General features: G+C 44.1%; 59 protein-coding genes and 2 other annotated features (2 of these 61 only partly in view). Of the genes, 9 read left to right on the top strand and 50 right to left on the bottom strand.

The annotated features are described in order from the left end of the window. The 5 genes from ruvB to iolG all read right to left on the bottom strand — a co-directional run. Window positions 1-920, bottom strand: the 5' portion of a protein-coding gene (ruvB, locus tag MHH79_RS14115; protein ID WP_100506498.1) for a Holliday junction branch migration DNA helicase RuvB. 85 nt of this gene lie to the left of the window's left edge; the window shows 920 of its 1,005 coding nt (coding positions 1-920); its start codon is at window positions 918-920; the stop codon falls past the left edge of the window. A 10-nt stretch (window positions 921-930) separates the two neighbouring features. Further along, the gene (gene ruvA / locus MHH79_RS14120; protein WP_003229717.1) at window positions 931-1,536 is read right to left on the bottom strand and encodes a Holliday junction branch migration protein RuvA; all 606 of its coding nucleotides are present in this window, start codon (window positions 1,534-1,536) and stop codon (window positions 931-933) included. A gap of 138 nt (window positions 1,537-1,674) precedes the next feature. After that, complete coding sequence (gene bofC / locus MHH79_RS14125) at window positions 1,675-2,187, bottom strand: sporulation cell-cell signaling protein BofC (protein ID WP_003229715.1); 513 nt, start codon at window positions 2,185-2,187, stop codon at window positions 1,675-1,677. Between the two features lie 47 nt (window positions 2,188-2,234). Then, on the bottom strand, window positions 2,235-3,542 hold the full coding sequence (locus tag MHH79_RS14130) for an MFS transporter (protein ID WP_003246197.1): 1,308 nt from the start codon (window positions 3,540-3,542) through the stop codon (window positions 2,235-2,237). A 70-nt stretch (window positions 3,543-3,612) separates the two neighbouring features. Next, the gene (gene iolG / locus MHH79_RS14135; RefSeq protein WP_340034663.1) at window positions 3,613-4,638 is read right to left on the bottom strand and encodes an inositol 2-dehydrogenase; all 1,026 of its coding nucleotides are present in this window, start codon (window positions 4,636-4,638) and stop codon (window positions 3,613-3,615) included. 237 nt (window positions 4,639-4,875) lie between these two features. On the opposite strand from iolG, the gene MHH79_RS14140 reads away from it, so the two are divergent. Continuing rightward, window positions 4,876-5,523: a phosphotransferase gene (locus tag MHH79_RS14140; RefSeq protein ID WP_015483514.1), complete on the top strand. Its 648-nt coding sequence runs from the start codon at window positions 4,876-4,878 to the stop codon at window positions 5,521-5,523. Between the two features lie 45 nt (window positions 5,524-5,568). Here MHH79_RS14140 and MHH79_RS14145 read toward each other — a convergent pair whose 3' ends face one another. Next, window positions 5,569-5,691 carry a hypothetical protein gene (locus MHH79_RS14145; protein WP_003229707.1) on the bottom strand — a complete coding sequence of 41 codons (123 nt, stop codon included), beginning with the start codon at window positions 5,689-5,691 and terminating at the stop codon, window positions 5,569-5,571. Window positions 5,692-5,895: 204 nt separating this feature from the next. Between MHH79_RS14145 and MHH79_RS14150 the strand changes: the two genes are divergently transcribed. The 3 genes from MHH79_RS14150 (at window position 5,896) to MHH79_RS14160 (ending at window position 7,987) form a co-directional block, all read left to right on the top strand. Beyond that, complete coding sequence (locus tag MHH79_RS14150; protein ID WP_175950709.1) at window positions 5,896-6,222, top strand: DUF5412 family protein; 327 nt, start codon at window positions 5,896-5,898, stop codon at window positions 6,220-6,222. A gap of 6 nt (window positions 6,223-6,228) precedes the next feature. Then, window positions 6,229-6,369, top strand: a complete 141-nt coding sequence (locus MHH79_RS14155) for a hypothetical protein (protein WP_015483515.1) — start codon at window positions 6,229-6,231, stop codon at window positions 6,367-6,369. Between the two features lie 163 nt (window positions 6,370-6,532). Next, a complete protein-coding gene (locus MHH79_RS14160; RefSeq protein ID WP_063335532.1) occupies window positions 6,533-7,987 on the top strand; it encodes an alanine/glycine:cation symporter family protein in 1,455 nt (484 codons plus the stop codon). A 40-nt stretch (window positions 7,988-8,027) separates the two neighbouring features. Here the strand turns inward: MHH79_RS14160 and MHH79_RS14165 are convergent, their stop codons facing one another. The 6 genes from MHH79_RS14165 to nadB all read right to left on the bottom strand — a co-directional run bounded on the left by MHH79_RS14165 (window position 8,028) and on the right by nadB (window position 14,382). Continuing rightward, window positions 8,028-8,750 (bottom strand): YebC/PmpR family DNA-binding transcriptional regulator, encoded by a 723-nt coding sequence (locus tag MHH79_RS14165; RefSeq protein ID WP_340035164.1) that lies wholly within the window; start codon window positions 8,748-8,750, stop codon window positions 8,028-8,030. 102 nt (window positions 8,751-8,852) lie between these two features. Beyond that, window positions 8,853-9,449: a spore germination protein SgpA gene (gene sgpA / locus MHH79_RS14170; RefSeq protein ID WP_003245996.1), complete on the bottom strand. Its 597-nt coding sequence runs from the start codon at window positions 9,447-9,449 to the stop codon at window positions 8,853-8,855. Window positions 9,450-9,596: 147 nt separating this feature from the next. Then, window positions 9,597-10,754 (bottom strand): spore coat assembly protein SafA, encoded by a 1,158-nt coding sequence (gene safA / locus MHH79_RS14175; protein WP_063335533.1) that lies wholly within the window; start codon window positions 10,752-10,754, stop codon window positions 9,597-9,599. A 116-nt stretch (window positions 10,755-10,870) separates the two neighbouring features. After that, window positions 10,871-11,977, bottom strand: a complete 1,107-nt coding sequence (gene nadA, locus MHH79_RS14180; protein WP_340034664.1) for a quinolinate synthase NadA — start codon at window positions 11,975-11,977, stop codon at window positions 10,871-10,873. Further along, entirely contained in the window at window positions 11,964-12,833 is an 870-nt protein-coding gene (nadC, locus tag MHH79_RS14185) for a carboxylating nicotinate-nucleotide diphosphorylase (RefSeq protein ID WP_340034665.1), read from the bottom strand. The genes nadA and nadC overlap by 14 nt, the downstream gene beginning before the upstream one ends. Next, window positions 12,787-14,382 carry an L-aspartate oxidase gene (gene nadB / locus MHH79_RS14190; protein WP_340034666.1) on the bottom strand — a complete coding sequence of 532 codons (1,596 nt, stop codon included), beginning with the start codon at window positions 14,380-14,382 and terminating at the stop codon, window positions 12,787-12,789. The genes nadC and nadB overlap by 47 nt, the downstream gene beginning before the upstream one ends. A 98-nt stretch (window positions 14,383-14,480) precedes the next feature. Between nadB and nifS the strand changes: the two genes are divergently transcribed. Beyond that, window positions 14,481-15,668, top strand: a complete 1,188-nt coding sequence (nifS, locus tag MHH79_RS14195) for a cysteine desulfurase NifS (protein WP_340034667.1) — start codon at window positions 14,481-14,483, stop codon at window positions 15,666-15,668. After that, window positions 15,628-16,170 carry a transcription repressor NadR gene (locus MHH79_RS14200; RefSeq protein ID WP_340034668.1) on the top strand — a complete coding sequence of 181 codons (543 nt, stop codon included), beginning with the start codon at window positions 15,628-15,630 and terminating at the stop codon, window positions 16,168-16,170. Before nifS ends, MHH79_RS14200 begins: the two co-directional genes overlap by 41 nt. Window positions 16,171-16,194: 24 nt before the next feature. Here the strand turns inward: MHH79_RS14200 and pheA are convergent, their stop codons facing one another. Genes pheA through spo0B form a run of 4 tightly spaced genes read right to left on the bottom strand, consistent with a single transcriptional unit; the run spans window position 16,195 to window position 19,474 of the window. Next, on the bottom strand, window positions 16,195-17,052 hold the full coding sequence (pheA, locus tag MHH79_RS14205) for a prephenate dehydratase (RefSeq protein WP_340034669.1): 858 nt from the start codon (window positions 17,050-17,052) through the stop codon (window positions 16,195-16,197). Window positions 17,053-17,068: 16 nt separating this feature from the next. After that, entirely contained in the window at window positions 17,069-17,512 is a 444-nt protein-coding gene (thrR, locus tag MHH79_RS14210; protein WP_003222630.1) for a transcriptional regulator ThrR, read from the bottom strand. Window positions 17,513-17,572: 60 nt separating this feature from the next. Continuing rightward, window positions 17,573-18,859 carry a GTPase ObgE gene (gene obgE / locus MHH79_RS14215; protein WP_003229675.1) on the bottom strand — a complete coding sequence of 429 codons (1,287 nt, stop codon included), beginning with the start codon at window positions 18,857-18,859 and terminating at the stop codon, window positions 17,573-17,575. A 33-nt stretch (window positions 18,860-18,892) separates the two neighbouring features. After that, complete coding sequence (gene spo0B / locus MHH79_RS14220) at window positions 18,893-19,474, bottom strand: sporulation initiation phosphotransferase Sop0B (RefSeq protein WP_015483521.1); 582 nt, start codon at window positions 19,472-19,474, stop codon at window positions 18,893-18,895. A 77-nt stretch (window positions 19,475-19,551) separates the two neighbouring features. Here spo0B and MHH79_RS14225 point away from each other — a divergent pair, with 77 nt between their 5' ends. After that, a complete protein-coding gene (locus MHH79_RS14225; RefSeq protein ID WP_003229671.1) occupies window positions 19,552-19,674 on the top strand; it encodes a hypothetical protein in 123 nt (40 codons plus the stop codon). Between the two features lie 120 nt (window positions 19,675-19,794). Here MHH79_RS14225 and rpmA read toward each other — a convergent pair whose 3' ends face one another. The 16 genes from rpmA to valS form a co-directional block, all read right to left on the bottom strand. Further along, window positions 19,795-20,079, bottom strand: a complete 285-nt coding sequence (gene rpmA / locus MHH79_RS14230; protein WP_003222623.1) for a 50S ribosomal protein L27 — start codon at window positions 20,077-20,079, stop codon at window positions 19,795-19,797. Between the two features lie 12 nt (window positions 20,080-20,091). Continuing rightward, window positions 20,092-20,430, bottom strand: coding sequence for a ribosomal-processing cysteine protease Prp (locus tag MHH79_RS14235; protein ID WP_003229669.1), 339 nt, complete (start codon window positions 20,428-20,430; stop codon window positions 20,092-20,094). 2 nt (window positions 20,431-20,432) lie between these two features. After that, the gene (gene rplU, locus MHH79_RS14240; RefSeq protein WP_003229668.1) at window positions 20,433-20,741 is read right to left on the bottom strand and encodes a 50S ribosomal protein L21; all 309 of its coding nucleotides are present in this window, start codon (window positions 20,739-20,741) and stop codon (window positions 20,433-20,435) included. A gap of 13 nt (window positions 20,742-20,754) precedes the next feature. Then, window positions 20,755-20,830: a sequence feature (ribosomal protein L21 leader region), on the bottom strand. 57 nt (window positions 20,831-20,887) lie between these two features. Continuing rightward, window positions 20,888-21,754 (bottom strand): stage IV sporulation intramembrane metalloprotease SpoIVFB, encoded by an 867-nt coding sequence (gene spoIVFB / locus MHH79_RS14245; protein WP_103803775.1) that lies wholly within the window; start codon window positions 21,752-21,754, stop codon window positions 20,888-20,890. After that, window positions 21,747-22,541 (bottom strand): stage IV sporulation protein SpoIVFA, encoded by a 795-nt coding sequence (gene spoIVFA, locus MHH79_RS14250; RefSeq protein ID WP_340034671.1) that lies wholly within the window; start codon window positions 22,539-22,541, stop codon window positions 21,747-21,749. Before spoIVFA ends, spoIVFB begins: the two co-directional genes overlap by 8 nt. 148 nt (window positions 22,542-22,689) lie before the next feature. Beyond that, entirely contained in the window at window positions 22,690-23,496 is an 807-nt protein-coding gene (minD, locus tag MHH79_RS14255; RefSeq protein ID WP_004398624.1) for a septum site-determining protein MinD, read from the bottom strand. A 1-nt stretch (window position 23,497) separates the two neighbouring features. After that, complete coding sequence (gene minC / locus MHH79_RS14260; protein ID WP_004398901.1) at window positions 23,498-24,178, bottom strand: septum site-determining protein MinC; 681 nt, start codon at window positions 24,176-24,178, stop codon at window positions 23,498-23,500. A gap of 52 nt (window positions 24,179-24,230) precedes the next feature. Further along, window positions 24,231-24,749 carry a rod shape-determining protein MreD gene (gene mreD / locus MHH79_RS14265; protein ID WP_004398811.1) on the bottom strand — a complete coding sequence of 173 codons (519 nt, stop codon included), beginning with the start codon at window positions 24,747-24,749 and terminating at the stop codon, window positions 24,231-24,233. Beyond that, window positions 24,746-25,618: a rod shape-determining protein MreC gene (mreC, locus tag MHH79_RS14270; RefSeq protein WP_003222609.1), complete on the bottom strand. Its 873-nt coding sequence runs from the start codon at window positions 25,616-25,618 to the stop codon at window positions 24,746-24,748. The genes mreD and mreC overlap by 4 nt, the downstream gene beginning before the upstream one ends. Window positions 25,619-25,648: 30 nt before the next feature. Then, entirely contained in the window at window positions 25,649-26,662 is a 1,014-nt protein-coding gene (mreB, locus tag MHH79_RS14275) for a cell shape-determining protein MreB (RefSeq protein ID WP_003229650.1), read from the bottom strand. A 91-nt stretch (window positions 26,663-26,753) separates the two neighbouring features. Next, window positions 26,754-27,449 carry a DNA repair protein RadC gene (gene radC / locus MHH79_RS14280; RefSeq protein WP_014480455.1) on the bottom strand — a complete coding sequence of 232 codons (696 nt, stop codon included), beginning with the start codon at window positions 27,447-27,449 and terminating at the stop codon, window positions 26,754-26,756. Window positions 27,450-27,485: 36 nt separating this feature from the next. Beyond that, window positions 27,486-28,055 carry a Maf family nucleotide pyrophosphatase gene (locus MHH79_RS14285; protein ID WP_004398496.1) on the bottom strand — a complete coding sequence of 190 codons (570 nt, stop codon included), beginning with the start codon at window positions 28,053-28,055 and terminating at the stop codon, window positions 27,486-27,488. Between the two features lie 152 nt (window positions 28,056-28,207). Continuing rightward, on the bottom strand, window positions 28,208-29,206 hold the full coding sequence (spoIIB, locus tag MHH79_RS14290; protein ID WP_063335537.1) for a stage II sporulation protein SpoIIB: 999 nt from the start codon (window positions 29,204-29,206) through the stop codon (window positions 28,208-28,210). 133 nt (window positions 29,207-29,339) lie between these two features. Further along, complete coding sequence (locus MHH79_RS14295; protein ID WP_340034672.1) at window positions 29,340-30,086, bottom strand: A24 family peptidase; 747 nt, start codon at window positions 30,084-30,086, stop codon at window positions 29,340-29,342. 139 nt (window positions 30,087-30,225) lie between these two features. Continuing rightward, window positions 30,226-31,518: a folylpolyglutamate synthase/dihydrofolate synthase family protein gene (locus MHH79_RS14300; protein WP_063335539.1), complete on the bottom strand. Its 1,293-nt coding sequence runs from the start codon at window positions 31,516-31,518 to the stop codon at window positions 30,226-30,228. Between the two features lie 59 nt (window positions 31,519-31,577). Then, the gene (valS, locus tag MHH79_RS14305) at window positions 31,578-34,220 is read right to left on the bottom strand and encodes a valine--tRNA ligase (protein ID WP_017697542.1); all 2,643 of its coding nucleotides are present in this window, start codon (window positions 34,218-34,220) and stop codon (window positions 31,578-31,580) included. A 59-nt stretch (window positions 34,221-34,279) separates the two neighbouring features. Then, window positions 34,280-34,502 (bottom strand) — a binding site (T-box leader). A gap of 165 nt (window positions 34,503-34,667) precedes the next feature. Between valS and MHH79_RS14310 the strand changes: the two genes are divergently transcribed. Continuing rightward, window positions 34,668-34,859, top strand: a complete 192-nt coding sequence (locus tag MHH79_RS14310) for a hypothetical protein (RefSeq protein WP_003222590.1) — start codon at window positions 34,668-34,670, stop codon at window positions 34,857-34,859. A gap of 18 nt (window positions 34,860-34,877) precedes the next feature. Here MHH79_RS14310 and cotN read toward each other — a convergent pair whose 3' ends face one another. The 8 genes from cotN to hemA all read right to left on the bottom strand — a co-directional run bounded on the left by cotN (window position 34,878) and on the right by hemA (window position 44,047). After that, complete coding sequence (gene cotN, locus MHH79_RS14315) at window positions 34,878-35,903, bottom strand: spore coat protein CotN (RefSeq protein WP_063335541.1); 1,026 nt, start codon at window positions 35,901-35,903, stop codon at window positions 34,878-34,880. Window positions 35,904-35,935: 32 nt separating this feature from the next. After that, complete coding sequence (spoVID, locus tag MHH79_RS14320; protein WP_340034673.1) at window positions 35,936-37,663, bottom strand: spore coat morphogenetic protein SpoVID; 1,728 nt, start codon at window positions 37,661-37,663, stop codon at window positions 35,936-35,938. Between the two features lie 130 nt (window positions 37,664-37,793). Beyond that, window positions 37,794-39,086: a glutamate-1-semialdehyde 2,1-aminomutase gene (gene hemL, locus MHH79_RS14325; RefSeq protein ID WP_340034674.1), complete on the bottom strand. Its 1,293-nt coding sequence runs from the start codon at window positions 39,084-39,086 to the stop codon at window positions 37,794-37,796. A gap of 29 nt (window positions 39,087-39,115) precedes the next feature. Next, window positions 39,116-40,090 carry a porphobilinogen synthase gene (gene hemB, locus MHH79_RS14330; RefSeq protein ID WP_340034675.1) on the bottom strand — a complete coding sequence of 325 codons (975 nt, stop codon included), beginning with the start codon at window positions 40,088-40,090 and terminating at the stop codon, window positions 39,116-39,118. Beyond that, entirely contained in the window at window positions 40,087-40,875 is a 789-nt protein-coding gene (hemD, locus tag MHH79_RS14335; protein WP_063335544.1) for a uroporphyrinogen-III synthase, read from the bottom strand. Before hemD ends, hemB begins: the two co-directional genes overlap by 4 nt. Continuing rightward, on the bottom strand, window positions 40,865-41,809 hold the full coding sequence (gene hemC, locus MHH79_RS14340; RefSeq protein ID WP_080467340.1) for a hydroxymethylbilane synthase: 945 nt from the start codon (window positions 41,807-41,809) through the stop codon (window positions 40,865-40,867). Before hemC ends, hemD begins: the two co-directional genes overlap by 11 nt. Window positions 41,810-41,841: 32 nt before the next feature. After that, window positions 41,842-42,672, bottom strand: a complete 831-nt coding sequence (locus tag MHH79_RS14345) for a cytochrome c biogenesis protein (protein ID WP_003222575.1) — start codon at window positions 42,670-42,672, stop codon at window positions 41,842-41,844. Window positions 42,673-42,679: 7 nt separating this feature from the next. Then, window positions 42,680-44,047 (bottom strand): glutamyl-tRNA reductase, encoded by a 1,368-nt coding sequence (gene hemA, locus MHH79_RS14350; RefSeq protein ID WP_004399038.1) that lies wholly within the window; start codon window positions 44,045-44,047, stop codon window positions 42,680-42,682. A gap of 229 nt (window positions 44,048-44,276) precedes the next feature. Here hemA and MHH79_RS14355 point away from each other — a divergent pair, with 229 nt between their 5' ends. Then, a complete protein-coding gene (locus MHH79_RS14355) occupies window positions 44,277-44,774 on the top strand; it encodes a hypothetical protein (RefSeq protein ID WP_014477563.1) in 498 nt (165 codons plus the stop codon). A 21-nt stretch (window positions 44,775-44,795) separates the two neighbouring features. Here the strand turns inward: MHH79_RS14355 and yihA are convergent, their stop codons facing one another. From yihA to MHH79_RS14405, 10 genes are all read right to left on the bottom strand, one after another. Then, window positions 44,796-45,383: a ribosome biogenesis GTP-binding protein YihA/YsxC gene (yihA, locus tag MHH79_RS14360; protein WP_003229621.1), complete on the bottom strand. Its 588-nt coding sequence runs from the start codon at window positions 45,381-45,383 to the stop codon at window positions 44,796-44,798. Beyond that, window positions 45,380-47,704: an endopeptidase La gene (gene lon / locus MHH79_RS14365; protein ID WP_340034676.1), complete on the bottom strand. Its 2,325-nt coding sequence runs from the start codon at window positions 47,702-47,704 to the stop codon at window positions 45,380-45,382. Before lon ends, yihA begins: the two co-directional genes overlap by 4 nt. Before the next feature lie 180 nt (window positions 47,705-47,884). Next, a complete protein-coding gene (gene lonB / locus MHH79_RS14370) occupies window positions 47,885-49,543 on the bottom strand; it encodes an ATP-dependent protease LonB (RefSeq protein ID WP_015483529.1) in 1,659 nt (552 codons plus the stop codon). A 151-nt stretch (window positions 49,544-49,694) separates the two neighbouring features. Next, complete coding sequence (gene clpX / locus MHH79_RS14375; RefSeq protein WP_003229613.1) at window positions 49,695-50,957, bottom strand: ATP-dependent protease ATP-binding subunit ClpX; 1,263 nt, start codon at window positions 50,955-50,957, stop codon at window positions 49,695-49,697. A 271-nt stretch (window positions 50,958-51,228) separates the two neighbouring features. Beyond that, window positions 51,229-52,503: a trigger factor gene (gene tig, locus MHH79_RS14380; protein ID WP_015384284.1), complete on the bottom strand. Its 1,275-nt coding sequence runs from the start codon at window positions 52,501-52,503 to the stop codon at window positions 51,229-51,231. Between the two features lie 227 nt (window positions 52,504-52,730). Next, entirely contained in the window at window positions 52,731-53,735 is a 1,005-nt protein-coding gene (gene ddcA / locus MHH79_RS14385) for a DNA damage checkpoint antagonist DdcA (protein ID WP_047182978.1), read from the bottom strand. A 118-nt stretch (window positions 53,736-53,853) separates the two neighbouring features. Continuing rightward, the gene (gene leuD / locus MHH79_RS14390) at window positions 53,854-54,453 is read right to left on the bottom strand and encodes a 3-isopropylmalate dehydratase small subunit (protein ID WP_063335546.1); all 600 of its coding nucleotides are present in this window, start codon (window positions 54,451-54,453) and stop codon (window positions 53,854-53,856) included. A gap of 12 nt (window positions 54,454-54,465) precedes the next feature. Then, complete coding sequence (leuC, locus tag MHH79_RS14395; protein WP_003229604.1) at window positions 54,466-55,884, bottom strand: 3-isopropylmalate dehydratase large subunit; 1,419 nt, start codon at window positions 55,882-55,884, stop codon at window positions 54,466-54,468. 49 nt (window positions 55,885-55,933) lie between these two features. Beyond that, entirely contained in the window at window positions 55,934-57,031 is a 1,098-nt protein-coding gene (leuB, locus tag MHH79_RS14400) for a 3-isopropylmalate dehydrogenase (protein WP_100506483.1), read from the bottom strand. Between the two features lie 20 nt (window positions 57,032-57,051). Further along, a protein-coding gene (locus MHH79_RS14405) for a 2-isopropylmalate synthase (RefSeq protein ID WP_100506482.1) crosses the window boundary here: on the bottom strand, window positions 57,052-57,671 show its final stretch. The gene runs 937 nt beyond the window's last position; the window shows 620 of its 1,557 coding nt (coding positions 938-1,557); its start codon lies beyond the right edge, outside the window; it ends in the stop codon at window positions 57,052-57,054.

A 57,671-nucleotide genomic window follows, 5' to 3' on the forward strand; every position in this document is an offset into this window, starting at 1 on the left:
CCAATTTGCAGCAGATATGGTTCATATACGTCTTCAATCGTATGCGATTCCTCGCCGATGGTAGCTGAAATCGTATCAAGGCCTACTGGGCCGCCGTTGAATTTTTCGATCATGCCCATCAGCAGCTTATGATCAATATGATCCAAACCGAGGCGGTCAACCTGAAGCCGCTCCAGCGCATTCTGAGAAATGTCTTCCGTAATCCTGCTGTCACCCAGCACTTGGGCGAAATCGCGCACCCTTCTCAGCAGGCGGTTCGCCACGCGGGGCGTCCCTCTCGATCTTCTTGCAATTTCAAGAGCCGACGGTTTATCAATCTCAACCTCGAATACATCAGCGGTTCTTGTGACAATATCCGCCAGTTCTTCTTGTGTATAGTACTCAAGGCGAGCCATGACGCCGAATCTGTCTCTTAAAGGAGCCGTCAAAAGCCCCACCCTCGTCGTGGCTCCCACCAGCGTAAAAGGCGGAAGGTCGAGCCGAACCGAGCGGGCAGATGGGCCTTTGCCAATCACAATGTCCAGGCAAAAGTCTTCCATTGCAGGATAAAGCACCTCTTCGATCGATCTGTGCAGCCTATGTATTTCATCAATAAATAATACATCTCCCGGTTCCAGCGCCGTTAATATAGCAGCCAAATCACCAGGCCTTTCAATCGCAGGCCCTGATGTCGTCCGCAATTCCACTCCCATTTCATTGGCTACAATGGAAGCAAGCGTTGTTTTTCCGAGTCCGGGCGGCCCGTACAGAAGAACATGATCCAGCGTCTCCTGTCTCATTTTCGCCGCATCTATAAACACGCGCAAATTTTCTTTTACCTTATGCTGCCCGATATACTGTGCCAGATATTGCGGCCTCAGGCTTTGCTCTATCACTGATTCATGGTTGTCTGCTTCACTTGAGACGAGCCGTTCATCCATGAACATCACCTTACTTTAATAGTTTTTGTAATGCTTTTTTCACATATTGGTCTGTTGTCAGCCCAATTTCTTCTTTAAGGTGAGGAAGCACCTTTTTGATTTCTTTTTCAGCATATCCGAGAACCCTGAGGGCTTCAAGTGCTTCTTCAAGAGCCGTTTCCGCTGTTTGCTTTTCAAGCCTTTCTTCATGATTAAACAGATTTTCAATCATTTCAGGCACAACATCTGCTAGCTTTCCTTTTAAATCTAGAATAATCTGGCGTGCGGTTTTCTTTCCTACTCCAGGAAACTTGACCAAAAAAGCTTCATCCTCATTTTCAATTGCTTGGATGACCGCTCCGGGATCACCCGAGCCCAAGATGGCAAGTGCTCCTTTCGGGCCAATTCCTGTCACGTTTAACAGCTTTGTAAAGAGCGCCTTCTCCTCTCTTGTTGAAAAACCGTAAAGCGAAAAAGCATCCTCTCTGATATGATGGTATGTAAAAATCGTTTCTTGGCTTCTCTCCTTATATATAAACGGATTCGGCGTGAAAATCTGATAGCCGATGCCGCCGTTCTCTATGACAATATATTGGGGAGATACATAATCAATCGTCCCTTTAACAAATTCAATCACGCAAATTCACCTCTTTGACTGTTCTTCATTGTACCATAAAAACAGCCAAAGTCTTATAGAAAAGTTAACATATGTTCGCTTCTCTCTCATTCTTTCACGAAAAAAAAGACATGAATACATGTCTTCAATCAGCGGACGCTACCCGCTGTATGTCTTCATATGTTCGATGACATCCTCAAACTCCGCTTTTGTCCGAAATGGAATGCCTTTCAGCAGATTTTTTTGCATATGGCTTTCCAGCCTTTCTAAATCAATTTGAAAAAAAGACTGAATTGGTTCGGAAGCTGGCTCAGGCCGCCCATGAAAAGTGGAAATCACTCCATTATCCGATACACCGATATACCCGTTGACCTTGCTGAGCGGAGAAATATCGTCCATTTGCTTCCGGAAGAGCACATATCCCTTTTTTTGTTCCACAAGCGTCCATCCGGCATAAGCTGCCCAAAAATCATCCATAGAAAACACTTTTTCATGCTTATGCTCAATGCTGACATCGCCGTCCAAATACACCTTTTCAAGCTGCACATGCACCTGCAGCGGCTCATAGTGCTCCACTTCCGCGCCAAGTGCGCGGGAAGGAGCTCCTATTAAAAATACTGCCGCTGAGCAAAGAATGCCCAGCAAAAGATACGCCGTGCTGAATCGTTTCACCCTCTACACCTCTTTGCACACGTTTATGATTAGTTTGACCAAAGAGGCTACTGCTTAACCGTTTTATCAAAATTTGTCTGCACATTTTCCCTGACAAACCGTTCCTCCGTATACACATCTGTGCTTTGCTCAGAAATTGTCAAGAATCGCGTCAGAAAAGCACTGAAAAAATACAATGCCGCAAAGATCCAAATCACGCCGCCTGCACCGAGCGGCCCAATGAAAAGACTCACGATGCCCGGCGCGATAAACGCACATAAACCAGATCCCAAATTCAACACTGACATGGCAGCACCTTTATTATCAGGTGCAAGCGTCGGCAAAAGCGCGCTTAATGGAACGTACCCTGCTAAAGCCGCGCCGTAGCAGCAGGCGATAATCATGAGCACCCAATACTGATGCCCGATCAGCTGAGGCGTGTAATACAGCGCCAGCGTAAAAATACCGCATCCGACACCGCCAAACCACATGACCGTATTGCGCCAGCCAAGTTTATCTCCGACTGCACCGAAAATGATATTAAACACAATATTCACAAAAAACAGCGTCCCCCATATTTGCAGCCATTCCGAAACCGAATACCCGTATCGTGCTAAATAAGTAGGAAGAAAGATGGCAAATCCAAATTGTCCTATCGCATTAATCGTCTTGACCACTCCGCCGATGCCTACCTTAGGGTTTTCAAACATAATTGTAAATGCCTTCGACAATTCTTTCCATTTCGGCTGATCTTGTTTTTGTATCGGAGTAAATTTATCTTTGTTAAAAAATAAGGCAAGAATTCCGCCTGCCGCCACAAACAGTAAAGCGCTCCAAAGCGTATTGATTTCTCCAAAGGCCGGAACTGCATAGCTGGAATAGAACGGGCCGAGCACGTTAAGGCCGCACGTAAACATAAACCAAAACCAGCCGACGGCTTTTCCGAGAATATTTTGAGAGGTGCTGTATGACACCCATACGAGAAAAGAGTATGCAAACAGCGGATATCCCAAGCCTCTAAGAGCATAGCTGCCCAAGAGAGCCGGATAATACATATGAGGAATCGCCCAGCCGATAAAAGCGGCCGAACCGAGGATAAATGCAAGCAATCCGACAGTCATCGTTTTTCTCGGCCCCCAAGTTTGGACAAACGTTCCTGAAAGCCAAGCTGAGATGGTGACAGCAATGCCGTACATGGTAAATAACGATGCGGATTGCTGCATACTGAGACCATGATCAACGAGAAAAGGAGACAGCCAGCCTTGTTCGAGGCCATCTCCAACCATAAAGATGACAACGCCAATATAACCCCAAACCATGTGAGAAGGAATTCCGATTTTGTTCAAAACATTTCCTTTAGCATGTACTGTATTCATTTTCTCCACCGCCTACTTAAAGTATCAATGGAGTATATACCCAAGCTTGCTGAATTGTAATCCTGTTAGATTAAAAAGCGATTTTTTCAGTGTGCTCAATGCTGACAGGCATGCCAAAAGCAAGCGATTGCTGTGCTGCTCTGGCGATCCTTCCGGCCTGTAAACCGTCATTACCGGTGCAGGGAGTCTCCTGGTTTGTGCCGATCGCTTCTGCAAAACGGAGAATCTCCTCCTCATATGAATCCTTATAGCGTTCAAGGAAAAAGAAATGCGGTTTATCCTTCATCACAAAATCAGCTGTTGACACCTCAACCGTTGTCGGCCTGCTATTATCAGCCGCTGCAGAGCCTTTCGTCCCGAAAACCTCAACCCGCTGGTCATATCCGTACACAGCTTGGCGGCTGTTATCAATCACCGCCATGGCACCGTTTTCAAAAGTCAGTGTAATAACAGCTGTATCAATATCACCCAGCTCCGCAAAAGAAGGATTCACCAAAGCCGCCCCTTTGGCATACACTTCCGTCACTTCGCTTCCCATAATATATCTGGCCATATCAAAATCATGGATCGACATATCCATAAACAATCCGCCTGACGTACGGACATAATCTATATTCGGGGGTTCTGGGTCCCGGGACGTGATTTTTAATAAATGAGGTGTGCCGATTTCACCATTTTCAACAATCGTTTTGATTTTCTTAAAATGAGGATCAAAGCGGCGGTTAAATCCGACTTGAAGTGTTATCCCGTGTTTCCGGACAGCCGCAAGCGCTTCACTCGTTTCGTCCAGAGAGAAACTAACGGGCTTCTCACAAAATATATGCTTTTTCGCCTCGGCTGCTTCTTTGATCATCTGTGCATGTACGGCTGTAGGAGAGCAAATAAAAATAGCATCAATATCAGGATCATGTAATAAATCACGATAATCAGAGGTTATGTATTCAATCTGATGACTGTCGGCCCAGCTTTTTATACGGCTTGCCTGAATGTCAGAGACTGCTTTTATTTTCATGTGAGGAATCCGGCTTATATTTTGAACATGAAGTTTGCCGATGCGGCCTGCACCGATAATCCCTGTCACAATCTGTTTTGTCATGGCTTTTTCCCCCTTGATCATTCACGAAAGCGCTTTATTTAAAATTAATACTATCCCATTTGTAAGCGCTTTTCAAGAATGGAAATTAAACGTTCTATGTCTCTTTTATCACAATTCATGCTTATAAGTAGCCTTCTTCTTCAAGACCAGATACACTAGAATTAGGCTCTTTTTCCTGAACAGTTTATGATTTTCCTATAAACAGCTGCATAAAATAGAGCAAAGAAGGTGAATGAAATGCTGACAAAAGCAGAGGCACTGGCCCATTCCGTCATATACCGCAAGAACAGCAGATTTGATAAAGTCAAAGAGAAATCCGAGGAATTAACACTAATCGGCAAGGGAAGAAGCGCCTATGTGTTTGCCTTAACAGAAGGCGGTCGAAAAATGGCGCTGAAAGTATTTTTTCCGGAATATCAAGCGACAGCAGTCAAAGAAGCAGCGATCTATGAAAAATTAGCCGGGTCCGCATTCTATCCTGACATTTACGAAACTGGCGATTCATTTATTCTCATGGAATATATTAAAGGTGAAACCTTTTATAACTGTCTGAAGAAAGGCATTGCAATCAGTGATGACATGATTCAGCAGGTTGAAGAAGCGCTTTCTGACGCCCGGGCAGCCGGACTGAACCCGTCAGATATTCATTTACGGAATCTGATATTGACAGAAACCGGGGCGGTGCGGGTGATTGATGTTGCGAGATTTGAGCAGACAAAAACATGCACGCAGTGGGACGACTTAAAATCCGCATATGATGCACTCTACAAAAAACCGATATTCCCCAAAAAGATTCCGGGTTTTTGGCTGGAGATCATCGCATTTTTATATAAGAAAGATTGGTTTCAAAAGCATTTCGCACAGCGGAAAAGAAAATATTCTTAAATCAAAAAGGCAGCCGCACAAGCGGCTGCCTTTATCATGTATTTTTTACTTTCTGACGGCAGAAATCAGTTTCATTTGTTCAGGCGACAGCTTAATTCGATAGCCTCTCACAGTTAAGTAGACCGCTTCTGGGTCCTTCTCGCCGGAATGACAATACGTTTTTTCCATTTCTGTCTCCCCCCACCCTTTATTGGCTTTATTTCATCATATCATCGCTTTATTGAGGTAATTTTAAAGAAATGTAAAGATCATATGAATCCGATATATGGTAAAATGAGAGAAAAAAAGGGAGAGAGTCACATTAAGAGACGCAGCAACATCCCGCTTATTATGTTTGCCCTGCTGGTCTTCTTCGGCGGCGCCATCTATTGGATGTTATTTTCACTAAAAAACGTTCCGAAAGGCAATCTCGTCCAATCGGTTGAATCGCCGGACGGCAGCTATACGTTAAACACTTATGTATCCGAAAACACCTTGAGCTTAGATGCAGCCAGAGGTGAACTTGTAAATGAAAAAACACTTGTCAAGAGAACAATATACTGGAATTACCCGGACAGCCGCCCAGCAGTGACGTGGATCAATCACAATACAGTGAAAATCGGCAATCAGACTTTACATCTCGATACTGATGAAACGTATGATTGGCGAAAAGATGATCATTGGATCCGAGAAGAACCGCCGCAGGCGTCAGTGAGGTGATGAAACATGAATAAGATGAACGGAACAAATGATGAAAAGCATTTTAATCATTTTGTGATTGCTTTATCCTTTATATACGGTTTGACTGAACTAGGCTATTTGTTGCTGAAGAATTTTATAACAATTGCCATAAGTTTGCCTCTGTAGAAAAACGCAGCGTAGTCGATACGCCGCGTTTTTTCTTTTTCCCTTCCTCTTCTTATTGATAATTACAGGTCATATAATGTGACAAATCGATTGTAGAAATAGTTCGATTAGACCAAAATCCTTTTTATACATGTATTCGAATTTGAAGTGAGGGGGAAGCTTGATGGCAGATTTTGTTGCTAGTTTGAATGCGGTCTTATGGAGTACGCCCGTCATTTATATTTTATTGGGAATTGGATTCGCCTTTTCAATTATGACCCGTTTTTTACAAGTCCGACATTTAAAAGAAATGATTGTTCAGATGTTCAAAGGCAAGAGCTCTGAAGCCGGCGTTTCATCTTTCCAAGCGTTATCGATTGCGCTGTCCGGCCGTGTGGGCACAGGAAACATCGCGGGAGTGGCGACAGCAATTGCATTCGGCGGACCCGGTGCAGTGTTCTGGATGTGGGCGATTGCCTTTATCGGGGCGGCGAGTGCCTTTGTAGAATCAACGCTTGCTCAAATTTACAAAGTGAAACAAGACGGTCAATATAGGGGCGGCCCTGCTTATTATATAGAAAAAGGCTTAGGCATTAAGTGGTTTGCCGTCTTATTTGCCGCTGCTGCCCTTATTGCAATGGCCTTTCTAATGCCGGGCGTACAGTCCAACTCCATTGCGGCTGGGATCCAAAATGCATTCGGCATCTCTCCTTTCGTCACAGGGTGTGGTCTGGTTTTATTATTAGGGTTCATTATTTTTGGCGGCGTCAAACGAATTGCCAATGTGGCGCAAATGATTGTTCCATTTATGGCCATTGGATATATCCTGCTGTCTTTGATTATTATTGTCATGAATGTGTCTGAATTGCCTGCTGTGATCTCATTAATATTCAAAAGTGCTTTTGCATTGGATTCCGCTTTTGGCGGCTTGATCGGCATGGCGATTTCCTGGGGCGTTAAACGTGGCATTTACTCAAACGAAGCCGGCCAGGGAACAGGCCCGCATCCGGCAGCTGCTGCAGAGGTTTCTCATCCGGTCAAGCAGGGACTGGTTCAGGCATTTTCTGTTTATATTGACACCTTGTTTGTATGTTCCGCTACAGCTTTCATGATCTTGTTTACCGGCATGTACAATACCCAGGCCGCAGATGGTTCCTTTATCGTTCACCAGCTTAAAGGCGTAGAAGCAGGACCTGGTTTCACACAAGCGGCAATTGACAGTGTTCTTCCCGGATTCGGTGCAGGCTTTGTTGCCATCGCTTTATTCTTCTTCGCTTTTACAACAATTATGGCGTATTACTACATCGCAGAAACAAATATCGCCTATTTAGCACGAGGCAGAGAAAGCAGATGGGCGATGCTTGGCTTAAAACTGATTATTTTAGCCGCCACGTTCTATGGTACTGTGAAAACAGCTTCACTTGCTTGGGCATTAGGGGATGCAGGGCTTGGCATTATGGTATGGCTGAACGTCATTGCCATTGTGCTGCTTGCCAAGCCGGCGCTTCTTGCTTTAAAGGATTATGAGCGCCAAAAGAAGCAGGGCTTAGACCCGGTCTTTGATCCAAAAGCGCTGGGTATCAAAAACGCTGATTTCTGGGAGAAAGAATACACTCATGAAAGTGAACGTGTCTCCTGAACATACTTAAACCGGCCCGATATGACCTCGTGCCGGTTTTTTATGAACGATAGTTTGTATACACTTCTTGAACATCATCGTCATCTTCAAGGACGTCTATTAATGTTTCCAGCTTCTCAACAGCCTGATCATCGGCTTCTGCATAGGTATTGGGAAGCATGGTCACCTCCGCCGAAGAAATTAGATATTTCGATTCGAGGGCTGTTTTCACCTCTTCAAAATGCTCAGGCTCTGTGAAAACCTCATATAGGTCTTCTTCAATTCGCAGCTCTTCTCCTCCTGCTTCAAGCACATCAAGCATGAGCTCATCTTCTTCTATTTGCCGTTCAGTACAGTCTATCGTAATGTACCCCTTTCGTTCAAATAAAAAGGCTACACATCCGCTTTCTCCCAGACTTCCGCCATTTTTATTAAAGGCTGTCCGCACATTTGACGCCGTTCGGTTTTTATTATCTGTTACGCATTCAACCATGACGGCAATCCCTGAAGGGCCGTAGCCTTCATAGGTGATTTCTTCATAGCTGCTTCCGTCTTGGCCTCCCGCAGCTTTTTTAATGGCCCGATCTATATTTTCATTCGGCATATTGGCGCCTTTTGCTTTTTCGATGACAAGACGCAATGCTGAATTTGCTTCTGGATCCGCTCCGCCTTCTTTCGCTGCCACATAGATTTCTTTTGCCAGCTTCATAAATATTTTCCCGCGCTTTGCATCCTGTGCATTTTTTCTTTTTTGAATGTTTTTCCACTTGGAATGGCCTGCCATGTTTTCACCTTCTTTTACATTTTCTATGTACACTTTAATGGGAATTGTTCGCTGATGCAAAGAAAAAGGCTGCCGAATATCACTTCCGGCAGCCCTTCCTTCCTAGCGGTTGTTCATTTTATGAAGTTTTCTGAACAGCCCTTTATCTGTTGATACTTGGACGTCACGGCCATTTGCATAGTTGCGCGCTGCTTTTACGACATTATCTCTGTCAGACTTTGTGAACTCTCTGTGGCTTTTGACTGCGATAACTACTCGGTCATCCGATACCATAACTTGTGTGTCATTGACGTTTTTCACTTGTTTCACACGGTTGGCGATTTTTGCAGCCAGTCTTCTGTTTTCTTGGTTGTCATACCCGTTGTTCGCTGCATTCCGATTCATGTTTCGGTTATTCGTGTTGTTATATGTTCCGTCAGTTGCCAAAGGAACACGATCGTCAGCGGTAACACGGTCACGGTTATTTACATTCGTGGTGTTTCGGTTACCATCGTTCTGATCCTCCATTAATTCAGAAACAGGACCATCGTGGTCGATTCCGTCTCCCTGTCTATCGGCGTCATTTTCATTTGTATAATATCCGATTGGACGGGTATTGCCGTTATTGCGCGTATCATTCATAGCATTATCGTTTGCTCCGCATGCTGTTAAGCCGGCTGTCATTAGAATCAGGCTAGCGATCGTCATTTTTTTACCCAATGGAAAAACCCCCCGTGGACGAATTGAGCATGTTTGCTCGCTTTTATCATGTGCGTATGGGGGGCATGTTAAGCGTGTCAGTTCTCTCCATTTGGCAGTGATCTGCTTGAAAACAAAAAAAGGAACGATTTACATCGTTCCGAACGATCACTCATTTTCTTCTTCTGGCCGGCCAAACATTTGGTTTACAGAAGGCTGGTTCGTCATTGGCATAGAAACTCCTGCCGAATATGGGTTTGGATTTGGGTTAGCTGTGCCATATGGCATATTAGGGCTTCCATAAGCTCCCATTCCCGAATGGCCAGGCGCAGAGAAATATGGCTGATGATCACCGTCACAGCCGCAGTCGTCATGATCTTTGTATGGCATGTAACCATGAGCCGCAGCAGGCTGGTATGCTCCCATTACTTGGGGAGTGCCGTAATAAGGGCCATACGGCATATGTCCAAACGGAGATCCATAAGCCGGAGATGCGTATTGCGGCGCACCGTATGAACCGTAATGTCCATGATGGCTGTTTTCATGATGCTGGTTTTCATAACCCGGGTCATACTGAGGCGATACGAAGCCTGGCTGGTATCCATGCATCGGATGCATTGGATAAGCTTGTGCCGGATAGTACGGATAGCATAACCCTGATCCTGGAAGAATTGGCGAAACAGGCACCGGACACGGTACGAAATGAGCCGGATAATGATAATAAGGCTGAACAGCCGGCATATTCGGAACTGTGTGATGAACGTTTTCTTCTTCTACACCGCCTACCTCTGGCGCCTTTGGCATATTAGGCATATTCGGATAATTTGCATTTTCCATATTACTCATAGCCTCCTGTTGTGGAAATTGGTCTTGCATATGATACATATGATCCATATTTCCGTCATGATGTTTTTTCGGCTCCTCCGGTTTAGGAGGCGACCAAGGCTGGAAAAGCTGTTTCATATCATAATAATCGTTCACATCAGCTTCAGGGTACACATTTTCCTGCAAATTAGGCATCGGCGGGACATACGGCATGGACTTCTTTTCTTTCGGCTTTGTGTCTTCTACATCGACAACGGATTTAGGCTTCTCTTTCGCATACGGATGTTCTTGCTTCACACTCCCGGCCGCAGGACTTTTGCCCGCTTTTGGCTCTTTTCTGACCGGGACTCCTTCTGATGGCACTTTTATTTTCATTCCAGGCATGATTAAGTCTGGATTGCTAAGCTGTGTATTGAGTTTTTTCACTTCCTCAACATCGACTCCGTACTTTTCAGCTATTTTCCAGAGCGAATCGCCTTTTTGAACGATATGGATTTTCAACGTTTTCCCCTCCTATGCAAAACGTGAACAGTTCAGCTGTGATTACAATATGTTTCTTCACAACATATGACTGAACAAAAGAAGTTATGAGTACAGGAAGGGAAAATATTTCTGATCTACGTGATCGAAAGCATTCGATTCAGGGCAAGGAGTGCATCTTCCTGAATGGCTTTTGGCACCTTGATGACGCCTGAAGGTTCTCCTTTTTCAATTTGTTCCAACGACCACAACAAATGCGGCAAATCAATTCGGTTCATTGTCAGGCAAGGGCACATGTCAGGGTTGAGTGATTCAATTTGTTTATCTGGATGCTCGTGAATGATCCGCTGAACAAGATTCATTTCTGTCCCGATTGCCCACTTGCTTCCCGCCGGAGCCTGGTTGATTGTGTCGATAATATATTTCGTTGATCCGTTATCATCGCTTAGTGTCACGACTTCGTGTGAGCATTCCGGGTGCACAATGATCTGAATGTCGGGGTCTCGCTCTCTCATATCATGGATATTTTTAGTGGTGAATTTCTCGTGAACAGAGCAATGCCCTTTCCACAAAATCACTTTCACATTCGTATGCCCGGATTCAGCTACTAATTCATCTTTCATCGGGTCCCACACAGCCATATCTTCAAGCGCAATGCCCAGATCATAAGCCGTATTTCTCCCTAAATGCTGATCAGGCAAAAATAAAATTCTTTTTTTCTGTGTAAACGCCCATTCAAGCACTTTTTTCGCATTCGAAGAAGTCACAGTTGCTCCGCCATGCTTTCCGACGAATGCCTTGATCTCCGCAGTGGAGTTCACATAAGTTAAAGGTATGATCGTATCTCCAAATATATGCTGAAGCTTCTTCCATGCCCTATTGGTCTGCTGCATGTCAGCCATGTCAGCCATAGAACATCCAGCTCTCATATCTGGCAGGACGACCGTTTGCTGCTCGCTTGTCAGCATATCGGCGGTTTCTGCCATAAAGTGAACGCCGCAAAATACGATATAATCCGCTTCTTTGTTTTTTTCCGCTACTTGGGCCAATTGCAGGGAGTCGCCTGTTTGGTCAGCAAATTGTATCACTTCATCCTTTTGATAATGATGGCCTGGTATAAAGAGCCTGTTGCCGAACTTTTTCTTAATGGCGGCAACGCGCGTTTCCATATCCTTTCTCGATAGTTCTTTATAACTTTCGGGCATCATATCATTCGATTGTTTGATCACATCAAGAATTGACATAACGGCATTCCTCCACAGATTCATTTGATAACGTAACATCCATGCTGATATCTAAACTTTTGACGGAATGAGTCAGAAATCCTAATGAAATATAATTCACACCCGTCCCTTTAAAAGCAGGCAAAGATTCTAACGTAATCCCGCCGGAGGCTTCAGTTTTTATATGATCCGGTGTGAGCTTTGCAAAATGACGGACCGTATCAGGCGGACAGTTGTCAAACATAATAACATCCGCGCCAGCTGCAATTGCTTCCCGCAGCTGTTCCTCCGTTTCAATTTCCACCTCGATATTTACCATGTGCCCTGCGGCCTGACGGGCTTTTTTGCACGCCTCTAAAATAGAACCGCATGCTGCGATATGATTATCTTTAATCATGATGCCGTCATACAAACCGAATCGATGATTATACCCGCCGCCGGCTCTGACAGCATATTTCTCCAGCATTCTGAGCCCCGGTGTTGTTTTTCTCGTGTCACAAATTTTAATCTGTTCATCATCCAGACAACGAACAGCCTCTCTTGTCATTGTCGCAATTCCTGACAGCCTCTGAATAAGATTTAATACGACCCGCTCTCCTGAAAGGAGCGCAGCTGCGGGACCTTGTAACTCGGCAATCACTTCACCTTTATGCAACATGTCCCCATCTGATTTGCGTAATATGGTTCGAACACTTTCGTCCAATAACGAAAAGCCTTCTTTTATGATCGCTGCTCCTGCAAAGATACCCTCTGACTTTGCAACAATCTCTGCTTCACAGCTCTGTTCTCCAAAAATAGACTGCGATGTAAGATCCCCTGTCCCAATATCCTCAAGAAAAAAGTGATTCAGTAATTTTTTCAGCTGTAAATGATTCATTGTTCCAAATCCCCCCGTTTTTTCTGATCTTCGTTCCTTTTTTTGTATGGACAATTTGTCTTCCTTGCCAGCTCACCTCAGCATGAGGAAAATCGGTGCGGAAGTGAGCCCCTCTGCTTTCCTCCCGCAAAAGCGCAGAAAACGTCATCAGCTTTGCAGTTTGCCATAGATGAGAAAGCTCCATCTGCCGAATTGTGATATCCTTCACATTTACTTCCTGAAAAGGCAGCATATGAAGCCAGATGCTAAGCTCAATCAAACTGCTTTGTTCCCGCAGAATAGACATGTGGCTTGTCATTTTGCTTTGCAGTTCATGCACCTCTATATCCGGCACCTCGTAGACAACACTGGTTTCTAGCCTTGATTGATATTGCCTGTTATAAACCGGTTTTTGGATAATATGCTCTGCTGCCCTTTTTCCAAATACCAGCGCTTCCAATAAAGAATTGCTTGCAAGCCTGTTTGCTCCATGTAAACCGGAGCATGCTGTCTCGCCAATCGCATAAAGTCCCGGCACTGTCGTTTCTCCCCAGCGATTAACTGAAACACCTCCCATTAAGAAATGCATTCCCGGAGCAACAGGAATTTTTCCGCTGTGAATATCAACCCCTGCTTTTTCACAAATGGCGGTGATGGTAGGGAAACGAGTTTCAAAATCAGAAATCGCACTGAAGTCTATATAAACGCGATTTCCTTTTGCCATTTCTTCGTGAATAACCCGTGAGACAATATCTCTTGGAGCCAGGTCACCTAAAGGATGCCGTTCAGCCATAATCCTGCGGCCGTTTTCGTCTACTAAACATCCGCCTTCCCCTCTGACAGCTTCTGAAACAAGCCCGTAGGAAACACCATTTTTCACAAGCAGTGTCGGGTGAAACTGAGTAAACTCCAAATCCGTTAATTCCGCCCCGGCCCGGTAAGCCAGAGAAAGACCGTCACCTGTGACAGCGAGATCATTCGTATGGTGAAGAAACAGGTTTCCACAGCCGCCTGCAGCCAGCACAACTTCGTCTGCGTGCCTTACCTTGAGCCGCCCTTTGCTGTCTTTTGTCATGACGCCGATACATCGTCCGTACTCTATAAGCAAATCTGCTGCCATTTCATTCTCGATTAACTTGATTTTGCTGTTGATCCGTTTGAGCAAATAATCGATAAGCAGCCTGCCTGTTGCGTCTCCGCCTGCATGAAATATGCGGTTGTATGAGTGGGCCCCTTCTCTTCCAAGACAAACACCGCCTCGTTCATTGCGGTCGAATGGAAATCCACGCTCCAATAGGCTTTGAACCATCATTTTTCCATCATGTAAAATGTCTGCTACAATAGCTAGATTATTATGGCCGCACCCTGCGTATAACGTATCCTCCAGATGGGCTTCAATCGAGTCATCTTTTGCATAGACCGCAGCAATCCCGCCTTGTGCATAGACAGAATTGCTGTTTTTGACGCTTTTTTTTGTGATAACAGTCACTTCGTATGATGGCGGGAAAGCTGCAGCTAAGGAAAGTGCCGCCGCCCCTGAACCGATGACTGCAATCGTCTTTTTAGACATATGCCATCCTCCTGTTGTTTACACCTGTCTTGACACCTATATTTACACAAGGATAAAATAAACTCAAGAGTTTTTTATGGAGAACGGAGGAAGACCGGATGATTTATTTAGATTATGCAGCGACAACGCCTATTTGTGAGGAAGCCCTTACCGTATATCAGAAGCTTAGTATGGATGTGTACGGAAATGCCAGCAGCCTGCATGATGCAGGAGGAAAAGCAAAGCACATACTGGAGTACTGCCGTAAAAAAATCGCCAACATCATTGGCGGAGAAGCAAGCGGCATCTATTTTACAAGCGGCGGCACTGAATCCAACTTTCTGGCCATTCAATCATTGCTAAACGGCCTGCCAAAAACGAAAAGACATTTTATTACGACTGCCATGGAGCATCAGTCCATTCATAATTGTGCTGCTTTTTTGGAACAGCAGGGATATGATGTAACAGTCATTGAACCGAATGAATACGGGCTTATTACCGAGGAAATATTACTAGCCCATATCCGGCCGGAAACAGGCCTTGTATCTATTCAGCATGCAAATTCTGAAACCGGGATCATTCAGCCCATTCAACGCCTGTCTTCATACCTTCACAATAAGGGGATTCTTCTTCATTGCGACGCTGTTCAAACATTTGGAAAGATCCCGATCAATACAAAAAATCTGGGAGTAGATGCACTCTCAATGTCCAGCCATAAAATCCACGGTCCTAAAGGAGTAGGGGCGGTCTATATCCGACCGGATGTCCCTTGGAAGCCCGTTTATCCTCTGACTACTCACGAATACGGATTCAGAGCCGGCACCGTAAATGTTCCCGGGATCGGTGCCTTCACTGCCGCTGCAGAATTGATCGTAAGCGAAATAGAAAAACAGATATCCCGCAATGAGGCATTAAGAACATACTTTCTAGACCAAATCCGTATTCGGTCTCTCCCTGTAACCCTTGCGGCAGACACTTCCCAAGCAGAATGTCTTCCGCATATTATAGGGTGTTTTTTTCACTCATTTGAAGGACAATATGTTATGTTAGAATGTAATCGGAGTAATATTTGCATTTCAACCGGCAGCGCTTGTTCTGCAGGTTACCACGGTCCGTCTGAAACAATGAAAGCATTAAGAAAAACCGAACAAGAAGCTCTGCAATTTATCCGCATCTCTTTTGGCAGGCATACAACAGCTGAACAGCTGGAACAGTTATTACATACGTTTACAGTGCTTTGGGAACAAAAGAAAGGAGAATTTGATATTGACCGAAGAATTAAAGCTAATGGGCGCCAACAGGCGTGACCAGCTTCTTCTGTGGCTGAAGGAATCTAAATCACCGCTGACAGGAGGAGAACTCGCAAAAAAAGCGAACGTTTCAAGACAGGTTATTGTACAGGATATATCCCTCTTGAAAGCGAAAAATGTACCGATTATCGCCACAAGCCAAGGATATGTATACATTGATGCAGCCGCTCAGCAGCACCAGCAGGCAGAAAGAATCATAGCATGTATGCACGGTCCTGAACGGACAGAAGAGGAACTGCAGCTCATCGTCGACGAAGGCGTTACAGTAAAAGACGTAAAAATCGAGCATCCCGTATACGGAGATTTAACTGCAGCCATCCAAGTAGGCACCCGGAAGGAAGTTAGCCATTTCATCAAAAAAATCAATTCTACGAATGCTGCCTACTTATCACAGCTGACCGACGGCGTGCACCTGCATACACTGACAGCACCTGATGAACATCGCATCGATCAAGCCTGCCAAGCACTTGAAGAAGCCGGCATTTTAATTAAAGACTAAAAAAAGCCCTCTAGTGGGCTTTTTTTATAATTGGTAAGACTGGTATGCACCCAGAAGCCTCACTTTGCAGCCGAGCGCTTCAAGCTCCTGCATGGCCCCTGGAATCAATACATCATCAAACGATTTCTCAATATCAATAATAAAGAAATAATGGCCTAATCCGGTTTTAGTCGGACGTGACTCAATTTTTGACAGGTTTAAATTTCTCCAAGAAAATGCAGACAGCACTCTATGCAGCGCCCCGGACTGATCATCCTGCGGCAGCATGACCATTAAGGTCGTTTTGGGCCTAGAGCTCAATTTTGAATTCACTTCAAAAGATATGTTTTCATCAGGAGACAGGATAACAAATCTTGTATGATTGTCCCTATAATCCTGTATATCCCGTTTCACGATTTTTAATTCGTATGTAGAAGCTGCCATATCATTGGCAATGACCCCGATATTCAGCTCGGGATGGTCACTGACAAACTTTGCTGCCGCCCCGGTAGAATTGGCGTATTCATATGGAACGGAAGGAAAATGTCGATGGAGAAATTTATGGCATTGCGCAATCGCGTGTGAATGCGAGTAAATTTTGTCGAGCTCTTTCCATGCATTCTCTCTAGAGGGATGGACGAGCAAGTGCTGATGAATCGGCAACGTCATTTCACCCACGATTGGCAAGGGCTGTTCATGTATTAAATAGTCTATTGTTAGATTAACAGATCCTTCTAATGCATTTTCCAAAGGAACAAAAGCAAAATCAACTTCGCCTACAACGGCTGCATCTATACACTCCGGAATGGTGCGGTAAGCAACATGTTCGGCGCCGTTTTGAAAACAAGAACTGACTGCTAGATGTGTAAATGTAGCTGCTGGACCTAAATAACCGACTTTCATGACGATTTTCTCTCCCTTATGCACCTGAACCTAATATTTCAACCTTTTCTACAAAATCAAACTTCCTGAGCTTATTCATTAATGTATGAATGTCTTCTTCCATTGCCGACGTACTGATAGACAGTGTCACATTTGCTCTGCCTTGAAGCGGAATGGTCTGGTGAATGGAAAGAACGTTGCTTCCAGAATCAGCTACCGCCTGAAGAAGCTGAGATAACGCACCTGACCTATCCTCTAAATGAAAGAAAAGTGTGATAATTTGTTCTTTTACCATGGTGTAGAATGGAAAAACAGCATCCCTGTATTTATAAAACGCACTTCTGCTTAAATCGACCTTTTGAACGGCATCTGCTACTGAATCTGCTTTTTTTCGATCAAGCAGCTTTTTGACTTCCAATGTTTTTCTCATTGCATCGGGCAATACATCTTCACGGACAAGATAAAATGTCTCCTCTTTCATTTGCATCCCCCCTTTAAAATAGAGAGCCTGACACCAGGCTCTCTTTTCAGCCAACATTCATTAATCAATAAATTCAAATTCAAATTCCAGAAGCCTGATTATATCTCCATCCTTGGCTCCGCGTTCTCTGAGTGCTTCATCAACACCCATTCCGCGCATCTGTCTTGCAAACCGTTTAACCGATTCATCACGTGAGAAATCAGTCATCTTGAATAACCGCTCAAGGCTGTCTCCTGAAAGCACAAATACACCGTCTGGATCGCGTGTAATGTTAAATGGCACTTCTTCATTTTCCATCGTGTACATGACACGGTTTTGTGTAAGCTCTTCCTCGTCATACAGCGGGAATTCCGGTGTGTTCTCAAGCTGATTGGCAACCTCAAACAGAAGCTCACGCAGACCTTCTCTTGTCACCGCACTGATCGGGAATACCGGATAATCATCCGTCAGCTTTTCTTTAAAGGCTTCGAGATTTTCCGCAGCCTCCGGCATGTCCATTTTATTTGCAACGATAATTTGCGGACGCTCAGTGAGACGCAGATTGTACTCGCTCAGCTCCTGGTTAATCGTAAGATAATCCTCATACGGATCGCGGCCCTCTAAGCCCGACATGTCAATGACGTGAACAATAACCCTCGTCCGTTCAATATGGCGCAAAAACTGGTGGCCCAGTCCGACGCCTTGGTGTGCGCCTTCAATCAGTCCTGGCAAATCAGCCATGACAAAGCTGCGTCCGTCATCCGTTTCAACCATGCCGAGATTCGGGACAAGCGTTGTAAAGTGATAGTCCGCAATTTTCGGTTTTGCAGATGAGACAACAGACAGCAAAGTCGATTTTCCCACACTCGGGAACCCGACAAGTCCGACATCTGCAAGCACTTTTAATTCAAGAACAATGTAGCGTTCTTTTCCCGGCTCGCCGTTTTCTGAAAGCTGAGGCGCGGGATTAGCCGGTGTAGCAAAGCGGCTATTTCCTCTTCCGCCTCTTCCGCCTCTTGCAATGACAGCCCGCTGTCCGTGCTCTGTTAAATCAGCGATGACCTGTTTCGTATCATCGTCTGTCACAACGGTGCCCGGCGGAACTTTAATGACCATATCATCAGCATTTCGTCCGTGCTGGTTTTTGGACATGCCATGCTCGCCGCGAATCGCTTTAAAGTGTTTTTTGTATCTAAAATCCATCAGGGTGCGGAGACCTTCATCTACTTCAAAAACGACGTCTCCTCCCTTTCCTCCGTCACCGCCGGCAGGGCCGCCTTTCGGCACATATTTTTCACGGCGAAACGCAACCATACCGTTGCCGCCGTCGCCGCCTTTTACATATACTTTGACCTGATCTACAAACATAATGTCCTCCGTTCTAAACCGTTAAAAACTCCGCTAGTCCAACCCAATTTCAATCAGACATTCGTGACTCGTGATTTCAAAACGCATGATATCAATGTCCTCATATCCATTCTGCCGAATATCATTAAAAGCAGATGGATCGGCAAAGGCGCCGTGAAAATCAAGGTACAGAATCAGCTGTCTGTCAGGATGATCTGTTTGAAGCGAAACCGTTAAATGATTTTCACTCTCTCTGCTGACTGCTTGATCAAACAGATGAAACAGCTTTCTCATCAGTTTCGCCAGCTTTTGATCATAAGCCGACAAATCCTTAATTTCTCCGAGAACTTCATATTCAAGCGTCATATAATGGGTTTTCCAATTAAACGTAAGAAAATCAAACGCCAAATGCGGTGTTTTCAGGTTTGAGAGCTTTGATTCGTGCTTTGCGTCTATAACCATTTCTTCAATCATTTCAAAGACGCGGTCATACTTCTGCAAGCTTAAGTTTCCTTTAATCAGCTGCAGCTTATTCATCCAATCATGCCGGGAATGGCCAAGCAGATGAATCAGTTCGTTTGTTAATGCCGTGTCGTCGCTTATATTTTCTTCTTGATTTTTTGAAACATCCTTCATTTTCGCACTCCCAATCATTTAATTTCTTATTTAGGAGTCTGTATAAGTGTGTATTATGAATTATAACAGAGAAGGCTTTGTTAGAAAAACAATTGTTTTTCCCAGAAATATCATGTTCCTTTTTTCTGGCTTTGGTTGATTTGCAGCCAGGCAGAACATTTTATGTATTACTGCTTGGGGAACATATCCAGTGGGTTTGAGATGTTTATTCTCATTCTTGGCGGGGTCTGCTCGCACATACTCTGCATTTCATTCTAGGTGTTTACTCCGCATATTGCAAAAAAAACTCCAGTCATCATCGACCGGAGTTTTTTGAATCATTATTGAGCTACAGGATATACGCTCACTTTTTTGCGGTCACGGCCGAAACGTTCGAATTTAACAGTTCCGTCGATTTTCGCAAAAAGAGTGTCATCTCCGCCGCGGCCCACGTTTTCACCTGGGTAAATTTTTGTTCCGCGTTGACGGTAAAGGATAGAACCGCCTGTTACGAATTGACCGTCAGCACGTTTAGCACCTAAACGTTTAGCCTCAGAGTCACGTCCGTTCTTTGTAGAACCTACTCCTTTTTTAGAAGCGAAAAACTGAAGATCTAATCTAAGCATGTAGCTCACCTCCTATATTATGTTTGTGGTCACACGCAAGTTGTCTTTGTAATCCCGTTCGATTGTCTCCAGCGAAACAATCATGCCTTCAATCAGCAGCTGAGCTTTTTGGCGTGCCTCTGGATCAAGAGATTCAGGGAATTCAAAATAAAAATAACCCCCGTCCTCCCCAATATCAAGAAGCGGCTCGAAGCCCGCGAGCACAATGACCGCGTTAACGGCTCCAAACACAACGGCTGTCACTCCGGCACAAACAAGATCTTGTCCATGTTCAGCAAAATTCGCATGGCCCGTCATTTCAAAAGACAATATGCCTTTATCATGAGACCTTCTGATTGTTGCCTGAATCATGCTTACGCGTTGATTTTTTCGATCGTCACTTTAGTGTAAGGCTGACGATGACCTTGTTTTTTATGAACGTTTTTCTTTGGTTTGTATCTGAAAACAGTGATTTTTTTCGCGCGGCCTTGTTTTTCAACTTTAGCCGTTACTGTTGCGCCTTCAACTGTAGGGTTGCCGACTTTCACGTTGTCTCCGCCAACAAACAAAACGTCTTCAAAAGTAACTGTTTCACCTGCTTCAGCAGCAAGTTTTTCGATGTAAACAGTTTGGCCTTCTTCAACTTTGATTTGTTTACCGCCTGTTTTAATGATTGCGTACATTCTCTGCACCTCCTATTAGACTAAGACTCGCCAGATACCAGGGGGCTGTAAAAGCTCTTAACACCTGTACTGAGCGGTTGTAGCAATGGTGCTACATCCATAACATTAAAAAATATACCAAAATACAAGGCGTTTGTCAATCAGTTTTAGTAGGGCAGAAGCAGTTCCTCCATGGAAGAATTCGTCCGCTTATCGGCAAAGTAAGCGTGCAGCACTTCATTCTCGTCAAGCTGGCTGAGCTTTTGGCCTGATTTTTCTATAATAATCGGATGCTTACAGCCACGTTTGAACTCGGCCATCACATGATAGACTTTATCCTCCGCCTTTACTGTCAGCGGCAGAAGTTTCTCAAGCTCCCTGTTTTTTCCGTAATACCTTTCGAGGAGAAATCTCACATGGGTATAGTGCCTTTGCCGATATTCCTCAAACAAGGAAACAGCCAGAAAGACAAACAAAACCCATGCGCTGATTTGCAGAGGAATCACGAATAAAACCCAGCACCCGAGCAGCAGGCAGAAGCAGAGCGACGTTTTTAGATTAAGCCGGTGAGCCTTTTGAAAAGGCAGCTGTTTGGAAAACAACAAAAATAACAGTTTTCCTCCATCCAGCGGCCAGATCGGCAGTAAATTGACAAATAAGATAGAAAGATTATAAAAGGTGAAGAGTTCAAAGGTATGCTGATGAATCACTGAGACTTCTGCAAGCATCCAGGCGGCAAACTGAAGCCAGATGTGCTGAAGAGGGCCGGCAATAATGACCGCAAACTCTTCCTTTAACGGCCGATTCCCGTGCTCTTCCACTTCGACCGTTCCCCCAAACGGCAGCAAAAAAACACGCTTGATTCTCCAAGAAAAAAACACGGCCAGAGCAGCATGCCCCAGCTCATGAATCAATACAATCAGGAGCAGACATAATAATGCTTTCATATGGCCTGTGAGCAAGCCCAATGCCGCGATAATCCAAAGAAAAGGATGCACATGGATCTTTAAGATAAGGTCGAGCCATTTATTCAAATGAAATCACCTGAATCGGATCAATAAATTTATCGCCGTCTTTCATGGCAAAATAATAGACCCCTTTATTATGATCATCAAGCTTAATCGAACCGAGCTTTTTGCCTTTATCAACAAAATCATATAAAGCAACATCCACATCTTTGAGCTCGCCATAAATACTATAGGTGTTGTCAGCATGCTGCACCTTAACCGTCAGTCCCGTCTGGCTGTCTTTGCTGACTTCAACCACATAGCCTTCTTTTACACTATCAATCTTATCGCTGCTTGTTTCGACTTTAATTCCTTCCCCATTGTCCTGAAAATCCTGCTGTACTTTCCCGGATGCAGGCGCGATCAGATCTTTGCCTACTTCAATCTGCTGTTCCTTATTTTTGTGTTCAGGAGCCAGGAAAGCAAGCGGATTTCCGAATTTGGTTTCGAACCAATGGCTTGCTGAGGCAAATTGAAATTCAGTTTCAAAGGTTTTGGCTACGGCGGGTTTAATCTGACTGACGGGTTCAATGTTTGTTTTATAGGCTATAGCTGAAACGAGAACAAGGCAGGCCGACAGAAGACATTTCAGGATAATTGAATCTGTTTTCACCAATGGGTGTTTTCCGTTGAATGTTGGCATGTTATCTTCGTAGACCGGAAGTGTTCCATGCTTTTCCTGATCCGTTACCATCACCCAGGACGGGGGTTTCTGCTTTTCAGAAACTGTCTGAGTAGAGAAACGTTTTGAGCCGGAAAGCTGCTTTCTTCTTTTCTCTAATCGTTTTCTGATTTCATCTGCTCTGTGACTCATTGCCATCATCCTTTGCATTCGTTGGGTTTGTACATCATATGTCTTGTCCATGGCAAATATTCGGTTTAGTCAAGAACAAAGCAGGCAAAAACAAAAAAACCTGACATAGCATTTGCTTTGTCAGATTCTTCTCTTTGATTCTATCACATTAAGATCTTACTCCGAAAAATGACTTAATCTTAGCCATCATTCCTTTGTTTTGCTCTTCAAGCACCTGTAAAGGAACAGATTCACCTAAGATGCGGCGGGCAATATTGCGATAGGCAATAGAAGCGCGGTTTTTCGGGTCCATCGCAATCGGTTCACCATGGTTGGAAGCTTTGATGACTTCATCATCATCAGCCACGATTCCTAGCAAATCGATCGACAAATGCTGTACGATTTCGTCGATATCCATCGTATCACCGTTTTTCATCAGGTGATTTCTGATTCTGTTAACAACGAGCCGCGGCGGTTCAATATTTTCCTCTTGCTCCAGCAGTCCTATAATACGGTCAGCATCACGAACAGCTGAGATTTCAGGCGTAGTGACCACTATCGCTTTATCAGCTCCGGAAACGGCATTTTTGTACCCTTGCTCGATTCCGGCAGGACAGTCTATGATGACATAGTCAAATTCCTGTTTAAGCTCTTGGACCATGTTTTTAATTTGTTCAGGAGCAACAGCTGTCTTATCGCTCGTTTGAGCAGCGGGCATTAAATAGAGCAGATCATCGAAACGTTTGTCTTTTACGAGCGCCTGATGCATTTTGCATCTGCCCTCTACAACGTCTACCAGATCGTAAATAATTCTATTTTCAAGACCCATTACAACATCAAGGTTGCGCAGTCCTATATCAGTATCTACTAAGCATACGCGCTTCCCTAAAATGGCTAAGGCGGTACCGAGGTTCGCAGATGTTGTTGTCTTACCTACTCCGCCTTTTCCCGAAGTTATTACGATAGCCTCACCCAATTCACATTCCTCCCTCAAGCCTTGTTAGATCAGGTCTTAAATGAGCCAAATGTTGAAGGCGTTCAATGACCATATTTCCGTCTGTATCTAAATAAGCACATTCCATTTCGTTCCCTTTTTGAATGTGGTCTGGGGAGCGATTTAACACATGATTGATTCTTAATTGTGTCGGAAGCATTTCAGAGGCGGCGATGACCGCTTGATTATTTCCATTAAATCCGGCATGCGCGATTCCTTTCAGTGAGCCCAGAACAAAAATGTTCCCTCCGGCCCTGACTGTTCCGCCGGGATTCACGTCACCGATCAGGAGCAAGTCGCCTTTTACCTGCAGCACTTGGCCTGAACGGACAATTTTTGATACAGAAATAATTTCGGCTTCCTCTCTTATCTGCTGTGCTTCTTTTTTAGTAATGACTTCACTGTCAATAGAATGAACAAACAAATCTTTCTTTGACGCAATCAATTCGGTCAGCTGTTCCTCTTGCTCCTTATATAAAAAGCGATTTCCCAGCTTAACATGGACGCTGATTTTCTGGCCTTTTCCATCGGTATATTGTTCAATTGACAGCATATTCTGAAGACCATCGAGTAGCTCATCAAAAGAACACGCATCATCCAGATGCAATGTTAGTCCATTCTTTGTTCCTTTTATTGTTACATATTGCTGCTTTTTGGTCTTCACAATATTCACCTCAACAACATACTCATTTCGTCAAAAAAAGATAAAATCCTTTTTACTCATCTCTCAATTCTTTCTTTAGACTCATAAAAAACAATCTAAATGGCAGAACAAGAATAAGAGCTGCTGCAATATTTAATAAAATTGTCGGTATAAACCGGTCAAGCACAAATCCGTTAAACGTCATTATGTCTTTATGAATCAAAGACTGAATGCCGAATACGTAAAATTCGAGCAGACAGACAGCGAGAACTGCTATCAATATCACTACAAATGCGTTTGTATGCAACACTTTAAACGCTTTTGAAGCCAAATAGCATAGCCCTGCAAAACCAAACATGTAAACGCCTAATAGACTTGTATAGTTCATGTCATATAGAAAACCAAAAATAAATCCGTAAATCATCGCGTGTTTTTGGTTGATAAAAGCCGACATGAATATCAATACAAGCATCAAAAAACGCGGGGCGAGCACTTGGTCATCTGTAACGAAAGGAAAATGCACCAAATCTGTAAAAATGCTTTCCGCAGAAAAAACAAGCATCATAACGAAAGGGAGAAGGAAACGTTTCACGATCCTTCCTCCTCTGTATCGACAGTCGGCACGTCACGGTTAACAACGATCACATTATTTAAATCGGTAAGGTCAGCCGCAGGTTTTACATAAGCAACCTTCGTTAGTCCATAGGAATCTGACTCGATATCAGTCACTTCACCGATTGTCAGCCCTTCTGGGAAAACACCGCCTGTCCCTGATGTTTCAATAAGATCGCCTTTTTTCACGTCTTGTTTATCCTTACGCTCAATAATTGTCATCTTAAGACGTTTTTTCTCTTTGTCATATCCTTCGATCAAGCCGTAGCCTTTGCTTCCTTTTTTTCCGGAAATTTTCGTCGCGACTCTGTTATTGCGGTCAGTATCGCTTAAAAGCTGAACAGTAGACGTAAAATTATTAAGTCCGGAACTTTTGATCTTGCCGATTAATGCGCCTTTTTCGTTTGTAACGGCCATATCTTTCGCTACGTTTTGCTGAGTCCCCTTGTTAATGGTGACCTGTTTCGCCCAATTATCAGGGCTTCTGGCGATGACCGTTGCTAAAATCGGCTTGTAATCTTTAATCGATTTGACATGGCCAAGCTCGTCTCGCAAGGATTTGTTTTCTTCTTCAAGCTCTTGAAGCTTGGCTTCATATTGTGTCTGTCCGTCAAGCTTTTCTCTTAGACGCTCGTTTTCTTTGTATGTGTTTTTTAAATCATTGATGTTCTCAAATATTCCTGCAAAAAATTCGGCAGGCGTATGAAAAATATTTTGAAATACTCCCGTCGTATCGCCGATCACTTTCTCAGGCCAGGTGGTATTGCGGCCGCCCTTCAGCGAAAATCCAATCATAGCCACCAATATGATAATACACAGAAGTAATAGCATTAACCGCTTATTCGGCATCGTGTTACACCTCTTCTATTGAACTCCCGATTATCTAGTTTTCCCTTTGAAAAGATGGATGTGCTCCAGTGCTTTCCCTGTTCCGATCGCTACACAATCAAGCGGATCTTCGGCGATAAGGACCGGCATTTTCGTTTCTTCGCTGATGACTTTGTCCAAATTGCGCAAAAGCGCTCCGCCGCCGGTTAACACTATACCTCTGTCCATGATATCTGCTGCAAGCTCAGGCGGTGTTTTTTCGAGTGTGCTCTTCACTGCTTCGACAATTGTAGATACAGTGTCGCGTAGAGCATTAGAAATCTCTTTTCCTGTAATTTCAATTGTTTTCGGCAGACCTGTGAGCAAATCGCGTCCGCGGATTTCCATGTTGTCGGATTCTTCAGGAGCTTCTGCAGATCCGATTTCCATTTTAATCGCTTCAGCCGTACGGTCACCGATCATCAGGTTGTACGTTTTTCTGATGTAGTTGATAATCGCGTCATCCATCTCATCACCGGCTACACGGATTGACTGAGACGTTACAATGCCTCCGAGGGAAATAATCGCAACTTCTGTCGTACCGCCCCCGATATCAACAACCATGCTTCCAGTTGGTTCCCAAACTGGCAGATTGGCTCCGATTGCTGCGGCAAAAGGCTCTTCAATCGGATACGCGTCACGCGCTCCAGCCTGTCTTGTCGCATCGATAACAGCGCGTTCTTCAACAGCTGTAATGCCTGATGGGACACATACCATTACATATGGTTTTCTGGCAAACATGCCTTTATTTTTTATGGCCTGATTGATGTAATATTTCATCATCGTCGCCGTTGTTTCATAATCAGCGATAACGCCGTCTTTCATCGGGCGAAGAGCCACCACGTTGCCCGGTGTCCGTCCAATCATATTTTTCGCATCATTTCCGACAGCGACAATCGATTTCGTATCCGTCTGCAAAGCGACAACTGACGGCTCTCTCACAACAATTCCTTTTCCTTTTACAAAAACAAGCGTATTCGCAGTTCCAAGATCTATACCAAGGTCTCTAGCACCAATTCCAAACATATGTATGTATCTTCCTTTCTTAAAGCAAAAATACCCTAAAGGGAAAAACTCATAAACTCTATTATAGCTTAATTCGACGAAAAAAAAAGTGTTACAAATATCCTTTTTCCTTTAAACTCACAAATTTTTTATCCCCGATCACCAAATGGTCAAGCAGCTCGATGCCAATCAGGTTTCCGCATTCAAACAGCCGTCTTGTCACTTCAATATCTTCCCTGCTCGGCGTCGGATCTCCAGAAGGATGATTATGAACACAAATAAAGGAGGCGGCAGATCGTTTAAACGCTTCTTTAAACACCTCTCGCGGGTGGACAATAGATGAATTCAGGCTTCCGATAAATACGGTGCGTTTATGGATGACTTGATTTTTTGTATTTAAGTATAAACAGACAAAATGCTCCTGGGTTAAAAAGCGCATATCCTCCATGACAAGATTAGCGCCGTCTTCCGGGGAGCGAATAACGAAATGTTCTTCGTTGGCTAATTTATGAATCCGGCTTCCAAGCTCAACTGCAGCCAGTATTTGAATCGCTTTTACCATACCGATTCCCGGGATGCTTGACAGCTCTTCAACCGATGCTTCCTTGAGCAGGCGCAGCCCGTCAAATGAGCGCAGCAGCCGGTTTGACAGGTCCAAAACAGATTCGTGTTTAGTCCCTGTCCGCAATAATATAGCCAAAAGTTCATGGTTCGCTAAGTTCTCGGCTCCGACTTTCAGAAGCCGTTCTCTTGGCTTTTCTTTGATTGGGAAATCTTTGAGTTTTAATGGCAGATCGTGTATGACCAAGCACTCCTTTTCTTTCCCTTCCCGTTTATAGAACCGTCATGCCCTTATATCAAAATGGCGAAGAGCTCTCATTGTTTTTGATATAGGAAGGCCCATGACTGAATAATAATCTCCGTCTATTTTCTTTACAAAAAGCGCGCCTCTTCCTTGGATGCCGTATGCACCTGCTTTATCCATCGGCTCTTTTGTTTCAATATACGTCCAAATCTCTTCTTCACTGAGGGACCAAAACGCAACTTCTGTCTTATCATAAAAAGTCTCGCTGTGATTTTCAGCTTGAATGCTGACCGCGGTTATTACTGAGTGACTTCGGCCTGAAAGCCTCCGCAGCATAGAAGCAGCTTCTTCTTGATCCTGCGGTTTGCCAAGACATTCGCCGTCAAGGCATACCATTGTATCAGCACCGATAACGATTGCATGCGGGTGGAGATCAGCTACAGCCTTAGCTTTTTGTTTTGCCAACCATTGGACGTTTTCTTCTGGTGAAAAGTTTCGATTTAATTTTTCTTCTACTTCACTGACAATAATGGAGTAGGGCAGCTGGAGAAGATCGAGGAGTTCTTTCCTGCGCGGAGATTGTGATGCAAGTATTAGCGGTTTTGTCATGTTCGTCATCCTTTCAGGGTTTGCTTAAGAAAAAAAGATACTCGTTTATCCTACCAAATCACGAGGCTTGTCACAATTTCAGAAAAATAACTTTTTCATGACAAAATAAAAAAAGCCTGTCACTAAAGGACGAAGGCTCAGGGCACTATCTCTTATTTTACGACGGCTAACAGCTCCTGCTGAGCCTTCCACCCGGCTTCAGCACTTGGATCCTCTAATTCCTTTAAAGCCTGCAAAATCGCTTTTTTCTCTTCTGTTTCTGACGCTTTTGTTTCACCAAGCGACTTTTCTATTTTCTCTATACTCGCTTTTGTAATGTCTTCGCCGAGAATCGCCTTTGCTGCAACTTCCGCTGTTTCCTTAAAAGAATCTGTCATATCTGACTCTATTGATAAAGAAAGCTCCTTGCCTCCCCAGGCTTCAAAATCACTGTCGATTAAAACCTGTCCTAACTGCTGTGAGACATCCTTATCACTGGCTAAGCCCGCGATGACATACGTATACCCGTCATCCTTTGACAGTGACACGGCGGAATATCCTTTTTCGGTCAATTGTTCTGTTAACGTTTCGGCACCCTTTTCATTTGAAAATTTTCCGGCTTGTACAGCGTATGTTTTATATGTACCTTCAGTTTGCGCCGCTTGTTTTTCTGTGCCTGAAGTTTGTTTTTCAGTTGAAGTATCCCCTGCTTTTGCCGCTTGGCTGCCTAAAGAATCCTCTAAAGAGGCCGGTGCTGACGCTTCTTTATTCCCCGATATGTTTAACGCGAATAACCCTAATCCAGTGCCAATGACAGCCGCGAAGGCAATCGTCGCGGCCACTCTTTTTACCGGTTTGGCAGCCCCGGTCTTTCCTTTTGCATAAAGCTTTGTTTTTTTCTTTTGAAAAGGAGGAACAACTTTTGGATCCTCTTTAAACACCTTGTCCTCCTCGGAATCCCAATTGAATTCATCTTCATCAGGATGTTCCTGGGATGCCGCAACCTCTTGTTCTGCCTGTCTTTTTTCCTCCCAATTTGAAAATGTCATGCTTTTATCCGCCTCTGTCTCAGGCGTCTCTTGTTCGTAAACCGTCTCTTCTTTTCCATTAATCGTCACCTTGAGGGCTTTTTCTGCGGCTTTACTGTTTTTTTTATTCTTTCTTTTTTTCAATTCCGCTTCCTCCCTTCATTTGCTTGACCGTTCTTGTCGGCTTTTCATGCTACACACTTTAGCACAGGCAAAGAAAAAAAGAACAAGACTTTTGTCGCCTTGTCCAAAAAACGTTCGTCAAATTTTTCAGCAGTCAGCCCAATGCCATTTTGATATAAAAAGAAATGATAGAGTCACCGTATAAATAGGCTAAAATGCTCCCTGCGGCTATAGCGGGGGCGAAGGGAAGCGGCTGCCTTTTAGCGAGTCTACCAGTCAGAACAGCTGCCGCTCCATATAATGCACCTATCAAAACAGAAAAGAAAAAGGCAGCTGCCAGCATCTTCACACCAAGCACAAAGCCAATCACCGCAAATAATTTAATATCTCCTCCCCCTACTCCCCCATGGGTGATTGCGGCAATTACAGCCAGAAATAGAAATCCGGCTGCCGCACCTAACAGGCCTGCATACCAGGAATCAAGCGGAGAAATCACTCTCGCGGCCGCCAAAAAGGGAAGAAAGAAAATCAATATTCGGTTTGGAATCAGCATAAAATGAATATCTGTCACTGCAACAATAATGAGAAGAGAGATAAACACCACAGCGGGAAACAGTTCCAGCGACGTGCCAAAGCGTATTCCTGCGGCGGCAAATAAACACGCTGACACAAGCTCTGCTGCGGGATACATAAAAGAAATTCTATGCCCGCAGCTTTTACATTTACCTTTTTGAAATAGGAATGACAGGATGGGAATTAATTCTGCAGAAGTTAATGTCCGCCGGCAAAACGGGCATGATGAACGGGGCGTAATAATAGATAGATGTAAGGGGATACGGCACCCGGCCGTATAGTAAAAAGAACCAAGGATAAGCCCGAAGATAAAAAGAATGGATAGCATAGACAACACACCTTTACTCATTGAGTTCTGGTATGGATTGTAGCAAAATGAGCATCCTGAGCTCCAATTGGGGATATTCAATTTTACACATAAAAAAAACGGCAGAATCTTTTTTTGATTCTGCCGGAGCCGGATGCTTTTATTTCAACCTTTTGCGAATGTCAGAAATAAAGTAAAGAGATCCGGTAATCAGCACAATTTCATTTGAGCCCTTTTTACTTTCTATGAATTTGATCACATCGTCTGGATCTTCACTCCAGCTTTTATTGCTGATTTCACTTGCATCATAGAGATCTTTTGCAAGAGAAGCACGCGGGAAATCAAAAGAAGCAAAATGAATCGCATGAGCAATGGTTTCCAGTCTTTTAATCATGTTCTGATACGGTTTGTCCTTTAACGCGCTAAACACCACAGAAATGCGTGAATTGGCGAAACGCTGCTTCATCGTTTCCGCCAGCTTTTCGACACCTTCTTCGTTATGCGCACCGTCTAAATATACCGGAGGATGCTCCTGAACAAGCTCTAACCGTCCCGGCCAAGCAGCATTCACAAGCCCTCTCCTTAACGCTTCGTCACTGATATGGGCAATATTCTCCTTATTGAGCCACTCCGCAGCCAAAATGGACAAAGCAGCATTTTGTCTTTGATGGGTGCCAATCAGAGATGTCCGAATATCTTCATAGCATTTCTCTTCCGTTTTGAATGAAAACTGTTCTCCTGCAGGCAGAGCCTCTTCATTGAAAATAACACATGCATCATGCAATGACTGGAACGGCGCAGCATGCCGTTGAGCTTCATGGCGGATGACCTGTAAAGCTTCCGGCTGGGTAACTGCTGTAACGATTGGAATACCTTCTTTAATAATACCGGCCTTTTCTCCTGCAATTTCTTCAATGGTGTTTCCCAAAATGTTCATATGATCGTGTCCGATGCTTGTAATCACAGTTAAGAGCGGTTCAACCACATTAGTAGAATCGAATCTACCGCCCAGACCTGTTTCAAAAATAACAAAATCGACCTTATGAAACTCTGCGAAATATAAAAATGCACAAGCTGTCATAATTTCAAATTCTGTCGGCTGTCCGTATTCCGTTTGATCAAGGGCTTCAACGTGCGGTTTCATTTGATTGACAAGTGCTGTCCATTCCTCATCTGAAATCGGTATCCCGTTTACGCTGATCCGTTCATTAAACGTAATAATATAAGGCGATGTAAATGTTCCAACCGTATATCCGGCTTCCTGCAGCATAGAACGGATAAAAGCGACAGTTGATCCTTTACCGTTTGTTCCTGCGACGTGGAACGCCCGGATTTTTTTTTCAGGATGTCCTAACCGCGCCATCAGCTGTTTCATTCGGCCAAGTCCGGGCTTCACCCCGAATTTCAGCCTCCCGTGAATCCAGCTGCGCGCATCTTGATATGCAGTAAACAATGATAATCCCCTCTTTTATAAGACAAGGCGGTTTCTCTAGAAACCGCCCCGGCTTTTCATTAACCCTTCAGCTCAGCCATTCGTTTTTGAACAGCGTCACGCTTCGCCACATAATCTTTTTCTTTTTCACGTTCTTCATCAATTACGTGTGCAGGCGCTTTTTTCATAAATCCTTCATTTCCAAGTTTCTTTTGGACACGCTCAACTTCTTTTGTCAGTTTATCAAATTCTTTTTGCAGACGGGCAATTTCTTCATCAATATTGATTAAGCCTTCAAGCGGAAGAATAACCTCTGCTCCTGAGACAACGGCCGTCATCGCCTTATCAACAGCCTCAATATCGGTGCCGATTTTAAGCACGCTCGGATTCGTAAAACGTTCAACATATGAACGGTTCGCTTCGAGGCGGGCCGCTATTTCGTCTGTGCTTGTTTTAATATATAGTTCAACCTGCTTGCTCATTGGCGTATTGACTTCACTGCGGATATTACGCACAGAACGGATCAGCTCAACAAGAAGCTTCATGTCAGCTGCCGCTTCAGTATCGGTATGCTCCGGCACTACTACAGGCCATTGACTTACTGTAATCGATTCCCCTTGGTGAGGAAGGTGCTGCCAAATTTCCTCCGTTAAGAATGGCATAAACGGATGGAGCAGACGCATCGTTTGATCAAGTACGTAAGCAAGGATGGAACGGGTAGTTTTCTTAGCCGCTTCGTCTTCTCCATAAAGCGGAAGCTTCGCCATTTCAATATACCAATCACAGAAATCATCCCAGATAAAGTTATATAAATGGCGTCCTACTTCACCAAATTCATATCGATCAGCAAGCTGGGTCACGTGCTCGATCGTTTCATTTAATCGCGTTAAAATCCACTTGTCAGCGACTGACTTTTCGCCTGACAGATCAAGCTCATCGTACGTCATGCCATCCATATTCATTAATGCAAAACGGGAGGCGTTCCAAATTTTATTGGCAAAATTCCAGGTCGATTCCACTTTTTCATAGCTGAAGCGCAGATCCTGGCCAGGAGAGCTTCCAGTCGCAAGGAAATAACGCAGAGAATCGGCTCCGTACTTGTCAATCACATCCATCGGGTCGACACCGTTGCCAAGAGATTTACTCATTTTCCGGCCTTGCTCGTCACGGATTAAGCCGTGGATTAAAACATCTTTGAACGGGCGCTCGCCTGTAAATTCAATGCCTTGGAAAATCATGCGTGATACCCAGAAGAAAATGATATCGTACCCTGTCACGAGAACATCTGTCGGATAGTAGCGTTTAAAGTCTTCAGCCGTTACATCAGGCCAGCCCATTGTGGAGAAAGGCCATAGCGCAGAACTGAACCATGTATCCAGTACGTCTGTATCCTGTTCCCAATTTTCGCTGTCTTCCGGCGCTTCAAGCCCGACATATAGCTCGCCTGTTTCTTTATGATACCAGGCAGGAATACGATGGCCCCACCACAATTGACGGGAGATACACCAGTCGCGAATGTTTTCCATCCAGTGTAAATACGTTTTTTCGAAACGGTCAGGCACAAAGTTGACCTTTTCTTCTTTCTTTTGCAACTCAATCGCTGCATCAGCAAGCGGCTGCATGCGCACAAACCATTGTGTAGAAAGATAAGGCTCCACAACAGCCCCGCTTCGTTCACTATGGCCGACAGAGTGCATATGATCCTCGATCTTGAAGAGAACTCCCGCCTCCTGTAAATCTTTTACGAGCTTTTTGCGGCATTCAAAACGATCCATACCTTGATATTGCAGCGCATTTTCATTCATCGTGCCATCTTCATTCATGACAAGAATGCGTTCTAAATTGTGGCGGTTGCCAAGCTCGAAGTCGTTCGGATCATGAGCAGGCGTAATTTTCACGGCACCTGAACCAAATTCCATATCAACATAGTCATCACCGACAATCGGAATTTCACGATTTACAATCGGCAGGATCACCGTTTTTCCGATAAGGTGTTTATAGCGCTCGTCTTCAGGGTGAACGGCAACAGCTGTATCACCGAGCATTGTTTCAGGACGTGTCGTCGCAATTTCAATTGAGCCTGAACCGTCAGCAAGCGGATAGCTCATATGATAGAACGCGCCTTGAACATCCTTGTAAATCACCTCAATGTCGGATAGGGCTGTTTTTGTCGCTGGGTCCCAGTTAATAATATATTCGCCTCTGTAGATCAGGCCTTTTTCATAAAGCTTAACGAATACTTCCCTTACCGCTTTGCTCAAGCCTTCATCCAGCGTAAAACGTTCACGGGAATAATCTAGGCCAAGACCTAATTTCGCCCACTGGCTGCGAATAAAGTCAGCATATTCTTCCTTCCACTTCCACGTTTCTTCGAGGAATTTTTCACGGCCTAAATCGTAGCGGGATTTGCCTTCTTCACGAAGTTTCGCCTCTACTTTAGCCTGTGTCGCGATGCCGGCGTGGTCCATGCCAGGAAGCCACAGCACATCATAGCCCTGCATGCGTTTCATTCTTGTTACAATGTCTTGCAGCGTTGTGTCCCATGCGTGGCCAAGGTGAAGTCTTCCTGTTACGTTTGGCGGCGGGATGACAACAGAGTATGGCTCTTTTGTCTGGTCACTGCCCGCTTCAAAAAATTTGCCTTTTAGCCAAAAATCATATCGGTCTTTTTCAACCGCTGCCGGATCATATTTCGTCGGCATTGTTTGTTCATTCGTTTCCATCATAACCCTCCAGCATGTTTAAAAATGGCTGAGAACGAAAAAAGAGCTCTTCATCCCTGTAAAAGGACGAAAAGCTCTTTCGCGGTACCACCTTTTTTCATGAACTCTATCAGTTCATGCACTTATAACGGATAACGGGTGTTTCCCGAATTTCTCTACTCTTCTTTCAAGAAATTATGCTCCCGGGCGACCTTCCAATCAGACAACATAAGAAGCCTTTCAGCAAACGGCTTCTCTCTCTGCATGCGCCTTTTTTGTACTCTTCCCGTTCTAAGCAGGTGTATTTATCAGCTCATTGTATACATTATTTATGTTCTTTATTATAGTAAAAGTGTTTTTGATTCGTCAATCATCTTTTCCAAAAACACCGCTTTCTATACAGATGGGCAGGCACCTATTGCCCAAGTTTACATATGATGCTTGTAAATGCGTAGAGGAGGATGCACCGTGAAGAAACGTTTCAGCTCTTATTCGCTGCCGCCATGGGTAAGGCAAATTCGGCTTGTATCCGCACAAGTGATTATTCCCATTACGATTTTTCAAGGAATCAGAACCATTTTCTTTCCGACAACCTTTGATGTTTTGCTGCTCGCAATCCTAATCTTTTTAGCTTGCGCCCTTCATTTAGAATGGATATAAACAAACAAGTCCGCGCCATTAAGACGTGGACTCGTTTTCAGCCTGAAATTTTTTCTCTTGTTCAATCTGATGAATTTTCATCACAAACGGCTCTATATTTTTCATTTGCCAATAAGCCTTTAATAATTGTGTACATTCCTCTTTTTCATGCTGTCTTTTCCCAGTTTGATAACCGTTCAGCACCTTGTACATGGCTGCCGGATATGCCATATAGCTGAGAAAAAGGCTGACTTCCGCTTCACGCAAAGGGAATGATTTCGTATATCCATAAAACCATTCGACGCATTCCGGACAAGCTTTCGGAAAGCCTCTGAACATTTTTGTATAAAAGCCGAGCAGGTCGTTTTGCGGCGGACCGACAGATGCTCTTTCGAAGTTTGTAAAATATCCGGTCCCGGCATCATTATACAGAAAATGGTGTATAGACAGGCTGCCGTGGTTCATTACAACCCGTGAAACGTCCTTTTCCTTTGCAGACTCATACCAGTCCTCCAACCGTTCCAGCGCAAAATTCACCGCGGAAATGGTTTCTGAAAAATAGGTTATGGCCTGGAGTTCAAAAGGAGAAAGGTACCATTCCTTCTCCGCTCTATCCACAAACTGCTCATAGAAAATTTTATCTTGTTCCCAATTTTTTTTCGTTTGCCCGTAATAACGTTCAATCTCATCACGTCTAACCTTTAGTTCCTGTGCGGTTCTCTCGTGAAGACGGGCTGTTTCTCTAAATAAATAAGCATGCTTCTGATCCCGCTCTTCCTCTTGGTCAAATTGGAGCCAAGGCATTAAATAGTAGGTATCTCCGTATTGTATGCCTGCTGAGAAAAACTCACCGCTATTTGTTCTGTAAACGGGAACGAATGAACGAAAGCCTTTTTCCTCAATCGCCACCATATGATCTGTAAAATGCTTGCCGCGACCCTCTTTCAATTTTTTCAGGGCAAATATGCCGTAGTCTGTATACACTTTCCAAACAAGAGGACTGACAGGCTCAATAAATTGAGCAGTCAGTCCGTATTCCTGAAGAACCGATTGGGTATCTTCCATTTCATTCACCACATTTTCCGATCACTTACGGTTTACGCATGGCTATTTTTATATTGAGGAATATAGAGAATCTGTCCTGCTTTTAATTCATCATCCAAGGCTAAAGAATTCATCCTGATCAGCTGCTGGGATGTAATTTCATACCGTTCGCATAAACGCTCGATCGTATCTTCCTGCTGCACAATACAAATTTTCATTCTTGAAAACTCATCCGCTTCTTTTGTAAAGAGTTTGGTTAAATAAAGAGAATTATCACTTTCCTTTGTTTGAGGTTCCTTCGTTTCAGCAGCAGGAGCAACCCTAGGAACAGCATCCGTTTCCTTCCTTTCAGTCTCAGAAGATTCAGGCAGCTGGAAGGATTGAAAAGGTGTTTCTTCCTTAGGCTCTTCAGCTGATGGTGTTTTTCTCACTTCAATTTCGAAGCTCTCTTCCTCTTGTTCTTCCTCCTCCAGCAGCTTAGGCGCTGAATAAAAAGAATCCTCCTCTTCTTGTTCAGGCAGGAAGGTACGGTATGCCGGTTCAGGCAATTCTTCTTGAGATGCCTCCTCCGAGCTTGTTTTTTGGTTGAAATGGAAATGTAAATCGGCTTTGTCATTCTCCACATATACAGCTGAAGCTGTTTCTCTGCTATCTTCTATGGAGAGAGTGGCCTCTGATACAATCTCCAAAGCTTCATCCGGTTCCGCCTCTTCTTGGCAAAGCGCAGGATCAGCCTGATCCGATTGAGCTGCTTCTTCATTTTGAGCCTCTTGGCGCAGCGCATATTCATGATTGGGAGACACTGTTGTTTCCGTTTTTTCCTCAGCAATCACAGTCTCTGAATGAAGCTCAGCTTCCAAAGCAGGCGATTCTTCTGCTCCAGCGTGTTCACGAAGCTCAGTCTCCGCTGGAGCGTCTGCTTCTTCACGAACATCCGCTATTGCAGCTGCCGGCTCTGCCGTTTCTTTTTTTGCTTTAACGATCTCTTGAATCTCTATTTCTGAAGGATCAGGTTCTGGCTCAGATTCTTCTGTTTCCGATTCAGCACGAACCTCCGTTTCCGGCACAGCAAGCTCTTCTGACTCTTCTTCCTCTTTCACATCTTCTCTGGCCTCTGGTTCTGAAGCAACCGATTCAGGCGGCTCAGATTCTGCTTTTTCTGTCTCCAGTTCTTCACGGAGCCCCGCTTTCGAGATAAAAAGTTCTGGCGGTTCGGCTGGCGGTTCATGCTGAATAACTGCTTCCTCTGCCGATGATGCACCCGGTTCTTCTACTACACTATGTGCCGGCGGCTCTGAAAGCTCTTCCTCCCTGAATGCCGCAGGAGCTTCATATAAAGGTATCTCCTGCTCTTTGTCTTGCGTATCGTCCAGAAGCCCTTCGATCGCTAAATCAGCTTGAATTGTTAAAATGCGCGAATCCGTCAATTGATAGTCAAATGCGTCAATAAAGACGAAGACATCCTGTAAATGGCTCACTTTATTTTTCGGAATGGTAATATCCACAGGAAAACAGTGAGTCAGTTCCGCACTTCCATCCTCTCTCTTTCTAACTTGTTCAACAAACCGCTTATCTGTATAAATCTCTTCGGTATGTTTGTTTTGATCTATGTTGTACTCACCTGTAAGTTCAAGCGATCCTATGATTGATACATAATCATTTACTTCCTGAACCCTAATATCAGGATCTAATGAAATAGAAAGCAGTTCAGAAACTTCCTGTCCTTTTTGGAAACAGATCGATTCTTCTACAGAAAATTGCAATCGATGATTTTGCGGCAAGTTCATATCCTCCTTTCATCTAATCCTTAAAATTAGATGTCACTAAAGGTGTATGTATGAACTGGAGAAAATATGAGTGGGAGAGCACGAAAAAACCGGCACAAGGAGTCCTTGATACCGGTTTTCACTCTTATCTGCGGCTGATCTCAGCAAATACTTTCTCAGCTGCCTGGATTGTGTTTTCAATATCTTCATCAGTATGGGCCGTTGAGAGGAAAAGACCTTCGAATTGTGATGGCGGAAGGAATACCCCTTCATTTGCCATCCCCTTATAATAGCTTGCGAACAGCTTCAAATCAGATGATTTCGCTGTTTCATAATTGATGACTGGTTCGTTTGTAAAGAAGAAACCGATCATCGAACCTGCACGGTTAAAGGTATGCGGAATGCCATGTGCCTCGGCGGCTTTTGAAATCCCTTCTTCCAGTCTGTCGCCTTTTTTGATGAAATTCTTGTAGGAATCAGGTGTCAGCTGTTTCAATGTCTCTAAGCCAGCCGTCATTGCAAGCGGGTTGCCTGACAATGTACCAGCTTGATAGATCGGACCGCTTGGAGCGATCTGCTCCATGATTTCTGCCTTTCCGCCATAAGCGCCGACAGGAAGTCCGCCCCCAATTACTTTTCCTAAACAAGTCAGATCAGGCGTTACGCCGAAGTAGCCTTGAGCGCAGTTATAATCGACCCGGAAGCCTGTCATCACTTCATCAAAAATCAGCAGGGAGCCGTACTGCTCAGTGATATCACGCAGACCCTGCAGGAAACCTTCTTGCGGCGGAACAACACCCATATTTCCGGCAACTGGCTCTACAATGACTCCCGCAATGTCTTCACCGAATTGCTGGAAAGCAAGCTTTACACTTTCTAAATCATTGTACGGAACGGTGATGGTGTTTTTCGCAATGCCTTTAGGCACCCCCGGGCTGTCAGGCAGACCGAGAGTGGCAACACCTGAACCAGCTTTAATCAAGAGAGAATCGCCGTGCCCGTGGTAGCAGCCCTCAAATTTTAAAATCTTGTTGCGGCCCGTATAGCCCCTTGCCAAACGGAGGGCACTCATTGTAGCCTCTGTTCCGGAGCTTACCATTCGTACAATTTCTACAGATGGCACACGATCAATGACGAGCTTAGCCAGTTCATTTTCCACTTCAGTCGGAGCACCGAAGCTTGTCCCGTATTCAGCCACTTTTTTGAGGCTTTCTACGACACGGTCATTTGTATGCCCTAAAATTAAAGGCCCCCATGACAAGACGTAGTCAATATATTCATTCCCGTCAATATCAAAGATTTTCGAGCCTTTTCCGCGTTCCATAAAAATCGGGTCCATGTCTACCGATTTAAATGCGCGAACGGGACTGTTCACACCGCCCGGCATGAGTTTTTGCGCTTCTTTAAAAGCCGTTTTTGATTTTTCATAGCTTCTCATCTGCCTCAACTCCTGTCAACTGAATAAAATTACTCCACAAGCCATTTCGCTGCGTCTTTCGCATGATACGTAATAATCAGGTCGGCACCCGCGCGCTTCATGCTTGTCAAAATTTCCAACACAATTTCTTTTTCTTTGATCCAGCCGTTCTGCGCTGCAGCCTTCACCATTGAATACTCTCCGCTTACATTATAAGCGACGAGCGGCAAAGTAAACTCATTTTTTACGTCACGCATGATATCCATATAAGAAAGCGAAGGTTTGACAATCAAAAAGTCCGCGCCTTCCTCGACATCTGATTGTGCTTCGCGGAGTGCCTCCATACGGTTGGCAGGGTCCATCTGATATGTTTTGCGGTCTCCGAATTGCGGTGTGCTGTTTGCTGCATCACGGAACGGACCGTAAAACTCACTTGAATATTTCACAGCGTAAGACATGATTGGAATATTGACGAATCCTTCTTTATCAAGTGCTTCTCTGATCACTGTAACAAATCCGTCCATCATGTTTGATGGCGCAATGATATCCGCACCTGCTTTCGCTTGGCTGACAGCTGTCTGCGCCAAAAGCTCCAGCGATTCATCATTGAGGATGACCCCGTCTTTGACAAGTCCGCAATGGCCGTGGTCTGTGTATTCGCACAGGCACGTGTCAGCGACAACAACCATTTCAGGGAAGTGTTCTTTAATTTCTGTGATGGCTTTTTGGACAATTCCGTGATCATGGTACGCTTGTGTTCCGCAATCATCTTTTTCTTCCGGGATGCCGAACACGATAACAGATTGAATGCCCAGTTTGACCAGCTCCGCTAATTCATCCTTCAATAAATCTAATGATACATGGTAAACATCAGGCATTGACGGAACAGCTTTTTTGCCTTCCAGCCCTTCAACGACAAAAATCGGATAAATAAAATCTGATGGATGCAAACGTGTTTCCTTTACCATTTCTCTCATTGCTTTTGATGTCCGCAGGCGGCGGTGTCTATTAAATGATTGACTCATATTCTCTCTTCCTCTCTTGACATGCTGCACATTAATTCAAGCATGCCATCTATTGTAAATGTATCAGGCGTATGCGATGTGATGCCGTACGTCAGAAGGGCATCACTTGTTAAAGGCCCAATGCTGATACAGGCCGTCCCATTCGCCTTCCACTTTTTTAATTCTTCTCCCAAGACATGCATAAACGTATGTACGGTTGATGAACTCGTAAATGTTACATAGTCAAAGGAATATTGACCCGCAGCGTCTTTCAGTGCCTCAATGCCTTCTTCATCCGGAATCGTTTCGTAGAGAACCCATTCCTTTACTTCAAAACCGAGCGGGACAAGCTCTTGTTTTATCACATCACGTGACAAATTCCCTTTCATCACGGTAATGGGCTCCCCCGGTTCAACATGCTGCTTAAGAGCGTCAGCCAATTGTTCAGCAATATACTCCTGTGGCATCACATCAACCGATACGTTATGCGTTTTTAAACGGCGGGCGGTTTTTTCACCGACGGCTGCAATTTTTTTATGCGCAGGGAGAATAAGCTGATTTTCCTTCAGATAAGAAAAAAAGAAGTCTGCCCCGTTCACACTTGTAAAAACAAGCCAGCCTGGCGCGGCAAGATCCTCTCTTACCTGTTCCGCAACATCATTCGGCAAAGCGCGGCGAAACGTAATCAAAGAGGTTAAAACAGCTTTACCGCCAAGCGCCTCCACTTTTTGCTGAAATGATGTTGCCTGTGCCTTATTCCGGGTGACAAGCACTGTTTTTCCTTTCAACGGAAAATCATTTTCCATCCTCATCAAGCTCCCGTTTTACACGATCAATTAAATCTTTTGCTCCTTTGTCAGCCATAAGAGCGGCACAGCGCTTTCCTACTTCCTCCGGATCGTTTCCGGTGACGGTTTCTTTAAAAATGATTTTGCCGTCAGGTGAAGCGACAAGACCTGTCATTTCAATTTCATCCTGTCCATTTAACACGGAGTAGCCTGCGATCGGAACCTGGCAGCCGCCCTCCATCGTGTTTAAAAAAGCACGTTCCGCTAAGACAGTCCGTTTTGTATATTCATCTGTAAACTGAGAAAACAACGCCAACAGCTCTTCATCCGATTCTCGGCACTCAATCGCCAGTGCTCCCTGCCCCACAGCAGGCAAACAGCGCTCAGGCTCAAGGAATTCGGTTACGACATCTTGCTTCCAACCCATTCTAGAAAGGCCGGCAGCCGCTAAAATAATCGCGTCATAATCCTCTGTTTCCAGCTTTTGAAGTCTTGTATCTATATTACCTCTAATCCATTTAATTGTAAGGTCAGGGCGCTCAATCAAAAGCTGCGCGCTTCTTCTTAAACTGCTTGTGCCAATGACAGCACCTTCCTTCATTTCTGAAAGCTTTACGCGATTCTTTGAAATAAGGGCATCACGAGGATCTTCCCGTTCAGGAATACAGCCGATCACAAGGCCTTCAGGCAAAACAGCAGGCATGTCCTTCATGCTGTGCACTGCCATATCAATCTCTTCGTTTAAAAGCGCCTGTTCAATTTCTTTGACAAACAGCCCTTTTCCACCCACTTTTGAGAGTGTAACATCGACAATCCGGTCGCCCTTTGTCACGATCTCTTTAATTTCAAAAGCAAACAAAGGATTGATTTCCTTCAGTTTTTGAATAACCCATTTTGTTTGAGTCATAGCGAGTTTGCTTCGTCTGGAACCTACTTTAATCGTTCTCATCATTTCTTTCCTCCCGAATCTGCTTGGGACATCGTTTAACTGAACCAATGGAATTGCGACAGGCTTCCAAGCAGGAAATAATTGATCATCAGCACCAGAAAACAAGCCGTATTCCACAGTGCAGCGACCTTTCCTTGCAGCTCTTTAATCAGCCTGATATAAAGATAATAGCTGTACAGCAGCAGGACGACAAACGAACCAAGCACTTTGGCGTCAAACCAATACAGCGTTTCTAGTGAGACATATGCCCAAATGACGCCGAGAATCAAACTCAGCAGCAGCATCGGAACCCCAATGACATTTAAAACATACGCCATATAATCAAGCTTAGATAAATCTTCTATTCTCAACAGCCATTTTCCCCACTTTTTCTTTTTCAGCAGATGATATTGAAACATATATAGCACAGAAAAAACGAAAGAAAGGGAAAAAGCGCCGTATGAAAGAATCGCCATTGTAATATGGATCACCAAAAGCTCGGATACAAGCTGCCCGGAAAAAGCAGCTGACTGCTGCTCTGTCGGTGAAAATGTGTGAATGGCGATCATAGAAAATCCTATAACATTTGTAAAAAACACGATAAAGTCAACACGTAAAAGCTTTGTCAGTACAAGTGACAGCGTGACAAGCACCCAGGCATAAAAATAAAGCGCCTCCGTCACATTTAATACCGGAAACCGCCCCGTCACCCACATAAAATAGGCTAAATACACGGTTTGCAGAGTCCAGACAATAGAAAGCAACCAGAAGGCCATTTTTCCAGCCTTCCGGTTGTGTTGAAGAAAATCTATAAAATAAAAGAGTACACTTAACGCGTAAATGACGATTGTCCCCTCATTAAGTCTTGCCATTGCAGTATCAATCATTCAGCTTTCACTCACTTACAAGTGGGCTAAAGCCCGCTTTTGATTCAGCCTTCTTAAAAGAGTGGACCTTCTGGCTGCTTTCAACGGTTTTCATCATTTGACGGCCCGCAGCTTCTTCAATATCAAAAATCTGCATAAACAACGCAAGCTTTTCTTCAGAATCAGCATCTGCCGCAAGCTCTTTCACCTTTAAAATCGGATCACGAAGCATTTGGTTAATAATACTTTTGGTGTGTTTGTTCAACAGTTTTTTCTCTCTTGTGCTTAAGTGAGGCAGCTTACGCTCAATGCTGTCCATCGTTTCTGACTGGATGGCAAGCGCCTTTTCGCGCAATGCAGAAATAACCGGCACAACACCAAGTGTATTCATCCATTGTTTAAATTCCACAATGGTTTCTTCAATTAACAGTTCAACTTTTTCAGCTGTTTCTCTCCGTTCTTTCATGTTCGCTTCTACAATGCCTTCCAGATCGTCGATATCATAAAGAAAAACACCTTCAAGATCATTCAGCGCCGGATCAAGATCTCTAGGCACGGCAATGTCGACCATAAACAGCGGACGTCCCTTGCGAAGCTTATTCGCGTTTTCCATCATCTCTTTGGACACGACAAATTCACTTGCACCGGTTGAACTGATTAAAATATCAGCCTCCGCAAGCGCGCTTTCAAGCTGATTCAAGCTTCTCGCTTCACCTGAGAAACGGTCTGCAAGCTCCTTCGCTTTCAAGTATGTTCGGTTAATGACAGTGACCTTGCCGATTCCCTGTCCGTGCAGGTTTTCCGCAGCAAGCTCGCCCATTTTTCCCGCACCGAGAATCAATATGTGCTTGCTTGAAAGATTCCCGAAGATTTTTTTAGCAAGTTCAACTGCAGCATAGCTTACTGACACCGCATTTGAGCCAATGTCTGTTTCGGCGTGAGTCCGTTTGCCCACTGTAACCGCCTGCTTAAACAGCTCATTAAAAATAGTCCCGATCGTTTTTTCTTGCTGAGCTGTTTTAAAGCTGTCGCGTACCTGTCCGAGAATCTGCGTTTCGCCAATCACCATAGAGTCAAGTCCGCAGGCTACACGGAATAAATGCTCAACAGCGGCATCGCTCTCATAAAACGTTAAGAACGGTGACAGCTCTTCTTTGCTTAATTGAAACCAATCAGCTAAAAACTTTTTTATATAATAACGGCCGGTATGGAGCTGGTCGACTACCGCATAAATTTCAGTGCGGTTGCAGGTTGAGACAATGATGTTTTCAAGAATGCTTTTCTCTTCTTTCAGCTGCACCATTGCTTCCGCCAGCTCATTCGGCTGAAAACTTACTTTTTCACGTATCTCAATAGGGGCGGATTTATAATCTACTCCCACAACAAGTATATGCATCGCTCTAATTACACCCCCAACACCGAATCTTAATTTATAATCATTCTAACATAGAACTCATTATTTATAATAATTATAACATAGTTTCTTTCACAAAATGTGAACAGATTTTAAAATTCTTATGCTATATTAGAAAAAGCTTCAGGGAAAAGAAGCATTCCTATTGACAATACCAAAAACAGCAGAAATTTACTACACATCAGCTCTAAAAAACAAGAAGGTGATATGCATGAAACAAAAATCAATTTTATTCCCTTGTCTGCTGCTTGCCGCTTCTGTATATGCATGGCTAGAAAGCGGCCAAGCCGAACTATTTTCAGGGCAGGATCAATGGCCTGTTCTCCTCATGCTGTTAGGCGCAGCCTTTGTATATCAAGGAAAAAAAGAAGCCGTTACACCTCATTTTTTTATTGGTTTACTTCTCTTCGGGATCGGTTTACACTTTTTTGCCAAGCCGAAATGGGTATGGTGGCCGGATGATTTTGAAATGCTCCTCTTTATGATCGGCTTCTCACTTCTCGTTTCAGCCGTTCAAAAAAAAGAATATGTATATGAAGCTGTGTCGATGATTTGTTTTTCCCTGTTTTTGTACTTTTTCAAACAAATTATGGCATGGCTTGAGTCTGCGCATATTCCAACAGCGCTTCTGAAGGAGTATTGGCCGTTTGTCTTTATTGGAATCAGTTTATTGTTATTATTGATAAAACGAAAAAAATCTATACGATAAATAAAACCGGTAGAGGATTCTCTACCGGTTTATCATTTTTTTGATCGCTCCCCAAGCTTCGTCTTTTCCCTTTTTCGTTTCTGAGGAAAAGAGAATCAGCTCGTCTTCCGGATCAATATTTAATGTTTGTCGGACAACCTTCGCGTGTTTGTCCCATTTGCCTTTCGGGATTTTATCCGCCTTTGTAGCGATAACAATAACAGGAATGCCGTAATACTTTAAGAATTCATACATCTGTACATCATCATTAGATGGCGCATGCCGCAAATCAACGATCTGCACCACAGCTTTTAATTCCTCGCGTGTCGTGATGTAGGTTTCAATCATTCTGCCCCATGCTTCACGCTCAGACTTTGACACTTTGGCAAAACCGTAGCCCGGCACATCCACAAAATGCAGCTCATCATTGATAATATAGAAATTAAGCGTTTGTGTTTTTCCTGGCTTTGATGACGTTCTCGCAAGATTTTTGCGATTGATTAATGAATTGATAAAAGACGATTTTCCTACGTTCGATCTTCCGGCCAATGCGATTTCCGGAAGCCCCCCTTCAGGGTACTGTTCCGGTTTTACTGCACTGATCACGATTTCTGACTTTGTGACTTTCATTTCTTCTCTCCTACTAAGGCATGTTCCAAAACCTCGTCTAAGTGGGACGCCAATATAAATGTCAGCCCCTCCCTGACGCTTTCCGGAATATCCTCTATATCTTTTTCATTATCTTTAGGCGCAATAATGGTCGTTAATCCCGCTCTATGTGCGCCAAGCGCTTTTTCCTTCAAGCCGCCGATCGGCAGCACGCGCCCGCGAAGCGTGATTTCCCCAGTCATGCCGACTTCACGCGAAACCGCCCGTCCCGTTAAAGCAGAAACAAGCGCTGTTGCCATCGTAATACCGGCTGACGGACCATCTTTTGGCACCGCACCCTCTGGTACATGTATATGAATATCATACTTCTCATGAAAGTCAGGTTCAATGCCAAGTTCTTCTGTTTTGGATCGCACATAGCTGAATGCAGCCTGAGCTGACTCTCTCATAACATCTCCGAGCTTTCCTGTCAGGATTAATTTCCCTTTCCCCGGAGAAAGCGATACTTCAATCGACAGCGTATCTCCGCCAACGGTTGTATAAGCAAGCCCTGTCACTACACCAACCTGATCCTCTGTTTCAGCTTGTCCATATCTGAAAATACGTTTTCCGATAAAGTCTTGAAGGTTCTTCTCAGTAACCGTAATCCGTTTTCGCTCTTCAGCAACAATGGCTTTTGCAGCTTTACGGCAAATCGCGGCAAGCTGGCGTTCAAGGCTTCTCACACCAGCTTCTCTCGTATAGTAGCGGATAATATCAAGAATCGCCTGATCACGCAGCTGCAGGTTGCTTTTCTTCAGCCCGTGTTCTTTGATTTGCTTTGGGAGCAAGTGATCCTTTACGATTTCAAGTTTTTCTATTTCTGTGTAGCCTGCGATATTAATAATTTCCATTCTGTCTCTGAGCGGGCCCGGGATTGTGGCCAAATTGTTCGCCGTTGCGATAAACAGCACTTTGGATAAATCAAAGGTTTCTTCAATATAGTGATCACTGAAGCTGCTGTTTTGCTCTGGATCAAGCACTTCAAGCATAGCGGATGATGGGTCTCCTCTAAAATCAGATGACATTTTGTCAATTTCGTCTAATAAGAAGACCGGATTCAGCTTGCCCGCTTTTTTCATCCCTTGAATAATACGTCCAGGCATTGCTCCGACATAGGTCCGTCTGTGTCCGCGTATCTCTGATTCGTCCCGTACTCCTCCGAGTGAGATTCTGACGAATTTGCGTCCCAAGCTTTTTGCAATTGATTTGGCTAAAGACGTTTTTCCGACACCTGGAGGTCCTGCCAAACAGAGAATCGGGCCTTTCAGGGATTTGGTCAGCTTCTGGACAGCCAGATATTCTAAAATACGTTCTTTTACTTTTTCAAGCCCGTGGTGCTCTTCGTTCAAGAGACGTCCTGCTTCTTTCAAATCAAGCTTATCATCTGTTTCATCCGTCCACGGAAGAGCAACCAGCCAGTCGATATAGTTGCGGATCACGGAGCTTTCCGCAGAACTTGACGGAATTTTTTCATATCTGTTTAATTCTTTAAGCGCTGTTTCCTTCACATGCTCAGGCATGCCTGCTTCTTCGATTTTTTCCGTCAGCGTCTGAACTTCGCCAGTTTTGCCTTCTTTATCGCCAAGCTCTTTTTGGATCGCCTTCATTTGTTCACGCAAGTAGTATTCCTTCTGCGTACGCTCCATCGAACGTTTGACGCGCTGGCCGATTTTTTTCTCAATCTCCAGCACTTCTTTTTCATTATTAATAAAATCAATGACCTTGTTCAGCCTGTCTTTGACATCAGCCGTTTCTAAAATATCCTGCTTATCCTTTAGTTTAAGGGGCAGATGAGAAGCAACGATGTCTGCCATTCTCCCCGGCTCTTCGATATCAGTAACCGCGGCGTACGTTTCGGCCGAGATTTTTTTAGAAATTTTTATGTACTGATCAAAGTGGTCTAGCAAAGTCCGCATCAATGCTTCGTCTTCTGTATCTTTTGAATCATCTTCATGAATAAGTTGAATGTCTACCGACGTGTAATCCTCGTGTTCATTGTATTTGACGATATGGGCGCGCTTGAGGCCCTCCACCAACACACGAATCGTACCGTTCGGAAGCTTCAGCATTTGCTTAATTTTTGTATAGGTGCCGACAGTGAAAATCTCGTCTTCACCAGGTTCGTCTATCGAAATATCCTGCTGAGTGGCTAAAAATATCATATGATCATGCATCATTGCCTGTTCAAGAGCCTGAACCGACTTGTCACGTCCTACATCTAAATGCAAAACCATCGTCGGGTACACTAATAAACCTCTTAAAGGGAGGAGCGGGATGCTGCGTTTTAATTCTTCTGCCATGTGACTGACACCTCCGTGACTTTAGTATGAACCATTATAATACAACTTTTTCATCCTTGTACAATAAACGGCATGGTTCCATTTTCTATAAAACAGTCTCCTCGTAGTATACCCTTTCTTTCTGATATGAAAAAGGAAAAGATGTCCTTCATGAAAAAAACCCTATTATCAAAATAGGGTTTAAACGGATTCTTTATTGATTTCAATATGAAACGGTTTTTGTTCCGTTGGCGGATTCACTAAAATTTCATCAAGCACTTCCTGGAACGTCTTCACTGCAATAATCTTGATCCCGTCAATCTGCTTTAAGATCGCCTGCTGATTTTCATATGGGATAATCACCTTTTTCGCACCGGACTGCTTGGCCGCTTTTATTTTCGGAATGACGCCTCCGATGGGTTTCACAAGACCGTTCAGGCTGATTTCGCCCGTCATCGCAACGGTATTGTCAATAGGAATTTTGTGTATCGCCGAGAAAATCCCCGCCGCCATCGCAATGCCTGCTGACGGCCCATCAATTGGAATCCCTCCTGGGAAATTGATGTGAATATCATAATCAGAAGGCTTCATTCCCATTGTCCGGAGCACGGTTAATACATTTTCAACCGAACCCTTCGCCATGCTTTTTCGTCTGATTGATTTTGATTGGCTGCCGATGCTTTCTTCTTCAGCTATTCCTGTGATGTTAATTGATCCTTTATCTTGAGCCGAGGTTACACTCACTTCGATTTCCAGAAGCGATCCGCTGTTAGGCCCGTAGACTGCAAGCCCATTTACAATGCCAACCTGTGGTTCAACACCGATTTTTTGCTCGTGCTTTGGAGTAAGCTGACTGGAGTGAATGACCCATTCAATATCCTCAATCGTAATGTCCTTCCGATTCTCCGTTACAGCCATCCCCGCTGCGATTTGAATCATATTGACGGCTTCCCGCCCGTTCCGTGTGTAGCTGGTCAAAAGATCCAGGCCCTCTTCGGAGATATTTTTTTCAATTTTATCAGCTGCTGTTTTAGCAACCGTTTTCAGCTCGTCCTTTTCAAGCTCGCGGAAAAAAACCTCCAAACAGCGGGACCTGATAGCTGGCGGAATTTCGTTTGGCATTCTCGTGGTCGCGCCAATCAAGCGAAAATCAGCCGGCAGCCCATTTTGAAAAATATCATGAATATGATTCGGAATTTGTGTATTTTCCTCACTGTAATACGCACTGTCTAAAAAGACTTTTCTGTCCTCAAGCACCTTCAGCATTTTATTCATTTGAATAGGATGCAGCTCCCCTATTTCATCAATAAACAGCACACCGCCATGGGCATGGGTGACAGCTCCCTGCTTCGGCTGCGGAATCCCAGCCTGTCCCATCGCTCCGGCCCCTTGGTATATCGGGTCATGGACAGAGCCGATGAGCGGATCGGCAATTCCTCTTTCATCAAAACGGGCTGTTGTCGCATCGAGTTCCACAAAGACAGCCTGCTCTTTAAACGGTGATTGTTTATGTTTTTTTGCTTCTTCCAACACAAGCCGCGCAGCAGCCGTTTTCCCAACTCCCGGTGGCCCATAGACAATCACATGCTGAGGATTTGGCCCGCATAAAGCAGCCTTTAATGCTTTAATGCCGTCTTCCTGTCCGACGATATCTTTAAAGCTTTTGGGGCGGACCTTCTCAGATAATGGCTCGGACAAGCTGATAGCGCGCATTTTCCGAAGCTGCTCCATTTCCTTCTTTGATTCTTTATCTATCGTGACCTTTTGTGTCCTTTGATTTTTAAGCAAATTCCAAAAATACAAACCGATGATGATCCCAAAAAACAGCTGAATAAATAACGCGATCCCTGTCCAACTCATGGTGGTCCCTCCTGAAAAACAATTTATGTATCCAATTCATTCCTCTGATTGCTAGTATCTCCCATAGAAGACGGGAATAAACGTTTTTCCAGAAGAGTTGCATGCAAAAAAACCTCCTGAGTGTTACCACTCAGGAGGTTTGTACTTATCTTTATGCAGATGTTTTATCTTGGCTTACCTCAGTGCCGTCTTTTAATAAGAGGCGAGGAGGCTCTCCGTGTGTCACAGTTGCCCCGGTGATTACACATTTTTCAATGTCATCACGAGAAGGCAGCTCAAACATCACATCAAGCATGATGCCTTCAATGATGGAACGGAGTCCGCGTGCTCCAGTCTTGCGTTCAATTGCTTTTTTAGCAATTTCAGAAAGCGCTTCTTCTTCAAACTCAAGCTCAACGTTGTCAAGCTCAAGCATTTTCTTGAATTGCTTAACAAGAGCGTTTTTCGGTTTTGTTAAGATCGCAACCAATGCTTCTTCGTCAAGCTTTTCAAGGCTTGCAATAACCGGAAGACGTCCGATAAATTCAGGAATTAACCCGAAACGGAGCAAATCTTCAGGAAGCACTTTTGAAAGAAGGTCTTCTTTCTCAAGATCAGCAGCTTTATTGTCGGCACCGAATCCAATCACTTTTTGGCCTAAACGGCGTTTGATGATTTGTTCGATACCATCGAAAGCTCCGCCGCAAATGAACAAAATATTTGTTGTGTCAATTTGAATGAATTCTTGATGAGGATGCTTACGTCCACCTTGAGGCGGTACGCTTGCCACTGTACCCTCAAGAATTTTAAGCAATGCCTGCTGTACACCCTCACCTGACACATCACGTGTGATAGACGGGTTTTCAGATTTTCTAGCCACTTTATCGATTTCATCAATATAGATAATGCCTTTTTCGGCTTTTTCCACATCATAATCAGCAGCTTGGATGAGCTTCAAGAGAATATTCTCTACATCTTCACCCACGTATCCAGCTTCAGTCAAAGATGTAGCGTCTGCAATCGCAAACGGCACATTTAAAATGCGAGCCAATGTTTGCGCCAGAAGGGTTTTACCGCTTCCCGTAGGGCCGATTAATGAAATATTACTTTTTGAAAGCTCAACATCATCAACTTTGCTGTTAGAGTTAATGCGCTTATAGTGGTTATACACAGCCACAGCAAGTGATTTCTTCGCTTGATCTTGGCCGATGACATATTCATTCAAAATTTCACGGATTTCCTGAGGCTTTGGTACGTCTTTAAATTCTACTTCTTCTTCTGTTCCGAGTTCTTCCTCTACAATTTCAGTGCAGAGTTCGATACATTCGTCACATATATATACACCAGGTCCAGCTACAAGCTTACGAACCTGATCTTGTGTTTTTCCACAGAACGAGCATTTTAATTGTCCTTTTTCCTCGTTAAATTTAAACATTCTTTCACCCCTTAATCTTGTCTCACTTTTTCTTTTACCGGCAGAGCAAAAGAAAATGATTCTAGAAACGAACGAGTATGTATTGCATTTTACCATACTTTCCAAAAAGACGGTAACAATGTGTTTCTGACTTGCACATTCTATATGTATGACAAAAAACAGCCCTGCATTAACTATATTGCCCCAAGAAAAAGAGATAACTCATAATTGTACAAAACAAGGCACGAATGATTCGCGCCCTGTTTTATTAGTACTATTATTATGCACCATATTAACGGTTTTCTACAAGAAAATCAATTGCTTTGCGAACTTTTAAATCTTCTTTCATCGCGTCAGTAGAACCGATGGCTTGTTTAATATTTTCAACAGGCATGTTGTATGCTTCAGCCATTTTAGTAAGCTCAGCATCAACTTCCTCATCTGATACTTCAAGGTTTTCCGCTTTCGCAATCGCCTCAAGAGTCAGGTTAGATTTTACGCGTTTTTCAGCATCTTCTTTCATTTGCTCTTTAAGCGCAGCTTCATCTTGACCTGAGAATTGAGTGTAAAGCTCAAGGTTCATGCCTTGCATTTGCAGACGCTGTTCGAATTCTTTCAGCATGCGGTCAAGCTCAGTGTCGACCATTGCTTGCGGAACGTCGATTTCAGCATTTTCAGAAGCTTTCAGAACAAGCTCTTCACGTAATTTAGCGTCAGCTTCGTTTTCTTTTGCTTCTTCCAGACGTTTCTTTGTTTTTTCAGTTAATTCAGCAAGTGTTTCCACTTCTTCATCGATATCTTTTGCGAATTCATCGTTAAGCTCAGGAAGCTCTTTCGCTTTGATTTCGTGAATTTTCACTTTAAACACAGCTGGTTTGCCTGCAAGCTCTTCAGCGTGGTATTCTTCTGGGAATGTCACTTCAACATCCTTTTCAGCGCCTGCTTCAAGACCAACTAACTGATCTTCGAAGCCAGGGATGAATGAGCCAGATCCTACTTCAAGAGAGTAGTTTTCAGCTTTTCCGCCTTCGAAAGCTTCGCCGTCAACGAATCCTTCGAAATCAAGAACAACTGTGTTTCCTTCTTCAACGGCGCCTTCTTCTTTTACAACAAGCTCAGCTTGACGCTCTTGAAGGGCTTTTAGTTCGTTTTGAACATCTTCGTCAGTTACAGTTGTGTCGTCTTTTTCAATGCCCAGGCCTTTGTATTCGCCAAGCTTCACTTCAGGTTTTACTGTTACTTTCGCAGTGAAGATTAAGCTTTCGCCTTTTTCGATTTTTTCAACATCGATTTCAGGACGGTCTACAGGCTCGATTCCAGCTTCTTCAACCGCTTTAGGGTATTCTACAGGAAGAAGAATATCCAAAGCATCTTGGTAAAGAGCTTCTACGCCAAAGCGCTGTTCGAATAATCCGCGAGGAATTTTACCTTTACGGAATCCAGGAATTGAAACTTGTTTTACTACTTTTTTAAATGCATCATCAAGTGCTGTTTTAAACGTTTCAGCATCAACTTCAACCGTTAAAACGCCTTCGTTGCCTTCTTGTTTTTCCCATTTTACAGACATGTGTTTCCCTCCAAAAATCTATTCAGGTTGTGTCGGTCTTCCATTCTAAAGCAATCATTCGGCTTCGTCCAACAAAAACAAAGCTGCCAAAGATCAGAATCATTATGTATAGATGTTAATAATGAACTGCAAAGCCTGTCCAACCGTATTTCTTATAACCCGTTATACACAAATACAACCACTATATTATAACATAACACATAGCGCTTTCAACTATATGGCGCGATTTACAAATAAGAAATTTCTTCAATATCTTTTAACATTGTGCAAGCTTCATCGAGTTCTCTGTCTGTAAATTCATACATCATATGAAGTTCTTCGCTTTCAATTTCAATCCCGTGCATCTCGTAACCGACTTTATGAAGAGCAGCCGCCCAAAGGTCAGCCGACAGCAATTTCGGCTGGAACGGATATAAAACGTACAAATGTCTTCTCCACAATTCTTCTACTGCCGCATATAAGGTTGGATTTTCATTTCCAAGTGTCTCATCCAGCACCCTGAGAACACGGTGCAGAATCGGGGCGGCATCAGGCGGAACAATATCAGACGGTTCAATTGTCAAAGACTCGCCAAATTTACTAATGTGCACAGGTTTACTGTACTCATGCTCAGCCAACAGCATGACAATCATCGTTTTGATAATCGGATGGGCTGAGGGGTCTTGGAGAATTGTTTTGAGCAATCCTGTATACTTTGCTACGTTACGGTCTTTTAAGGAATGAATGAGATTCATTTGCTCCTCAGGGCTTGCCAGCACTTTCTCGGTGTCAATTGTATCCTCATATTCTTCGGCCCAAGCCTCGTCCTCACGATCCGGATCGGTCATTTTCCGGCTGAAATCCAGCAGCTTATAAAATTGCTCGGCGCTTTCTGCCGGCAGCTGATTTTCTTCCAAAACGGCTTCAATGGTGCTTTTGACTTCTTCATATTTTTTGAGCTGAATTAAGATGGTCATGTACACCTGCAAAACCGTAAAATAATGGCCATAACCTTCTTTGAGCATCTTCTCGCACACGCTTTTTGCCTCTTCCAGCTCGCCCAGTTCTAAAAAGCAGATGGCCATCCCTAAGTGAAGATCGGATTCAGTATCATCATATTTCATCGCTTCTGAAAACAGTTCAAGCGCTTCTTGATACTTTTTTTCCTTTAGTGATGACATCCCTTTTTCCACAAGGCGGTCTTTCAGATGAGGAAAAGGAATAATTTTTGCGTTCTTCTTGTCATGCGTCATACCTATATTCCTTTCAGGCATTTATTTTGTTCAAGTGTATCAACACCTGTGAACAAACACAAGAATTGAAAGGTTTCATTAGGCAAAAAAAGCCGCCGGACAAATACCGGCCGCTTTTTCAGGCTTGAAGCCAAGAGCTTCTTTGTGATTCAAATTGCTTGATTTCATCCTCCAGCAGCAGCGTTAATGAAATTTCATCATATCCGTTGATCAGCATCTCTTTCCAATGCGGATCAACTTCAAATGAAATTTGATTGCCTTCACTGTCATGAATCAGCTGATTTTCAAGGTCAACAGTCATTTGCAATGACTTGTTTTCATACTGGCCGACAAGCTGTTTCCAATTGTCATATGGCATGCGGATCGGAAGCATGCCATTTTTAAAGCAGTTCTGATGGAAAATATCAGCAAATGACGGTGCAATGATAATTTTAAACCCATAATCATCAAGTGCCCACGGAGCGTGTTCACGCGATGACCCGCAGCCGAAGTTTTCTCCCGCTATTAAAATGGAAGCTCCTTGATAAACAGGCTGGTTTAATTCAAATTCAGGGTTCGGTTCACCATTCGCATCATATCTCCAGTCAAAGAATGCAAAACGCCCGTAGCCTGTTCTTTCAATCCTCTTCAAAAATTGCTTAGGAATAATCTGGTCTGTATCCACATTGATCCGATTTAATACGGCCGCTTTCCCCGTATGTGATTTCAAAGGTTCCATCTCGCGCACTCCTTACACAACTGTTTTTTCCTGATAAAACTTTCTGACATCAACGAAGTGTCCGTGAATGGCAGCCATCGCAGCCATTGCCGGGCTGACGAGATGTGTTCTTGCACCTTTTCCTTGTCTGCCCTCGAAGTTGCGGTTAGAGGTTGATGCACAGCGCTCTCCCTCAGGAACAACATCATTATTCATACTCAAACACATGCTGCAGCCTGACTCTCTCCATTCAAATCCAGCCTCCAAGAAAATCTGGTCAAGCCCTTCTTTTTCAGCCTGAAGCTTCACGCTTTGGGATCCGGGCACGACGATGGCCCTTACGCTGTCAGCTACCTTCTTCCCCTTGATCATATCAGCAGCCTGGCGAAGGTCAGTCATGCGGGAATTCGTGCAGGAACCGATAAATACGTGCTCCACTTTAATGTCTTCAATTTTCTGATGAGGAGTGAGTCCCATATATTCATAAGCGCGAATCGCTTCTTTTTTGTCATCTTCTGCAGAAAAGCTTTCCGGCGCAGGAACTTCAGAATCGACAGGAAGAACCATTCCCGGGTTAATGCCCCATGTCACCATAGGGGAAATTTTGTTGCCGTCAAGGACGATAGATTTATCGTAAACAGCGCCCGGGTCTGTGCGCAGCGCCTTCCATTCCTCTACGGCCTTGTCAAATTCTTCGCCTTTTGGCGTGTACTTGCGATTTTTGCAATATTCAAACGTCACCTCGTCAGGTGCAATCAAACCTGCTCTTGCTCCTGCTTCAATTGACATGTTACAAACAGTCATTCGTTCATCCATCGTCATATTTCTGAATACTTCCCCAGTGTATTCAATGACGTAGCCTGTGCCGAATTTCACACCGTATTTGCCGATGACAGCAAGGATGACATCCTTTGCCGTTACCCCTTTTTGAAGCGTTCCATCTACGCGCACTTCAAGTGTTTTTGGACGCTGCTGCCAAAGTGTCTGTGTGGAAAGGACATGTTCAACTTCACTCGTCCCGATTCCAAATGCAAGAGCGCCGAAAGCGCCATGTGTTGATGTATGACTGTCACCGCACACAATCGTTTTCCCTGGAAGCGTTAAGCCCAGTTCAGGGCCGACGACATGAACAATCCCTTGATCCACACTGTGAAGATCGGCAAGGCGCACGCCAAATTCCTCACAGTTTCTTTCAAGCGCCGTTACCTGGCGTTTCGCAACTTCATCCTTTATCTCAAAACGATTGACAGTCGGGATGTTGTGGTCCATTGTCGCAAATGTATTTTGGGGTCTTCTGACCTTTCTTCCCTTTTGTCTCAAGCCTTCAAATGCCTGAGGAGACGTCACCTCATGAATGAGGTGCAAATCAATATAGAGAAGATCCGGCTTTCCCTCACCATGTTTTACAATATGCTGATCCCAAATCTTTTCGATGATTGTTCGAGGCATCATCTTTTATTTCCTCCCTCTACCTAGAGCTAAGACCGCTTAACGTAAGCTGTCACACATTAGAAATTGTATTTTCACTCATGATTGCTGCCTTAACTTCCTCTGTAATGGCCTGAGTGCTGCTGAACTCTTCACCCCGTGCCAAGTCTCTTGTTCTTTTTCCGGAAGCCAAGACTTTGTTTACCGCATCTTCTACAGCTTTCGCTTCCTCTTCAAGCCCGAAAGATGTTCTCAAAAGCATTGCCGCTGACAATATGGCTGCGAACGGATTTGCCATCCCTTTACCGGCAATATCAGGCGCGGAGCCATGAACAGGTTCAAACAGATGAAGACCAGAGCTTGATAGGCTGGCTGACGGGAGCATTCCGAGCGAGCCTGTAAGCATGGACGCTTCATCGCTTAAAATATCACCGAACATATTTTCAGTCACCACGACATCAAATTGATTCGGTGCATAAATTAGCTGCATGGCCGCGTTATCCACAAGCATGTGCTCAAGCTTCACATCAGGAAACTCTTGTGCAACGTCCTCAGCCACTTCACGCCACAGCCGGCTTGATTCAAGAACATTCGCTTTATCTACAGAGGTCACTTTGCCTTTTCTGGCTGCCGCCATTTTGAAGCCCTCTCTGATCACTCGTTCAATTTCCGTTCGCTTATAAAACAGTGTATCTACTGCTTCCTGCTCACCTTTAGTGTTTACATAGCGTTTGCTCGGCTGGCCGAAATACAAGCCGCCTGTGAGCTCACGAACGATAACGAAATCAACATTATCTATATATTCTTTTTTCAAAGGCGAAGCGTCAGAAAGGCTTTCAAATACCTTCACAGGCCGCAAATTCGCAAACAAATCAAGCTGTTTTCTGATGCTGAGCAGCCCTTTTTCCGGTCTCAGTTCCGAAGGATTTTGATCCCATTTCGGTCCGCCGACAGCGCCAAGCAATATCGCGTCTGCATTTTTACAAGCAGCAACGGTTTGCTCCGGGAGGGGGTTATGATGTTCATCAATAGCCGCCCCTCCAATCAGGCCATATTCAAATTCAAATTCATGGTTAAATCGTTCGGCAACACTTTTCAGTACGTCTGTCGCTGATTCTAATACTTCAGGGCCGATCCCGTCTCCGGGCAATAGAGCAATACGTTTCTTCAAGTTAACCGTTCTCCTTTCTTTTATGATCCGACAGCTGTGTGGTTTTTCAATCCGCTCATATTCGACTGGAAAACCAATTGACGGTTTACTGCGTTCAAATAGGCTTTCGCTGATGCTTCTAATACGTCTTGCGCTATGCCCCGCCCTGCTGATTCTTTTCCGTTCACCAAAACTCTTACATACACCTGGGCAAATGCATCTTCGCCTTTTCTGTTAGACTGAATGCGGTAGTCTAAGAGCTCCACATCCTTATCGATGCAGCGCTCAAGCGTATTGTAGATTGCTTCCACGCTTCCAGCTCCAGTTGCAGCTTCCTGAATAAGCTCTGCGTTTTCTTGATTTTTCAAAGAAAGAGTAGCCGTAGGGACCTGACTTGTTCCGTAATGTACTTGCAGAGAAAGAAATTCATACCCAATCTTGCGATCTGTTACTTTTTCTTCTAAAATAAGAGAAACAAGATCCTCATCAGTGATTTCTTTTTTCTTCTCAGTCAACTCTTTGAACATCGTAAAGAATTTATTAATCTCTTCACTGTCAAATTGGAATCCTAAAGCAGTCAGCCGGTCTTTAAATGCGTGGCGTCCGGAATGTTTACCTAGGACAAGCGCATCTGCGGTTACGCCGACAAGCTCCGGTGAAA

It is taken from the genome of Bacillus sp. FSL K6-0993 (assembly GCF_037977205.1).
Taxonomy (GTDB): domain Bacteria; phylum Bacillota; class Bacilli; order Bacillales; family Bacillaceae; genus Bacillus; species Bacillus subtilis.

Bases quoted from the DNA above. Each gene is read 5' to 3' on its own strand.
- MHH79_RS14235 (WP_003229669.1), bottom strand. From the start codon at position 20,430: ATGATTCAGGCAACAATCAGAAGGTCTCATGATAAAGGCATATTGTCT.
- spo0B (WP_015483521.1), bottom strand. From the start codon at position 19,474: ATGAAGGATGTTTCAAAAAATCAAGAAGAAAATATAAGCGACGACACG.
- nadA (WP_340034664.1), bottom strand. From the start codon at position 11,977: ATGTCAATTCTTGATGTGATCAAACAATCGAATGATATGATGCCCGAA.
- thrR (WP_003222630.1), bottom strand. From the start codon at position 17,512: ATGAAAGAGGAGACATTTTATCTTGTCCGTGAAGATGTATTGCCCGAT.
- MHH79_RS14160 (WP_063335532.1), top strand. From the start codon at position 6,533: ATGGCAGATTTTGTTGCTAGTTTGAATGCGGTCTTATGGAGTACGCCC.
- hemC (WP_080467340.1), bottom strand. From the start codon at position 41,809: ATGATGAGAACGATTAAAGTAGGTTCCAGACGAAGCAAACTCGCTATG.
- yihA (WP_003229621.1), bottom strand. From the start codon at position 45,383: ATGAAAGTCACAAAGTCAGAAATCGTGATCAGTGCAGTAAAACCGGAA.
- MHH79_RS14140 (WP_015483514.1), top strand. From the start codon at position 4,876: ATGCTGACAAAAGCAGAGGCACTGGCCCATTCCGTCATATACCGCAAG.
- lon (WP_340034676.1), bottom strand. From the start codon at position 47,704: ATGGCAGAAGAATTAAAACGCAGCATCCCGCTCCTCCCTTTAAGAGGT.
- rplU (WP_003229668.1), bottom strand. From the start codon at position 20,741: ATGTACGCAATCATTAAAACAGGCGGTAAACAAATCAAAGTTGAAGAA.
- MHH79_RS14285 (WP_004398496.1), bottom strand. From the start codon at position 28,055: ATGACAAAACCGCTAATACTTGCATCACAATCTCCGCGCAGGAAAGAA.
- cotN (WP_063335541.1), bottom strand. From the start codon at position 35,903: ATGGAAGATACCCAATCGGTTCTTCAGGAATACGGACTGACTGCTCAA.
- pheA (WP_340034669.1), bottom strand. From the start codon at position 17,052: ATGAAAGTCGGTTATTTAGGTCCAGCAGCTACATTTACACATCTAGCA.
- valS (WP_017697542.1), bottom strand. From the start codon at position 34,220: ATGGAAACGAATGAACAAACAATGCCGACGAAATATGATCCGGCAGCG.
- clpX (WP_003229613.1), bottom strand. From the start codon at position 50,957: ATGTTTAAATTTAACGAGGAAAAAGGACAATTAAAATGCTCGTTCTGT.
- hemL (WP_340034674.1), bottom strand. From the start codon at position 39,086: ATGAGAAGCTATGAAAAATCAAAAACGGCTTTTAAAGAAGCGCAAAAA.
- nadC (WP_340034665.1), bottom strand. From the start codon at position 12,833: ATGAATCATTTACAGCTGAAAAAATTACTGAATCACTTTTTTCTTGAG.
- hemB (WP_340034675.1), bottom strand. From the start codon at position 40,090: ATGAGTCAATCATTTAATAGACACCGCCGCCTGCGGACATCAAAAGCA.
- mreC (WP_003222609.1), bottom strand. From the start codon at position 25,618: ATGCCGAATAAGCGGTTAATGCTATTACTTCTGTGTATTATCATATTG.
- lonB (WP_015483529.1), bottom strand. From the start codon at position 49,543: ATGAGTTGGACAGGGATCGCGTTATTTATTCAGCTGTTTTTTGGGATC.
- MHH79_RS14165 (WP_340035164.1), bottom strand. From the start codon at position 8,750: ATGGCAGGCCATTCCAAGTGGAAAAACATTCAAAAAAGAAAAAATGCA.
- MHH79_RS14145 (WP_003229707.1), bottom strand. From the start codon at position 5,691: ATGGAAAAAACGTATTGTCATTCCGGCGAGAAGGACCCAGAAGCGGTC.
- obgE (WP_003229675.1), bottom strand. From the start codon at position 18,859: ATGTTTGTAGATCAGGTCAAAGTATATGTAAAAGGCGGCGACGGCGGC.
- MHH79_RS14150 (WP_175950709.1), top strand. From the start codon at position 5,896: ATGTTATTTTCACTAAAAAACGTTCCGAAAGGCAATCTCGTCCAATCG.
- spoIVFA (WP_340034671.1), bottom strand. From the start codon at position 22,541: ATGAGTCACAGAGCAGATGAAATCAGAAAACGATTAGAGAAAAGAAGA.
- iolG (WP_340034663.1), bottom strand. From the start codon at position 4,638: ATGACAAAACAGATTGTGACAGGGATTATCGGTGCAGGCCGCATCGGC.
- ddcA (WP_047182978.1), bottom strand. From the start codon at position 53,735: ATGACGCATGACAAGAAGAACGCAAAAATTATTCCTTTTCCTCATCTG.
- leuD (WP_063335546.1), bottom strand. From the start codon at position 54,453: ATGGAACCTTTGAAATCACATACGGGGAAAGCGGCCGTATTAAATCGG.
- MHH79_RS14295 (WP_340034672.1), bottom strand. From the start codon at position 30,086: ATGCTATCCATTCTTTTTATCTTCGGGCTTATCCTTGGTTCTTTTTAC.
- MHH79_RS14155 (WP_015483515.1), top strand. From the start codon at position 6,229: ATGAATAAGATGAACGGAACAAATGATGAAAAGCATTTTAATCATTTT.
- mreB (WP_003229650.1), bottom strand. From the start codon at position 26,662: ATGTTTGGAATTGGTGCTAGAGACCTTGGTATAGATCTTGGAACTGCG.
- nadB (WP_340034666.1), bottom strand. From the start codon at position 14,382: ATGTCTAAAAAGACGATTGCAGTCATCGGTTCAGGGGCGGCGGCACTT.
- leuC (WP_003229604.1), bottom strand. From the start codon at position 55,884: ATGATGCCTCGAACAATCATCGAAAAGATTTGGGATCAGCATATTGTA.
- MHH79_RS14345 (WP_003222575.1), bottom strand. From the start codon at position 42,672: ATGATTGATACTGCAATGGCAAGACTTAATGAGGGGACAATCGTCATT.
- MHH79_RS14355 (WP_014477563.1), top strand. From the start codon at position 44,277: ATGAAACAAAAATCAATTTTATTCCCTTGTCTGCTGCTTGCCGCTTCT.
- nifS (WP_340034667.1), top strand. From the start codon at position 14,481: ATGATTTATTTAGATTATGCAGCGACAACGCCTATTTGTGAGGAAGCC.
- hemA (WP_004399038.1), bottom strand. From the start codon at position 44,047: ATGCATATACTTGTTGTGGGAGTAGATTATAAATCCGCCCCTATTGAG.
- rpmA (WP_003222623.1), bottom strand. From the start codon at position 20,079: ATGCTTAGATTAGATCTTCAGTTTTTCGCTTCTAAAAAAGGAGTAGGT.
- tig (WP_015384284.1), bottom strand. From the start codon at position 52,503: ATGTCTGTAAAATGGGAAAAACAAGAAGGCAACGAAGGCGTTTTAACG.
- MHH79_RS14130 (WP_003246197.1), bottom strand. From the start codon at position 3,542: ATGAATACAGTACATGCTAAAGGAAATGTTTTGAACAAAATCGGAATT.
- hemD (WP_063335544.1), bottom strand. From the start codon at position 40,875: ATGGAAAATGATTTTCCGTTGAAAGGAAAAACAGTGCTTGTCACCCGG.